The 54,360-nt window shown below is 63.3% G+C and carries 56 protein-coding genes (1 of these 56 cut by a window edge); 22 read left to right on the forward strand and 34 right to left on the reverse strand.

Features of this window, described 5'->3' with window-relative positions:
- The 9 genes from AC1RTQ_RS16150 to AC1RTQ_RS16190 form a co-directional block, all read right to left on the reverse strand.
- Positions 1–75, reverse strand: the 5' end (the start) of a protein-coding gene (locus tag AC1RTQ_RS16150) for a Bug family tripartite tricarboxylate transporter substrate binding protein (RefSeq protein ID WP_492877204.1). It extends 912 nt beyond the left edge of the window; only the first 75 of its 987 coding nucleotides appear in the window; it begins with the start codon at positions 73–75; its stop codon lies beyond the left edge, outside the window.
- A 199-nt stretch (positions 76–274) separates the two neighbouring features.
- Positions 275–1,075, reverse strand: a complete 801-nt coding sequence (locus AC1RTQ_RS16155) for an aspartate dehydrogenase (protein ID WP_492877206.1) — start codon at positions 1,073–1,075, stop codon at positions 275–277.
- A gap of 42 nt (positions 1,076–1,117) precedes the next feature.
- Entirely contained in the window at positions 1,118–1,924 is an 807-nt protein-coding gene (locus AC1RTQ_RS16160; RefSeq protein ID WP_492877209.1) for an IclR family transcriptional regulator, read from the reverse strand.
- A 5-nt stretch (positions 1,925–1,929) separates the two neighbouring features.
- Entirely contained in the window at positions 1,930–2,808 is an 879-nt protein-coding gene (locus AC1RTQ_RS16165; protein WP_492877211.1) for an alpha/beta fold hydrolase, read from the reverse strand.
- Positions 2,809–2,816: 8 nt separating this feature from the next.
- The gene (locus AC1RTQ_RS16170) at positions 2,817–3,350 is read right to left on the reverse strand and encodes a cupin domain-containing protein (protein ID WP_302092488.1); all 534 of its coding nucleotides are present in this window, start codon (positions 3,348–3,350) and stop codon (positions 2,817–2,819) included.
- 259 nt (positions 3,351–3,609) lie between these two features.
- Complete coding sequence (locus AC1RTQ_RS16175; RefSeq protein WP_492877213.1) at positions 3,610–5,286, reverse strand: long-chain-fatty-acid--CoA ligase; 1,677 nt, start codon at positions 5,284–5,286, stop codon at positions 3,610–3,612.
- 213 nt (positions 5,287–5,499) lie between these two features.
- Positions 5,500–6,564 (reverse strand): class II fructose-bisphosphate aldolase, encoded by a 1,065-nt coding sequence (gene fba, locus AC1RTQ_RS16180; RefSeq protein ID WP_304351719.1) that lies wholly within the window; start codon positions 6,562–6,564, stop codon positions 5,500–5,502.
- Between the two features lie 129 nt (positions 6,565–6,693).
- On the reverse strand, positions 6,694–8,052 hold the full coding sequence (locus AC1RTQ_RS16185) for a histidine kinase dimerization/phospho-acceptor domain-containing protein (protein ID WP_492877216.1): 1,359 nt from the start codon (positions 8,050–8,052) through the stop codon (positions 6,694–6,696).
- Entirely contained in the window at positions 8,049–8,744 is a 696-nt protein-coding gene (locus tag AC1RTQ_RS16190; RefSeq protein ID WP_492877218.1) for a response regulator transcription factor, read from the reverse strand. The genes AC1RTQ_RS16185 and AC1RTQ_RS16190 overlap by 4 nt, the downstream gene beginning before the upstream one ends.
- Before the next feature lie 155 nt (positions 8,745–8,899).
- Here AC1RTQ_RS16190 and AC1RTQ_RS16195 point away from each other — a divergent pair, with 155 nt between their 5' ends.
- Genes AC1RTQ_RS16195 through AC1RTQ_RS16205 form a run of 3 tightly spaced genes read left to right on the forward strand, consistent with a single transcriptional unit; the run spans position 8,900 to position 10,895 of the window.
- The gene (locus AC1RTQ_RS16195) at positions 8,900–9,490 is read left to right on the forward strand and encodes a phosphatase PAP2 family protein (protein WP_492877220.1); all 591 of its coding nucleotides are present in this window, start codon (positions 8,900–8,902) and stop codon (positions 9,488–9,490) included.
- Positions 9,491–9,537: 47 nt separating this feature from the next.
- Positions 9,538–10,293, forward strand: coding sequence for a phosphatase PAP2 family protein (locus tag AC1RTQ_RS16200; protein ID WP_492877222.1), 756 nt, complete (start codon positions 9,538–9,540; stop codon positions 10,291–10,293).
- A 26-nt stretch (positions 10,294–10,319) separates the two neighbouring features.
- A complete protein-coding gene (locus AC1RTQ_RS16205) occupies positions 10,320–10,895 on the forward strand; it encodes a phosphatase PAP2 family protein (protein WP_492877224.1) in 576 nt (191 codons plus the stop codon).
- Between the two features lie 154 nt (positions 10,896–11,049).
- Here the strand turns inward: AC1RTQ_RS16205 and pyk are convergent, their stop codons facing one another.
- The 4 genes from pyk to AC1RTQ_RS16225 all read right to left on the reverse strand — a co-directional run bounded on the left by pyk (position 11,050) and on the right by AC1RTQ_RS16225 (position 15,872).
- Positions 11,050–12,486: a pyruvate kinase gene (gene pyk, locus AC1RTQ_RS16210; protein WP_302092496.1), complete on the reverse strand. Its 1,437-nt coding sequence runs from the start codon at positions 12,484–12,486 to the stop codon at positions 11,050–11,052.
- A 310-nt stretch (positions 12,487–12,796) separates the two neighbouring features.
- Positions 12,797–13,576: an abortive infection protein gene (locus AC1RTQ_RS16215; RefSeq protein WP_302092497.1), complete on the reverse strand. Its 780-nt coding sequence runs from the start codon at positions 13,574–13,576 to the stop codon at positions 12,797–12,799.
- 22 nt (positions 13,577–13,598) lie between these two features.
- Complete coding sequence (locus tag AC1RTQ_RS16220) at positions 13,599–15,008, reverse strand: aminopeptidase P N-terminal domain-containing protein (protein WP_492877227.1); 1,410 nt, start codon at positions 15,006–15,008, stop codon at positions 13,599–13,601.
- Positions 15,009–15,035: 27 nt separating this feature from the next.
- The gene (locus AC1RTQ_RS16225; RefSeq protein WP_492877229.1) at positions 15,036–15,872 is read right to left on the reverse strand and encodes a TSUP family transporter; all 837 of its coding nucleotides are present in this window, start codon (positions 15,870–15,872) and stop codon (positions 15,036–15,038) included.
- Positions 15,873–16,279: 407 nt separating this feature from the next.
- Between AC1RTQ_RS16225 and AC1RTQ_RS16230 the strand changes: the two genes are divergently transcribed.
- From AC1RTQ_RS16230 to AC1RTQ_RS16245, 4 genes are read left to right on the forward strand one after another with little or no spacing between them, the layout of a single operon-like run.
- A complete protein-coding gene (locus AC1RTQ_RS16230; protein WP_302092500.1) occupies positions 16,280–16,786 on the forward strand; it encodes a hypothetical protein in 507 nt (168 codons plus the stop codon).
- Between the two features lies 1 nt (position 16,787).
- Positions 16,788–17,456, forward strand: coding sequence for a PspA/IM30 family protein (locus AC1RTQ_RS16235; RefSeq protein WP_302092501.1), 669 nt, complete (start codon positions 16,788–16,790; stop codon positions 17,454–17,456).
- On the forward strand, positions 17,453–18,079 hold the full coding sequence (locus tag AC1RTQ_RS16240; RefSeq protein ID WP_409817405.1) for a YqiJ family protein: 627 nt from the start codon (positions 17,453–17,455) through the stop codon (positions 18,077–18,079). Before AC1RTQ_RS16235 ends, AC1RTQ_RS16240 begins: the two co-directional genes overlap by 4 nt.
- Before the next feature lie 53 nt (positions 18,080–18,132).
- Positions 18,133–19,941: a flotillin family protein gene (locus AC1RTQ_RS16245; protein ID WP_492877232.1), complete on the forward strand. Its 1,809-nt coding sequence runs from the start codon at positions 18,133–18,135 to the stop codon at positions 19,939–19,941.
- A 24-nt stretch (positions 19,942–19,965) separates the two neighbouring features.
- On the opposite strand, the gene AC1RTQ_RS16250 is transcribed toward AC1RTQ_RS16245, so the two are convergent.
- Positions 19,966–20,730 carry a nucleotidyltransferase family protein gene (locus AC1RTQ_RS16250; RefSeq protein ID WP_492877234.1) on the reverse strand — a complete coding sequence of 255 codons (765 nt, stop codon included), beginning with the start codon at positions 20,728–20,730 and terminating at the stop codon, positions 19,966–19,968.
- A 153-nt stretch (positions 20,731–20,883) separates the two neighbouring features.
- Here AC1RTQ_RS16250 and tkt point away from each other — a divergent pair, with 153 nt between their 5' ends.
- The 3 genes from tkt to AC1RTQ_RS16265 all read left to right on the forward strand — a co-directional run bounded on the left by tkt (position 20,884) and on the right by AC1RTQ_RS16265 (position 25,786).
- On the forward strand, positions 20,884–22,932 hold the full coding sequence (tkt, locus tag AC1RTQ_RS16255) for a transketolase (protein ID WP_302092506.1): 2,049 nt from the start codon (positions 20,884–20,886) through the stop codon (positions 22,930–22,932).
- 142 nt (positions 22,933–23,074) lie between these two features.
- The gene (gene gap / locus AC1RTQ_RS16260) at positions 23,075–24,073 is read left to right on the forward strand and encodes a type I glyceraldehyde-3-phosphate dehydrogenase (protein ID WP_003060372.1); all 999 of its coding nucleotides are present in this window, start codon (positions 23,075–23,077) and stop codon (positions 24,071–24,073) included.
- A 210-nt stretch (positions 24,074–24,283) separates the two neighbouring features.
- Positions 24,284–25,786 (forward strand): rhomboid family intramembrane serine protease, encoded by a 1,503-nt coding sequence (locus tag AC1RTQ_RS16265; RefSeq protein ID WP_492877237.1) that lies wholly within the window; start codon positions 24,284–24,286, stop codon positions 25,784–25,786.
- 17 nt (positions 25,787–25,803) lie between these two features.
- Here AC1RTQ_RS16265 and AC1RTQ_RS16270 read toward each other — a convergent pair whose 3' ends face one another.
- Both AC1RTQ_RS16270 and AC1RTQ_RS16275 read right to left on the reverse strand, forming a co-directional pair.
- Positions 25,804–26,970 carry a hypothetical protein gene (locus tag AC1RTQ_RS16270; RefSeq protein ID WP_492877239.1) on the reverse strand — a complete coding sequence of 389 codons (1,167 nt, stop codon included), beginning with the start codon at positions 26,968–26,970 and terminating at the stop codon, positions 25,804–25,806.
- Positions 26,971–27,088: 118 nt separating this feature from the next.
- Entirely contained in the window at positions 27,089–27,331 is a 243-nt protein-coding gene (locus AC1RTQ_RS16275) for a hypothetical protein (protein ID WP_302092509.1), read from the reverse strand.
- A 96-nt stretch (positions 27,332–27,427) separates the two neighbouring features.
- Here AC1RTQ_RS16275 and AC1RTQ_RS16280 point away from each other — a divergent pair, with 96 nt between their 5' ends.
- Entirely contained in the window at positions 27,428–27,844 is a 417-nt protein-coding gene (locus AC1RTQ_RS16280) for an OsmC family protein (protein ID WP_003072435.1), read from the forward strand.
- A gap of 138 nt (positions 27,845–27,982) precedes the next feature.
- Here AC1RTQ_RS16280 and AC1RTQ_RS16285 read toward each other — a convergent pair whose 3' ends face one another.
- Complete coding sequence (locus AC1RTQ_RS16285) at positions 27,983–28,264, reverse strand: hypothetical protein (RefSeq protein ID WP_304351709.1); 282 nt, start codon at positions 28,262–28,264, stop codon at positions 27,983–27,985.
- A 232-nt stretch (positions 28,265–28,496) separates the two neighbouring features.
- Here AC1RTQ_RS16285 and AC1RTQ_RS16290 point away from each other — a divergent pair, with 232 nt between their 5' ends.
- Both AC1RTQ_RS16290 and AC1RTQ_RS16295 read left to right on the forward strand, forming a co-directional pair.
- Positions 28,497–29,429, forward strand: coding sequence for a pirin family protein (locus AC1RTQ_RS16290; protein WP_492877242.1), 933 nt, complete (start codon positions 28,497–28,499; stop codon positions 29,427–29,429).
- Between the two features lie 286 nt (positions 29,430–29,715).
- Positions 29,716–31,116, forward strand: coding sequence for an aspartate ammonia-lyase (locus AC1RTQ_RS16295; protein WP_492877244.1), 1,401 nt, complete (start codon positions 29,716–29,718; stop codon positions 31,114–31,116).
- 124 nt (positions 31,117–31,240) lie between these two features.
- Here the strand turns inward: AC1RTQ_RS16295 and AC1RTQ_RS16300 are convergent, their stop codons facing one another.
- From AC1RTQ_RS16300 to AC1RTQ_RS16320, 5 genes are all read right to left on the reverse strand, one after another.
- Positions 31,241–31,618, reverse strand: coding sequence for an HPF/RaiA family ribosome-associated protein (locus tag AC1RTQ_RS16300; protein WP_003060358.1), 378 nt, complete (start codon positions 31,616–31,618; stop codon positions 31,241–31,243).
- Positions 31,619–31,897: 279 nt separating this feature from the next.
- Positions 31,898–32,341: an ExbD/TolR family protein gene (locus tag AC1RTQ_RS16305; protein ID WP_492877246.1), complete on the reverse strand. Its 444-nt coding sequence runs from the start codon at positions 32,339–32,341 to the stop codon at positions 31,898–31,900.
- 11 nt (positions 32,342–32,352) lie between these two features.
- Positions 32,353–33,012, reverse strand: a complete 660-nt coding sequence (locus AC1RTQ_RS16310) for a MotA/TolQ/ExbB proton channel family protein (protein ID WP_492877248.1) — start codon at positions 33,010–33,012, stop codon at positions 32,353–32,355.
- A gap of 60 nt (positions 33,013–33,072) precedes the next feature.
- A complete protein-coding gene (gene dapB / locus AC1RTQ_RS16315; RefSeq protein WP_492877250.1) occupies positions 33,073–33,906 on the reverse strand; it encodes a 4-hydroxy-tetrahydrodipicolinate reductase in 834 nt (277 codons plus the stop codon).
- A gap of 106 nt (positions 33,907–34,012) precedes the next feature.
- Positions 34,013–34,558 carry an outer membrane protein assembly factor BamE gene (locus AC1RTQ_RS16320; protein WP_304351707.1) on the reverse strand — a complete coding sequence of 182 codons (546 nt, stop codon included), beginning with the start codon at positions 34,556–34,558 and terminating at the stop codon, positions 34,013–34,015.
- A gap of 145 nt (positions 34,559–34,703) precedes the next feature.
- On the opposite strand from AC1RTQ_RS16320, the gene fur reads away from it, so the two are divergent.
- The 3 genes from fur to AC1RTQ_RS16335 all read left to right on the forward strand — a co-directional run bounded on the left by fur (position 34,704) and on the right by AC1RTQ_RS16335 (position 38,113).
- Positions 34,704–35,129: a ferric iron uptake transcriptional regulator gene (gene fur, locus AC1RTQ_RS16325; protein WP_003060349.1), complete on the forward strand. Its 426-nt coding sequence runs from the start codon at positions 34,704–34,706 to the stop codon at positions 35,127–35,129.
- A gap of 156 nt (positions 35,130–35,285) precedes the next feature.
- Positions 35,286–36,881: a DUF1800 domain-containing protein gene (locus tag AC1RTQ_RS16330; protein WP_492877253.1), complete on the forward strand. Its 1,596-nt coding sequence runs from the start codon at positions 35,286–35,288 to the stop codon at positions 36,879–36,881.
- An 11-nt stretch (positions 36,882–36,892) separates the two neighbouring features.
- Positions 36,893–38,113: a DUF1501 domain-containing protein gene (locus AC1RTQ_RS16335; RefSeq protein ID WP_492877255.1), complete on the forward strand. Its 1,221-nt coding sequence runs from the start codon at positions 36,893–36,895 to the stop codon at positions 38,111–38,113.
- Here AC1RTQ_RS16335 and hprK read toward each other — a convergent pair.
- The 3 genes from hprK to hpf form a co-directional block, all read right to left on the reverse strand.
- On the reverse strand, positions 38,110–39,069 hold the full coding sequence (gene hprK / locus AC1RTQ_RS16340; RefSeq protein WP_003060345.1) for an HPr(Ser) kinase/phosphatase: 960 nt from the start codon (positions 39,067–39,069) through the stop codon (positions 38,110–38,112). The genes AC1RTQ_RS16335 and hprK overlap by 4 nt on opposite strands.
- Before the next feature lie 36 nt (positions 39,070–39,105).
- Positions 39,106–39,579, reverse strand: coding sequence for a PTS sugar transporter subunit IIA (locus AC1RTQ_RS16345; protein ID WP_302092519.1), 474 nt, complete (start codon positions 39,577–39,579; stop codon positions 39,106–39,108).
- Between the two features lie 156 nt (positions 39,580–39,735).
- Positions 39,736–40,095 (reverse strand): ribosome hibernation-promoting factor, HPF/YfiA family, encoded by a 360-nt coding sequence (hpf, locus tag AC1RTQ_RS16350; protein WP_034374682.1) that lies wholly within the window; start codon positions 40,093–40,095, stop codon positions 39,736–39,738.
- Positions 40,096–40,537: 442 nt separating this feature from the next.
- Here hpf and AC1RTQ_RS16355 point away from each other — a divergent pair, with 442 nt between their 5' ends.
- A complete protein-coding gene (locus AC1RTQ_RS16355) occupies positions 40,538–41,455 on the forward strand; it encodes a phosphoribosylaminoimidazolesuccinocarboxamide synthase (RefSeq protein WP_302092520.1) in 918 nt (305 codons plus the stop codon).
- A gap of 144 nt (positions 41,456–41,599) precedes the next feature.
- On the opposite strand, the gene AC1RTQ_RS16360 is transcribed toward AC1RTQ_RS16355, so the two are convergent.
- From AC1RTQ_RS16360 to AC1RTQ_RS16375, 4 genes are all read right to left on the reverse strand, one after another.
- Positions 41,600–42,085: an FKBP-type peptidyl-prolyl cis-trans isomerase gene (locus AC1RTQ_RS16360; RefSeq protein WP_304351703.1), complete on the reverse strand. Its 486-nt coding sequence runs from the start codon at positions 42,083–42,085 to the stop codon at positions 41,600–41,602.
- 77 nt (positions 42,086–42,162) lie between these two features.
- Complete coding sequence (locus AC1RTQ_RS16365) at positions 42,163–43,140, reverse strand: Bug family tripartite tricarboxylate transporter substrate binding protein (RefSeq protein ID WP_492877259.1); 978 nt, start codon at positions 43,138–43,140, stop codon at positions 42,163–42,165.
- Positions 43,141–43,207: 67 nt separating this feature from the next.
- Positions 43,208–43,582 (reverse strand): AtuA-related protein, encoded by a 375-nt coding sequence (locus AC1RTQ_RS16370; protein ID WP_492877261.1) that lies wholly within the window; start codon positions 43,580–43,582, stop codon positions 43,208–43,210.
- A gap of 15 nt (positions 43,583–43,597) precedes the next feature.
- Positions 43,598–44,959: an acyclic terpene utilization AtuA family protein gene (locus AC1RTQ_RS16375; protein WP_492877263.1), complete on the reverse strand. Its 1,362-nt coding sequence runs from the start codon at positions 44,957–44,959 to the stop codon at positions 43,598–43,600.
- A 127-nt stretch (positions 44,960–45,086) separates the two neighbouring features.
- Here AC1RTQ_RS16375 and AC1RTQ_RS16380 point away from each other — a divergent pair, with 127 nt between their 5' ends.
- Positions 45,087–45,974 carry a LysR family transcriptional regulator gene (locus tag AC1RTQ_RS16380; RefSeq protein WP_304351701.1) on the forward strand — a complete coding sequence of 296 codons (888 nt, stop codon included), beginning with the start codon at positions 45,087–45,089 and terminating at the stop codon, positions 45,972–45,974.
- A 7-nt stretch (positions 45,975–45,981) separates the two neighbouring features.
- Here AC1RTQ_RS16380 and AC1RTQ_RS16385 read toward each other — a convergent pair whose 3' ends face one another.
- On the reverse strand, positions 45,982–46,890 hold the full coding sequence (locus AC1RTQ_RS16385) for a LysR family transcriptional regulator (protein WP_419145823.1): 909 nt from the start codon (positions 46,888–46,890) through the stop codon (positions 45,982–45,984).
- Between the two features lie 99 nt (positions 46,891–46,989).
- Between AC1RTQ_RS16385 and AC1RTQ_RS16390 the strand changes: the two genes are divergently transcribed.
- Genes AC1RTQ_RS16390 through AC1RTQ_RS16400 form a run of 3 tightly spaced genes read left to right on the forward strand, consistent with a single transcriptional unit; the run spans position 46,990 to position 49,841 of the window.
- The gene (locus AC1RTQ_RS16390) at positions 46,990–47,988 is read left to right on the forward strand and encodes a Bug family tripartite tricarboxylate transporter substrate binding protein (RefSeq protein WP_492877266.1); all 999 of its coding nucleotides are present in this window, start codon (positions 46,990–46,992) and stop codon (positions 47,986–47,988) included.
- Positions 47,989–48,004: 16 nt separating this feature from the next.
- Positions 48,005–49,414: a lyase family protein gene (locus AC1RTQ_RS16395; protein ID WP_492877268.1), complete on the forward strand. Its 1,410-nt coding sequence runs from the start codon at positions 48,005–48,007 to the stop codon at positions 49,412–49,414.
- Positions 49,386–49,841 (forward strand): carboxymuconolactone decarboxylase family protein, encoded by a 456-nt coding sequence (locus AC1RTQ_RS16400; RefSeq protein WP_302092529.1) that lies wholly within the window; start codon positions 49,386–49,388, stop codon positions 49,839–49,841. Before AC1RTQ_RS16395 ends, AC1RTQ_RS16400 begins: the two co-directional genes overlap by 29 nt.
- Before the next feature lie 11 nt (positions 49,842–49,852).
- On the opposite strand, the gene AC1RTQ_RS16405 is transcribed toward AC1RTQ_RS16400, so the two are convergent.
- The 3 genes from AC1RTQ_RS16405 to AC1RTQ_RS16415 form a co-directional block, all read right to left on the reverse strand.
- Entirely contained in the window at positions 49,853–50,899 is a 1,047-nt protein-coding gene (locus AC1RTQ_RS16405) for a pirin family protein (RefSeq protein WP_492877270.1), read from the reverse strand.
- Positions 50,900–51,047: 148 nt separating this feature from the next.
- Entirely contained in the window at positions 51,048–51,764 is a 717-nt protein-coding gene (locus tag AC1RTQ_RS16410) for a glutathione binding-like protein (RefSeq protein ID WP_492877272.1), read from the reverse strand.
- 50 nt (positions 51,765–51,814) lie between these two features.
- Positions 51,815–52,699 (reverse strand): LysR family transcriptional regulator, encoded by an 885-nt coding sequence (locus AC1RTQ_RS16415; RefSeq protein ID WP_302092532.1) that lies wholly within the window; start codon positions 52,697–52,699, stop codon positions 51,815–51,817.
- 164 nt (positions 52,700–52,863) lie between these two features.
- On the opposite strand from AC1RTQ_RS16415, the gene AC1RTQ_RS16420 reads away from it, so the two are divergent.
- On the forward strand, positions 52,864–53,673 hold the full coding sequence (locus AC1RTQ_RS16420; RefSeq protein ID WP_492877274.1) for a substrate-binding domain-containing protein: 810 nt from the start codon (positions 52,864–52,866) through the stop codon (positions 53,671–53,673).
- Between the two features lie 67 nt (positions 53,674–53,740).
- Here the strand turns inward: AC1RTQ_RS16420 and AC1RTQ_RS16425 are convergent, their stop codons facing one another.
- Positions 53,741–54,271 carry a DUF1439 domain-containing protein gene (locus tag AC1RTQ_RS16425; protein ID WP_304351696.1) on the reverse strand — a complete coding sequence of 177 codons (531 nt, stop codon included), beginning with the start codon at positions 54,269–54,271 and terminating at the stop codon, positions 53,741–53,743.
- Between the last annotated feature and the right edge of the window lie 89 nt (positions 54,272–54,360).

Raw genomic sequence — 54,360 nt, forward strand, 5'->3', positions numbered from 1 at the left:
CGCTGCATGAGCGACGGGCAAGGCCAGGACGCTGGCCAGCGCCAGGCAGGATTTGAGAAAGTCGGAGCGTTGCATGAGGGTTCCAGAAGGTGGAGATGTCAGGCCAGCCGATGCTCGATGCGCCCCTGTTTGACGAAGCACAAGGAAATATTCGCACAGGCAGGACACCATGCTGAAGTGGGAAGGTCTGCTTGCAGGCTTGCAACAACAAGCAAGAGAGGTGCCAAGCCCATGGCGCACATGACGCACATGGCGCCGCAGGCCTGGCGCCGGATCAGATGGCCAGCGGCGCCACGTTGTTGAGTACCGAGCGCACAACGCTGTAGACCGTCAGCGCCGAGGTCTTGGGATTGGCCGCCAGCGGCTTGCCGCGCATGGTCAGTTCCATGACACCGAAGGCACCTCGTGCCTCGACCTGGTGCACGTTCTCCTGAACAGCAGGATCGGCAAACAGACGCACCATGGTCTTGTCCAGCCCCAGTCCGGCCAGCGACAAGGTGGCCGCCACATTCGCATTCTTGGGATAGAGCTGCGCGGCCTCGCGCGCCGAGCCTTCGAAAATGCAGAAGGCCTCGGTCAGGCTGTCCAGATCGCAGACCTGCTCGGCCGGGGTACCGCTCCAGGCCTTGGGCGGCTTGCGACCCGTGTAGACCACCGTCTCCAGGCCGCCCACGCGCGCCGCAGCCAGGGCATCAATGCCGCCGATGGCACCTGACAGCAACTGTGCCTGCGTCTTGCCAGCCTCGGCCGCAGCCTGTACGCGCTCGGCCATGCCCGGTGCGCTCAAAGCGCCTATGGATGCGATGACCGCAGGAATGCCGCGCGCCAGCGCCGGCAGCACATGCTCCTCGATGGCTGCATGACCCGCGCATTCCACCAGCAGATCCGGCACCGCATCGCCGGGCAAGGCCTGCAGCAGCAGCGCCTGCGGCGCCAGGCGGGCAGCCGTCTCGCGCACGGCTGGCGTGATCTCGGGAACCAGTACCCAGCCCACCTGCAACCGGGCGTCTCCGCTCAAAAGCTCCAGAACACTGGAGCCAATCGCGCCGCAGCCAATCAAAGCAATATTTTTCATCTCTAGCCTCCTGAAAAATGCGCTGGCCCGGCGTGATCTGGGTCAGCGCAAAAGGTCCGGGTGCTGCTGGCGCAAATGGGCGGACAGAGTCTCTGCCGCCTGCTGCACCTTCTGCACCCAGAGCTGGGTTTTTTCGGGCCCCAGCTCGGTAAACGGAATGGCCATGGCCAGTCCCGCAACCACCCGCCCGTCTGCGGCGCGCACCGGCGCTGCAATACTGGAAACACCAGGCTCGTAAAAGCCCTCGCCCATGGCATAGCCGCGCTCGCGATCCTCGGCCAGCAGGCGCAGCAGCTCGTCGACATTGCGCGGCGTGCTCTCGGAGAACTGGGGCAGCTCCTCGCCGCCAAACACCGAGCGCAACTGCGCGCCGTCCATGTCATGCAGCAGGGCTCGTCCAAGCACCGTCGCATGCGCCGGCAGACGCGAGCCCACGCGCACCGCGCCCTGGAATGCTCCGGACGGAGTGACGCGTGCCACATAGACCACCGAAGTGCCGTCGCGCAATGCAAGATTGCTGGTCATGCCCAGCTCCTCGCACAAGGCCTGCAGCACAGGCTCGGCCAGTTGCGCCAGCGGCTGGGTGGACAGATAGTCATAGCCCAGACGCAGCACGGCCAGACCGAGCCGGTATTCGGTTCCGCTGCGCTGCAGATACCCCGAGTTTTCAAGCGTGGTCAACATGCGAAACACTGTGGAGCGCGGCAGCTCGAGCTTGCGTGCCAGCTCGGGCGCAGTCCAGACCGGTTGCGCCGGGCCAAAGCAGGCCAGCAGGCGCAGTCCTCGGTCCAAAGCGGGCACGGTGTAACGATCTTGTTCGTTGGTTGAAATCTCGGGGGTTTCGCTCATGGCAATCAGCTGGTATTGGGGCAATAGCTTTGGTTCAACAAAGATGCCAGCCTATGCGCAACCTCCATTGGTTGTTCCACGGGTGAAGCATGACCGGCAGCCGCAAGCGTACCGTAGTGCGCGCCCAGCAGTTCGGACCAGGACTTGCAAGCTGCAGGTGTGGTCACCACATCGTGCTCGCCGACCCACACCTCGACCGGCATGCCAAGCCTGCCCTGCGCCTGTGCCAGATCGCTGCCGCACAGCAGCTCGACCGCTTGCGCATAGCCCTGCGGCTGCATGCGCGCCGTATTCCAGCGCACCCAGGCACGCACGGCTTCAGGCGCCTCGGAGGACACCAGGCGCTGGTCGATGACGGCCGCCAGACCGGCGACGCCTTTGTCGGCCAAAGCCGCCAGCCGTCCCTCGCGCACCTTGGCTTGCTGCTCGACCTTGGCTGGGGCGCCGTAGCCGCCTGCCGGGCTGATGAGCACCAGTTGCTCGACCAGTCCCGGCGCGGCCATGGCAGCCAGCCTGGCGGCCATCAGGGCGCCCAGCGAGTGCCCGACCAGGATGCAGCGCCGCACGCCCAGCACCAGCAGCGACTGGGCCAGCACCTGCGCATAGTCGGCATCGGCAGGCTCCGATTGGACCAGCGGCGTCGACACGCCATAACCGGGAGCATCCCAGGCCAGAACGCGCACTTTGTCAGCCAGCTGCAGCGCCACATCCAGCCAGGATGCAGCCCCGGAGCTGATGCCATGCAGCAGCACCACCGCAAAGTCGGAGCTGGCGTCGCCTGCCTCGCGCCAGGCGACCTGGGCATTCTGCGCAAGCTTCACCAGCCGCTCGGGAAAACCGGTCTGCAGCTGCTGCAGTTTCAGCGACAGCAAATCCTCGTGCATGGCCAAGCTCAGCGCTTGATCTTGGCCAGAGGATGCTCGGGCGGATAAGTCGGGGTGACGGGCTTTTTGGCGCCCAGCATCACGCACATCAGCGCATCTTCATCACCGACATTGATCTCTTCGCGGTACACGCCGGGCGGCACCGAAACCACATCGCGATCGGTCAGGATGGTCTCGAAACGCTCGCCGTCCTTTTCCAGCACCAGCTTGAGCTTGCCGCGCATCACGAAGAACACTTCTTCCACATCGGTGTGCAGATGCGAAGGGCCTTCATGGCCAGCAGGAATCACCATGGTGGAGAAGGTGAAGTTTTCCGACGGAATGGTGTTGCTGTCGGAGGCCACGCCCGTGCCGCCCGTGCCGATGTAACGCATCTGGCCGCGGCGGTATTTGGGGTCAAAGTCGGCCTGGAACTTCAGGGCATCGAAGTCGTACTTGCGCGTGGCAAAGCGCGCAATGCGTGTGCTCATCCAGTCTTCAAAGCTGGAGCCCTCGGGGCGATCCCAAGTACGGGCGCCGTTGTCTTGTGCGATCTCGCTCATATGTCTCTCCTGAAACCGTTGGTGAACACAAAAAGCGATCTGCTTTTTGTTTTACTAATAAAACTAGGTTCATTTGGCGAAACAATTATAAGAAGACTTGCCCGATATCAACAAGCACATTTCCTTGTCGGCGCGGTGGAGACCAGTTTGGGCATGACGTTTCGCCCCGATTCGCACAGGCAGCGCGCTAAAAAAGGCGCAAAAAAAAGGAGCGCCAAGCGCTCCTGTGAACTCGCCTTGAAGGACAAGATGAAAACTCTCAGGCGTCGCGCAGCTCCCTGCGCAGGATCTTGCCCACAGGAGTCTTGGGCAGATCGGTGCGAAAGACGATGTGGCGCGGACGCTTGTAGCCTGTCAGATTGGCGTGGCAGTAGTCGCGGATGGCCTGTTCCGTCAGCGCCGGGTCTTTCTTGACGACGACGAGCTTGATGGCCTCACCGGACTTTTCGTCGGGCACGCCGACTACCGCGCACTCCAGCACGCCGGGGCAGTTGGAGACCACGTCCTCGACCTCGTTGGGGTAGACATTGAAGCCGCTGACGATGACCATGTCTTTCTTGCGGTCCACGATCTTCACAAAACCGCGCTCGTCAATGGTGCCGATGTCGCCGGTCAGGAAGTAGCCGTCGGCCGTCATGGACTTGGCGGTTTCGTCGGGGCGCTGCCAATAGCCGGCCATGACCTGGGGGCCCAGCACGGCGACTTCGCCGGGCAGACCCGGCTCGTTCACGTCGTGGCCGTCGCTGCCGACCAGCTTCACATAGGTGCTGGGCAGGGGCACGCCGATGGTGCCCGAGTAAGCCGTGACCGTGACCGGATTGCAGGTCACCGAGGGGCTGGTCTCCGAGAGGCCGTAACCCTCGCAGATGGGACAGCCGGTCTTCTTGAGCCACAGCTCGGCCACGGCACTCTGCACGGCCATGCCGCCACCCACCGAGACCTTGAGGTGACTCCAGTCCACGGTGTCGAAATCGGGGTGGTTGGCCAGTCCGTTGAACAAGGTGTTCACGGCCGGAAAGCTGTGGAAACGGTGCCTGGACAGCTCCTTGAGTGTGGCCTTGAGATCGCGCGGATTGGGGATAAGCACGGTTTTGCCGCCGGTGCGCATGGCCAGCATCATGTTCACCGTGAACGCGAAGATGTGATAGAGCGGCAGCGCGCAGATGCTGGTGGGCTGCTCACCTGCCGGCACCTTCTTCATGGCGGGCTCGTTCCAGGCTTCGGACTGCAGCACGTTGGCGATGATGTTCCTGTGCTGCAGCACGGCCCCCTTGCTCACGCCCGTGGTGCCGCCCGTGTATTGCAACACCGCCATGTCGTCGGCCTTGAGCACCGGTGCGTTCAGGCTGGCGCCACGCCCCTTGGCCAGTGCGTCCTTGAAGCGCACGGCACCGGGCAGGCTGAAGGGCGGCACCAGCTTCTTGACGGAGCGCACCACGTAATTGACCAGCATGCCCTTCAAAAGTCCCAGCTCGTCGCCCATGGCGCAAAGCACGATGTGCTGCACGGCGCTGCCATGCATGCCGTCCTGCAGGGTCTTGGCGAAGTTCTCGATGATGACGATGGCCTTGGCACCCGAGTCCTTGAGCTGATGCTCGAGCTCGCGCGCCGTGTAGAGCGGGTTGACGTTGACCAGCACATAGCCGGCACGCAGCACCCCGGCCACGGCCACCGGGTACTGAGGAATATTGGGCATCATCAGCGCCACGCGGTCGCCTCGCTGCAGTCCCAGGCTTTGCAGATAGGCGGCAAAGAGCTTGCTCTTCGCATCGACCTCGGCGAAGCTCAGTTCCTTGCCCATGAAGGAATAGGCCACCTTGTCGGCATGCTTGGCAAACGCCTCCTCCATCAAGGCCACCAGCGATGGATACTGGGACGCGTCAATGTCCGCAGGAACTCCCTCTGGATAGGCATTCAGCCAAGGACGCTTACTCATTGCTCTGTCTCCCTGTCTTATCGTCTGATCCGGCCATTGTGATAAAAAGCACGATCGTTCGATACTGTAGTAACCCTAGGAAACAAACCCGGCCGCCTTGGTAACAGAGGTCAGCGGGCACAAAAAAAGCCCGCAGAGAGCACTCTGCGGGCTATGAGGTTTTTCAGCTGTCAGCGCTTACGGGCAAAGCACTGACAGCTATCAAACTTGAGTTTACTTGACCAGCTGGGCCAGATCGCCGGCGGCGTACTTCTTGGCCATTTGCTCCAGGCTGTAGCCCTTGATCTTGCCGCCCTGGCCTTCGCAGCCGAACTCGATGTAGCGGGCCTTGCAGACTTGCTTGGCCGCTTCGCGGGCAGGCTTGAGCCATTCGCGGGCATCGAACTTTTCGGGGTTCTCGGCCAGGAACTTGCGCACCGCGCCGGTCATCGCCAGACGGATGTCGGTGTCGATATTGATCTTGCGCACGCCGTACTTGATGGCTTCCTGGATCTCTTCCACGGGCACGCCGTAGGTTTCCTTCATCTTGCCGCCGTACTGGTTGATGATGGCCAGCAGTTCCTGAGGCACGGAAGAGGAGCCATGCATCACCAGGTGCGTGTTGGGGATGCGGGCGTGGATTTCCTTGACGCGGGAGATCGCCAGGATGTCTCCTGTGGGCTTGCGGCTGAACTTGTAGGCACCGTGGCTGGTGCCGATGGCGATCGCCAGTGCGTCCAGCTGGGTGGCCTTGACGAACACGGCAGCTTCCTCGGGGTCGGTCAGCATCTGGCTGTGGTCCAGCTTGCCTTCGGCGCCGATGCCGTCTTCTTCGCCGGCTTCGCCGGTTTCGAGGTTGCCCAGGCAGCCCAGTTCGCCTTCCACGGTGGCGCCGATCTGGTGGGCCATGGCCACCACCTTCTGGGTCACGTCCACGTTGTAGTCGAAGGACGAAGGCGTCTTGCCGTCGCTCATCAGAGAGCCGTCCATCATCACCGAGCCGAAGCCCAGGTTCAGCGCGCCCTGGCAGACTTCAGGCGTGGTGCCATGGTCCTGGTGCATCACCAGGGGGATGTGGGGATACATCTCGGCAGCCGCCTGGATCAGGTGCTTGATGAAGGGCTCACCGGCGTATTTGCGGGCACCGGCGCTGGCCTGCAGGATCACGGGCGCGCCGACTTCGTCAGCCGCCGACATCACGGCCTGGACCTGCTCCAGGTTGTTCACGTTGAAGGCGGGGATGCCATAGCCGTTTTCAGCAGCATGGTCCAGCATTTCGCGCATCGAGATCAAAGGCATGGTGGGTTCCGTTCAAAGTTTTGAGAGGCAACGCCCCCGGCGATGAATCACTGCAGTGCGCCGCACGACAGCTGTGGCCCGGGGAAAGACCAGCGGCCACGCTTCGTAACCGCTTAGTAACCGGATATTTTAACCGGCTAGCGGTATTTCCATGCGATAGCAGGTGGTGAAGCCTTGCGGTGCCTCGGCCACGATGAAGCGCCCGCCATGGGCCTGCATGACGCGGCTGACGATTTCATGGCCCAGATGCAGACTGTCCACGGGCGGCACATGCACCGGCGCCGCGTCGCGCCTGCCGTCATCGCAGACCTGCACCCACGCCAGCCCCAGGCTCGAATCAAGACCGGCCTGCACCTCGATCTGGGTGCCGCCCGGCGTGTGACGCACGGCGTTTTCCACCAGATTGCGCAGGGCCGAATCGAGCAGCAGCGCATTGCCGCGCACAGGCAGCTCCTGCGGGGCGTCCACGGAGATCATGTCCCCGCGCTGCCAGGCATGCTGAGCCTGTGCCGCCGCCACATCGCGCACCACATCAGCCCAGTTCACGGTCTGCAAAGGCGCATCCAGCATGCCGCGTCCGGCTCTGGCCAGGGTCAGCAACTGATCGAGCACATGGCCGGCATGCAGGGCGTCCTGACCGATGCGCTGCAACGCGGCTTGCATGACAGCCGTATCGGTCTGCCCCCCCGACTTCAGTGCCTGGGCCTGCAAAACGATGGAGGCCAGCGGCGTGCGCAGCTCATGGGCCACTTCATTGGCCAGATTGCGCTCGCGCTCCAAGGCCTCCTGCTGACGGTCGAGCAAGGTGTTGATGGAGCTGACCATAGGCGAGAGCTCGCGCGGCACATGGGCGTCGGACAGGCGCTGGTCACGACTCAGATCCAGCGCCTCCACGCGGTGCGTGAGCTGATTGAGCGGGCGCATGCCGCGGCGCATGGCCACGCCCAGCGCAACCACGATCACGGGAAGCAGCCAGAAGCCCGGCTCTATCATCTGCATGGCAATGTCGTCGGCCAGACTGTCGCGCTCGGCCAGGTCAATCATCACCGCGACCTTGGCTTTTCTGTCTTGACTCCACTGGGTATAGCTGCGCCAGGCCTGGTGTTCATCCGCGCCAATCGTGGCAAAGCCCTGTTCGATGTCGAAGTCAGGCAAGGGGGCTTGACCGGTGCGCGAGATCAGCAGGCCCTGCGCATTCCAGAGCACCACGCTCAGCGACTCCTGATAATCATGGGCACGCAGCCCGGGCGGACGCTGCACCGGTGTCGAATCCCGCACAGGCACATCGTCCTGCACATGCCAGTTCAAGGTCAGTGCGGCCACTCCGGCCAAATGCCCGTCGGTCAGCTCGTCGGCCTCGTGGACTCCGGTCTGGTAGCCCCAGATGACGAAGCTGCCCCAGACCAGCGCCAGCGCGCCCAGCATCCAGGCCAGCAGATTCAGCTGCAGCGAGCTGCGGCGTTTGCCCGTCTGCGGCAGCTCGCTCATTCCTGCTCCTGTGGCATGAAGTAGCCCACGCCGCGCATGGTCACGATGATCTTCTGGCCCAGCTTCTTGCGCAGATGGTGGACATAGACCTCCACGGCATTGCTCTCCACCGTATCGCCCCAGCTGTAGAGATGCTCCTCGATTTGCGGGCGTGAGAGCACCCGCCCGCGCGCCAGCAGCAAGGCCCAGAGCACGGCAAATTCGCGCGGTGAAACCTCCACCTTCTGTCCCGCCTGCCTGATGGTGCGGGCAGCCGGGTCCACCTCCAGATCCGCATGGCGGATCACCGGCGATGCCTGACCGGCCGCGCGGCGCATCATGGCGCGCAAGCGGGCCTCCAGCTCGTCCATGTCAAAAGGTTTGACCAGATAGTCATCGGCGCCCATATTGAGCCCCGCGACCCGGTCCTGCACCTGATCGCGTGCCGTGAGGATCAGCACCGGCGTGGCCGGATCCGGTAGCTGCGGCACGCCGGGCCGACCGCTCTGCTGGCGCAGGCGGCGCACCACCTCGCTGCCATCAGCGTCGGGCAGTCCCAGGTCCAGCAACACGGCATCGAAGCGCTCGGCGCTCAGGGCATGCCAGGCCTCGGCCACGCTGGCGCACACGTCCACCGCATAGCCGCGCTGCATGAGATTGGCTCGCAGCCCTGCTGCAATGCCTTCGTTGTCTTCGACCACCAGAATTCGCATGCACGCATTGTGCGCGGCAATCCGCAATCCGCTCAACTGGCCGGTCAACGCCGATGCCCACCTCCCCTGCTTGCGCATGGGCTTGACATCCGCAAGCGAGCATTTCGCTTTAACATCGGTCACCTTTTATTGCCGCAATCTGCCGCAGCGCCTTCATGTTCTTCTTCGATCCGTTTCTGTTTGCGCTGTTCAATGCCGATGCCCAAACGCACTGGTTCAGCATCCAGCTGGCACGTGCGCTCTCGGCCTGGTTGCCCAATCTCAGCGGCGTTCTGGTTCTGCTGGCCCTGGTGTTCGGCTCACCGGCAACACGCCGCACCATGCTGATGCTGCTGCTGTCCATGGCCACGGCCTGGCTGATCGCCAGACTCATACGCTGGGGCTTCCCGGCTCCGCGTCCGTTCCAGCTCAATCTCGGCACGCTTTGGATTCAGCATGGCGGACGCGCCGGCTTTCCCAGTCTGCATGCCAGCGGAGCCTTTGCCCTGGCCATGGCCCTCAGCCTGGGTGCAACCCGCCACCGCAAGCCGCTGGTCTGGCTGGCCTGGATAGCCGCCATCGGCATCGCCTGGAGCCGTGTCCATCTGGGAGTGCACTTTGCCTCCGATCTGATGGCCGGCGCGCTGGTAGGCATCAGCGGCGCTCTCATCGTCTGGCATATCGCCTTCCAGCTGCGCCGCCGCCGTCATCTGCGCCTCATGCCGCATCTCAAACGCCTGCGCAGCGCCTGGGCGGCCCAGGGTTGAGCACGTTCTTAAGCGCTTGTTAAGAAGCGCTTTCTATCGTGGCGGGCATGAAGTCGTCCGCCCCCTCGACCCCTTACTCTCCTCTTCGCGCAGCCTCCTCTCCAGCCCTTCTGGGCTGGACTGTCATCGCCCTGGCCTGCGTGCTGGCCTGGGACATGAGCGCCCTGGACATGCCCATGGCGTACTGGTTTGGCAACAGCCAGGGCTTTGCCCTGCAAAACGACTGGTTCATGGTCAACATTGCCCATGAAGGCGCGCGCAAGCTGGCCTGGATCATCGTGATGGGGCTGAGCCTGGCGATCTGGTGGCCCGTCGGCTGGCTGCGCAAAGTGCCTTATCCACGCCGGATACAGTTGGTGGTGGGCTCATTGATCGCACTCGTCGTTATGACCCTGATAAAACGCATCAGTGTCACCAGTTGTCCTTGGGATCTCAGCGACTTTGGCGGCGTGGGCCACTATGTCTCTCACTGGGCCTGGGGAGTGACAGACGGTGGCGGCGGTCACTGCTTTCCAGCCGGCCACGCATCGGCAGGTTTTGCCTTCATCAACGGCTACTTTGCGCTGCGCCACGACCTGCCGCGTGCCGCGCGCCTGTGGCTGGCCACGGCCCTGGTGGCCGGTTTTACCCTGGGTCTGGCGCAGCAGATGCGCGGCGCCCACTTCATGAGCCACACCCTGTGGACCGCCTGGCTTTGCTGGACGACCAGCTGGTTTTACGACCTGCTGACCACCCGCCGCCTGGCGCGCCAGGCACCAGCGGATGCCGCCATGTCTCCCGACGAGCTGCTGGCCCGGGACTGAACGCTGCGCACATGCAAAGGTCATTCATGCTGCTTTTCGATGCCCCTGTATTTCACTTTCTGAATGCCAACACCCAGAGCCCGCTGTGGTGGATTCAGGCCTCGCGCTTTGCCTCCAACTGGTTGCCCGGCCTGTGCGCCCTGCCGGTGATTGCTGCCATGCTGGCGCTTGGCAAGGGCTGGCGGCGCAGCCTGCAACTGGCCTTGCTGTCCATGGCATGTGCCTGGCTGGCCTGCCGTCTGATTCGCTGGGGCCTGCCCATGCCCAGACCTGCGCAACTGGGCATGGGCATGCAGTGGATAGCACATGGTGCCAGCGCCAGCTTTCCCAGCATGCACGCCGCCGGCGCCTTTGCCCTGGCTCAGGGCATCAATCTGGGCGTGGGCAGACACCAGCGCTGGCTGGTTGTTGTCGCATGGTTTCTCGCCACCAGCGTGGCGTTGAGCCGCGTGGTGCTGGGCGTGCATTTCCCGTCGGACGTTCTGGCCGGCATGCTGATTGGTGCCGCCAGCGCCGTGCTGGTCTGGCGCAGCGCCCTGCAGATCCAGCAAGCCCGGCGTCGCAAACAGCTCAAGCGCCGCCTGCAACCCCAGGTCACCTGAGGCACGCTACAAAAACAAAAGCTGCCAGCGCTTTGACCATAGCGCTGGCAGCTTTTTTTGAGGCATGCGTCAAGTCAGAGACATCGAGCAAGAGCCGCCTCGCAGCGAAGATGCCGTCCCCCTCGGGGGGAAGCGGCATAGCCGCTCAGGGGGCTTATTCCACCCTGCAGATCTTGAGCATATTGGTACCACCGGGCTGGCCCATGGGCTCGCCGCAGGTGATGGCGTAGACATCGCCGGACTGCACGATGCCGCGGGCCAGCAAATGGCCCTTGGCCTGGTCCAGCGCCATGTCACGCTCGGCGCTGGTATCCATCAGCAAAGGACGCACGTTGCGATACAGCGCCATCTTGCGCTGCGTGGCCAGCTTGGGCGTCAGGGCGTAGATGGGGATATGGATGCGATGACGGCTCATCCACAGCGCAGTCGAGCCGGAGTCCGTCAGCGCCACGATGGCCTTGGCACCCAGGTGATGCGCGGTGAACAGCGCCCCGATGGCGATGGCCTGATCGGTACGCTTGAACTGGCTGTTGCTGAAATCGGCATCCTTGACGCGGTCTTCGGCCGCTTCCGCAGCGGCGCAGATGGCGGCCATTTCACGCACCGTCTCCAGCGGATATTTGCCGGCAGCGGTTTCGGCGCTCAGCATCACGGCATCGGTGCCGTCCAGCACGGCATTGGCCACGTCGCTCACTTCGGCACGGGTGGGCACGGGGTTGGTGATCATGGACTCCATCATCTGGGTCGCGGTGATCACCACCTTGTCCATGTCGCGCGCCATGCGGATCATCTTCTTTTGCAGCGCGGGCACGGCGGCATTGCCCACTTCCACGGCCAGATCGCCACGGGCGACCATGATGCCGTCGGAGACCTTGAGAATCTCTTCCAGACGCGGAATGGCCTCGGCGCGCTCGATCTTGGCGATCAGGCTGGGCTTGTGACCGTACTGGGCAGCGGCCACATTGCACAGCTGGCGTGCCATTTCCATATCGGTGGCGTTCTTGGGGAAGCTCACGGCCACGTAGTCGGCCTGGAAGGACATCGCGGTCTTGATGTCTTCCATGTCCTTGGCGGTCAGTGCGGGAGCCGTCAGGCCGCCACCTTGCTTGTTGATGCCCTTGTTGTTGGACAGCTCGCCACCCAGCTTGACGATGGTGTGCACCTCTTCGCCGCGCACGGCGTCCACGGTCAGCACGATCAGGCCGTCGTTGAGCAGCAGCACGTCGCCGGCCTTCACATCGCGGGGCAGCTCCTTGTAATCAAGGCCCACGCCGTTGATGTCGCCGGGTTCGGTGCGCGATGCGTCGAGCACAAAGCGCTCGCCGGGCTCGAGCATGACCTTGCCCTCGGCAAACTTGCCGACACGGATCTTGGGCCCCTGCAGGTCGGCCATGATGGCCACTTCGCGGCCTGCACGCTGGGCGGCTTCGCGCACCATGGTGGCACGGTCGATATGGTCCTGCGCCTTGCCATGGCTGAAGTTCAGGCGCACGACGTTCACGCCTTCGCGCACCATTTGTTCAAGCAGTTGCGGATCGCTGGAAGCAGGGCCCAGTGTGGCGACGATCTTGGTAGCACGACTCACTTGCATGAAATGTCTCTCTCGCGATGGAATGTAATCGGGTTTCAATTCTGGCACGAATGCGGTTACATGACTGCATCTTGCACAGCGATGCGGCACCAGGCAAGCACGCCCCAGAACAGAAAAAATAGTAGCTGCTTGCGCTTACCCATCATTGATATCAAGGTAAATAATGCTTGAAATGCTTATATATAAATCGCTTGCAGCTATTAATTAAGAAGCACAAGAGGGAAACTCGCGCTGGAACCGACAAGCCTTGTGCAGCGCATCAATGAGCGCGTCGAAACAGTTTTGCCCGGCAGGTTCAAATGTCCGGGCCTCAGATCAGGCCGTGCGAGAGCAGATAGGTCACCACATGCGTGAGCATGGCGGCCTCGAGTCCATAGCGCCAGAACATGATGCCTGCCAGCAGGCCATAGACGCTTTCACACACCAGCAGCTGCAGCACGACAGGCGCCGACAGATCGCCGACCACGGTCCAGTTCAGAAACACCGGAATGCAGCCGGACAACAGGGCGGCCAGTGCGATGGCCGCCCAGCCCAGCCGCCAGTCCGGGCGCTGCCTGCGACTGCCAAAGAGCGTCCACATCAGCCACATCACGCCCGTGAGCATGCCCAGCCTCAGCAGCAGCTCTTCGGTGATCGCGCCGTAGAACAGCTTGGGCCATAGCGGCAGGCCGTAGACCGGGTCCACAAAAGGCATGCTCTCAGGCCAGACCACGGCCAGCGTCACCAGCCAGGCCGCGCCGATCACGCCACCCGCCAGGCCGGGCAGGCTCAGCACACGAATGCCGCGCCAGGGCACGCGCCCCTCGGCCAGGGCATGAATCAAGGGCGCGCTCAGGCCCAGCTTCGGGCCCAGCCGGATCCCGAACCCCACGCTCAGTGCCAGCAGGGCACTCAGCCCCGCCGTCACCACCCAGGTGCCCACGATCTCCGGACCGCCTCCGCTCAGAAAGCTCAGCCAGGCCGGCGGCACCGTCCAGGCCAGCGCCACCACACCAGGCAGACCCAGCAACCACAGCAGCAAGCCCATGCGCGCGGCTGGCAAAGGCCTGGCCGCAGCGCCATGGGACAGGTGGTTGAAGGTCTGCGGCATGCCGAGCTCTGGTTCAAGCCTCTCAGTCACGCATCAACGCTTCGATCTCGTCGGCCTTGACGGGCACGCCGCGCGTGATGAGCTCGCAGCCAGTCTCGGTGACGATGGCATCGTCCTCGATGCGGATACCGATGTTGTGGAACTGCTCGGGCACGCCAGGCGCAGGACGCACATAGATGCCCGGCTCTATCGTCATGACCATGCCGGGGCGCAGGATGCGGCTGGGGCGATTGGCAATGGTTTCGCCCGAGATCGGGTCCTTGCGCTCGCTGACCACGCCCAGCTCGCTGGGCTCCACATAGCTGCCGCAGTCATGCACATCCATGCCCAGCCAGTGGCCGGTGCGGTGCATGTAGAACTGGAAGTAGGCACGCGACTCGATCACATCCTCGGCCGTGCCGTACTTGGTACGGTCCAGCAGTCCCAGGTCCAGCATGCCCTGGGCCAGCACGGCAACAGTGGCGTCATGCGGGTCGTTGAAGCGCTTGCCGGCCCTGGTGACGGCAATCGCCGCTTCCTGGCTGGCCAGCACCAGCTCGTACAGCGCACGCTGCGCTCCGCTGAACTTGCCGTCGGCCGGAAAGGTGCGCGTGATGTCGCTGGCATAGCCGTCCAGTTCGCAGCCTGCGTCGATGAGCACCAGCTCGCCCGCACGCACCGGCGCCTTGTCGGCCTGATAGTGCAGCACGCAGGCGTTGGCGCCGGCAGCCACGATGGAGCCGTAGGCCACGTATTGCGAGCCGTGCTGGCGGAACTCGTGCAGCAGCTCGGCGTCCAGGTGGTATTCGCGCACCTCCTCGCCATTGCGGATCATGCGGGCCGAGCGCTGCATGGCACGCACATGGGCCTGGGCACTGATCTGCGCGGCGCGGCGCATGATGTCCTGCTCATGCTCGTCCTTGAGCAGACGCATCTCGTCCAGCAGCGCACAGGCATCGCCCTGCTGCGTGGGGCAGATCACGCCAAAGCGCGAGCGGGCGCGCACCTGGCTGAGCCAGCCTTCGACCTGTTCGGCCAGACCCTTGTGGGTGGCGAAGGGAAACCAGACACGCTCGCGGTTTTCCAGCAGGCGCGGCAGGCGGGCATCGATCTCGTCGCTGGAGAAGGCCTGATCCATGCCCAGCCTGGCCTTGGCCGCCTCGGGCCCCAGGCGATAGCCGGTCCAGACCTCGCGCTCCAGATCCTTGGACTGGCAGAGCAGCACGCTCTTGCCGTCGCCGGTCAGCACCAGACAGGCATTGGGCTCGCTAAAGCCCGTGAGGTAGTAGAAGTAGCTGTCGTGGCGATACAGATACTCGGTATCGCGGTTGCGATGCAGTTCGGGAGCCGTGGGGATGATGGCGACACCGCCGTCGCCCAACTGGGCGGCCAAGCGTGCGCGGCGTTGGGCATATACAGAAGTCATGGGCATATCGTAATGCTGGCCGGGCATCTGCACATCAGCTTACATCTGCGAATGTCAGCTATTTCGACACAGCCCCGTCTGCGTGCCCGCCCAAAGCGGGACCGTCAGCAGCGCCATCGCGTCACCGGGCACCAGGGCTTCGGGCTGGCTCGCGCGCCAACCCGACCAGAGCAGGCTTGCACCCGACAGGATCAGCAGGCCGCAGACCAGCCATTCCACCAGCCTTCTGGGCCAGGCGGGCGGATGTCTGGCACTCCACCAGGTCACGCCCGTGACGACAGGAAAGGCCAGCGCCGTCCAGCCCATGACCGCCCAGTTCAGCTGCCCCTCCACCGCCACCATGGCAGCGCGCAGCAAGGAGCAGGAGACAAACATGGCAAACAGGCAGTGGCGCACCAGCAGGCGATCCAGCGGCTGGCGGTAGAGGTGATAGACCATGGGCGGGCCGGGCGTGGCAAACAAGCCACCGAGCAGCCCCGAGGACACGCCGGCCACCCACAGGGAGACGGGCCCCGAGGGCCGCTCCAGCGCCTTCTTCTGCATCAGCAGCAACATGGCGCACAGCACGATCACCAGGCCCAGCAGCATGCGCAGGCCATTGAGCGTATTGCCGCTGAGCCAGTGCAGCAGCAGCACCCCGCCGACCACGCCCAGCACGCTGCTGATGAGCATGGGCTTGAGCATGGCCCAGTCCGGCTCGAAGCGGTAGGCGCGCATATAGCTGACGCCGTTGATGATGGACAGCAGACAGGCCACATTGGCCGCATCGGCAATATTCATCAGGCCCGTGGCGCCTGCCACGCCCACAAAGATCAGCCCGAACGCGAAGCCCGTGAGGTTCTGGCAGAACGCGGCCAGCCCCACCAAAGCCATGAAGAAAACGATTTGCATGCACTCACCCGATGACGGCCCCAGGAGAATGCGCACAGATGCATCCGGGAGTGCCTGTCTGAAGAGCGCAGGAGCTTAGCAGACGCTGGCGATGAACTTGTGATGGCAAGTACAGCGAATCAAGTGGCGACATGGCAGAGTGCACAGATCCGGGACAACGAATGCCGCCCGGTCTGAGGGTCTGAGGGTCTGTTTGGGGGCAGATTGCAGCCATGAGCCGGCTCCTCCAACAAAGCAGACCGCCTCGTGCAGCACCCGCTCCCTGCGGTGCACTGCAAAGCGCCATGGCGCCAGCTCTGCGCTCATCGACTCCCTGCGCAGCGGCCCATTCCAGCCCTCTCCCAATCACAATGTTGACGTTTGAATTCGTTTGAATACAATCAATTCAACACATCGGGAAACGTCTCATGCCAGCACCGCCAACCACCATGGAACCGCTATCGGCCCGCATCCCAAGCGACCTCTATCTATGGCTCGCGCAACTGCCGGTCGAGGGGGCCACGACCAATAGCGACAAATTGCGGGTTTTGCTGAGCCGAATCAAACGCCAGCACGACGGAGCAATGGACTATCCCACAGCCCACAGCTGGGCGCGCGATATTGCCGCGCCACTGCGCGATGCGCTGGTAAGCCTTGAAGACAAGACAGGCAAGACCTCGGAAGTTCTCAATCTGCTGCTCGATCACGTCACCGCCAGCCTGGCCATGATCGTGAGCCACACCCCTGCTACCGAAACCGAGGCTGCAGAGCTTGAAGAGCTGTTGGTGCGTCGCCTCTTCGGCCTGAGCTCCAGCCTGCTGCGCCAGGCCACCACCGAGCAGGCTCAGGCCTATGACCCGGCAGTCGTGCGTCGGCATATGGGCACCACCATCGAGCTGGCCAACAATATTCCCAACCCCCTTAAAGGAGCGTGAGATGGTTGATTCTCTGAAGACCCGTGTTGGCCGCATCATCGCGGGCAGCGCCCATGCACTGGTTGATCATCTGGAAAACCAGGCGCCGCAGGCGACGATGGAGCAGACCGTGCGTGAGGTGGACACCATCATCGCCGACGTTCGCCACGAGTTGGGAATCGTCAGCGCCAACCGCCATCTGGCCCAGCAGCAGCACTCCAAACTCAACGGACACCACGCTCAACTGGTGGACCAGGTGCAGCAGGCGCTGTCCCTGGATCGCGATGACCTGGCTCGCGCGGCCATCGCGCGCCAACTGGACATCGAAGCGCAGATCCCGGTACTGGAGACGACATTGGCCGAGCATGCCTACAAGGAGGAAGAGCTCAAAGGCTATGCCGCCGCCTTGCTGGCCAAAAAGCGCGAAATGAGCGAGGCCATCGAGGAGTTCATACGCAGCCGCGCCGCAACGACCTCCGGCACCAAGGCAACGCCGGCCGTGCCCACACAGCAGAGGCTGGAGTCAGCAACCGGCTCTTTCAACCGCCTCTACCAACGTCATACCGGTTTGACTCCCGCTGCGACAGGCTCTGCGCTGGAGCAAGCCAACCAATTGCGTGAACTTGAGGAGCTGGTGCGAACGAACCAGATCAACGAACGCCTGGCACAACTGCGCACCCGCTCATCGTGAATCTGTTCACTGCCCCTGAAACCCTGCCCTTCGGGGTCGCCTTTGCCCTCATCGTGGCAATCGCGCTGATCGAAGGCCTGGGCATGCTGATTGCCATGAGCCCCAGCAACCTGATCGATAACGTGCTGCCAGAAATTCACGGAGATGGCGGGCTCGACCAGATGCTTGGCTGGCTGCATCTGGGCCGCGTTCCGTCTCTGGTGCTGCTGATCCTGTTCCTGGCTGGCTATGCACTGTTCGGCTATGGCCTGCAGATGGTGGCCCATGGACTCATGGGCTCCTATCTGCCCACCTGGGCAGCAAGCTTGCTGGCAGTGCCATCGGGGCTGGCCACGGTACGTGGCCTAGGTGCACTGGTCGCTCACATCATTCCGCAGGACGAAACCAGCATCATCAGCGAGCGATCGCTGGTGGGCCGTACCGGAGTGGTCTCCGGCGGTAGAGCTAGGCGTGGCATGGCCGCTCAGGCGCGCGTGCTGGATGCCCATGGTCGAACGCACTATCTGATGGTAGAGCCAGATATCGACAGTGATGTATTTGAAGAAGGTGTGCAAATCCTGGTGGTGCGCAAGATCGGTGCCATCTATCGCTGCATCGTCAACCCGCATCCATCGATTCTGTGAACCTTTCGACAAGCAAGCAAAAATATTCACAACCATCTCGGGAGAGTTAGCAAATGAACAACCTGATAGACCTGGGCATCCTGACTGCCGTTGTCTTAGTGGCGCTGCTGGCCATCGGCATCATCTTCTCTCGGCTGTACAAGCGTTCGACCAAAGAAATAGCCTTCGTGCGCACAGGCCTGGGCGGGCAGAAAGTCATCATGGATGGCGGCGCCATCGTGCTGCCCGTATTCCATGAGCGCGTGCTGGTCAACATGAACACGCTCAAGCTCGAAGTACAGCGTCGTGAGCGGGAAAGCCTGATCACCAAGGACCGCATGCGTGTGGACGTGACCGCAGCTTTCTTTGTACGGGTCAAGCAGACCGAAGAGGCGGTGAGCATTGCAGCGCAAACGCTGGGCACACGCACCATGAGCCCCGACGAGCTCAAGGCCCTGGTCGAAGACAAATTTGTCGACTCGCTTCGCGCTACTGCCGCCACCATGACCATTCAGGAACTGCAGGACATGCGCAGGGACTTCGTGCAAGCCGTGCAGAACGCAGTGGCCGAAGACCTGGAGAAGAACGGCCTGGAACTGGAATCGGTATCCCTGACAAGCCTGGATCAAACCGACAAGCAGTTCTTCAATCCCAACAACGCTTTCGACGCAGAAGGTCTTACACGCCTGACGGAGCAAACCGAGGCGCGCCGCAAGCAGCGCAACGACGTCGAGCAGGACACAGAAGTGCAGGTGCGCACCAAGAATCTTGATGCCACGCGCCAGAAGCTCACGATCGAGAAAGATCAGGAATTTGCCACGCTTTCCCAACAGCGCGAGATCGAAAACACGCGAGCAGAACAATCTGCCCTGATCGCCACGCAGCAAGCCGAACGCAATCGCGATGCCGAAGGCGCCAAGATCGATGCCGAACGACTGGTCAGCCAGCAACGCATCGAGGCAGAGCGCCAGGTCAGTCAGCAGCGCATCGAGGCTGAACGCGAAATCCGGGCTGCCGAAATCGAGAAAAACCTGGTCATCCAGACCCGTGAAATCGAGCTGGAACGTCACACAGAAACCAAACGTGCCGAGCAGCGCAAGCAAGTCGAGATCGCACGCCAGGACACGCAAATTGCCATCTCGACCAAATCACGCGAACAATCCGATGCCGATGCCGCAGCCAACCTGGCCCGAGCCGACGCGGTCAAGGCCGAGGAAGCCGTCAACACCGCCCGCCAGGTGGCCGTCGCCGAACGCGAAAAAGACATTCAGCTGATCGAGGCCTCCAAAGAGGCCGAACAGAACGCAATTTCCGTCAAGGTTTCAGCAGCCGCCGAAAAAGAGGCGGCCATGGACCGTGCCGAGGCTCTGACCATCGAAGCCCGGGCACGCCAAGCTGCCGCTTTGGCCGAAGCGGAAGGCAAACGTGCGATCAACGAGGCCCTCAACACCTTGTCGGCAGCCCAGGTCGATCTGCAAGTGCGAACCCAGCTGCTGCATCAGTTGCCCCAGATCCTCGCCGAGGCCGTACGCCCGATGGAGAAGATCGATTCCATCCGCATCGTGCAGGTGGGCGGCATGCCCGGCACCGGAGGCTCCGGCCAATCCCATGCCAGCGCGTCTCAGGGCACGTTTCCTGAGCAGGTCATGAACTCGGCGCTGCAATACCAGATCGCAAAACCGATCGTGGATGCAGTAATGAAGGACGCAGGCCTGTCCAACGAAGGCATCACTGGCATGGCTCACAGCCTGGCCGGCATGCTCTCGACGCCGGACAGCAGCGCACTGGCGCAGACAGCACCGGCTTTGGCGGGCAGCGCCCTTGCACCCACCGAAGCCACAGCCATGCCCTCCCGAACCGTGCTGCCCATGAGGCAGATCTGAGAACCCGGCCTGGGGCCCAGGGGCTCATTGATTGAGCTGGGCCAGTCGCTCGGGCGTTCCCACATCGACCCAGCGACCGGTGTAGAGCGAGGCTCCCACCCGGCCTTCTTGCATGGCGCGGCGCAGCAGCGGTGCCAGCGGCTCGCGCAGGCCTTCGGGGTTGCCCGGCTCCACATCGAGCCAGGGCTTCGCAAACAAATCGGCTTTCAGCAGCGCAATCGTGCTGTAGGTATAGCGTGCTCGCCCATCGTCGGCAGGCAGGTCCAGCGCCTTGCCGTCCTCGCTCAGGCCAAAGTCGCCGCGCGGATTGTGGGCAGGATTGGGCACCAGCCACAGGTGGGCCAGTTCATCGCTTTGCGCAAACGCTTGGGCCGCCTTCGCCGCAAAGCTGAAATCCGGCGCATAGACATCGCCTGCGGCCAGCCAGAAAACCCGGTCCAGCTGCGGCAGGGCGCGGCTGATGCCGCCAGCGGTTTCAAAGGCTTTCTCGGGCTCCGCCGAATAGCAGAGCAATAGCTTCGCGCTCGCGCCCCCATCGGGCTGCGGCACAAATTCATCGCCGAAATACGCGGGAATCTGCGCCCCCAGCCAGCCGGTATTGATGACGGCCCGCGGCACGCCGGCAGCAAGCAGCGCCTGCATGTGCAGCTGCAACAGCGGCACGCCCTGCACCTTGAGCAGCGGCTTGGGCGTGACATCGGTCAGCGGCCTCATGCGCTCGCCCCGGCCTGCGGCCAGCAGCATTGCAGGGGGTTGCACCAAAAGGGACGCGGCGTTTTCTACAGTCATTGCAATCAGCGTTTCAACACGGTTTGGGGTGCGCAAGACACCTGTTTCTGGGGTCGTACTGTAGAGCATTGACCCGCATCCCGCCTGCGAAAATTGGGCCTCCATTAAAATGATGGGCTTAGCAGAATTACCCCTCCTTTTCGGAGCGCCCTGATGGCCAACACTCAAAATATGGCGAATGCAATCCGTGCACTCGCAATGGATGCCGTTCAACAAGCCAATTCCGGCCACCCCGGTGCCCCCATGGGCATGGCCGACATGGCCGTAGCGCTGTGGAGCCGCCACCTCCAGCACAACCCCGTGAACCCTCACTGGGCCAATCGCGACCGCTTCATTCTGTCGAACGGTCACGGCTCCATGCTGATCTATGCGCTGCTGCACCTGAGCGGCTACAACCTGCCCATCGAAGAGCTGAAGAACTTCCGTCAGCTGCACAGCAAGACTGCCGGTCACCCCGAAGTGGGCATCACTGTCGGCGTGGAAACCACCACCGGCCCTCTGGGCCAGGGCATCACCAATGCCGTGGGCTTTGCACTGGCTGAAAAGCTGCTGGCTGCCGAGTTCAACAAGGACAAGCACGAGATCGTCGACCACCACACCTATGTGTTCCTGGGCGATGGCTGCCTGATGGAAGGCATCTCGCATGAAGCTGCGGCCCTGGCCGGTGCCTGGAAGCTGAACAAGCTGATCGCCCTGTACGACGACAACGGCATCTCCATCGACGGCAAGGTGACCCCCTGGTTCATCGACAACACGCCCGAGCGTTTTGAAGCCTACGGCTGGAACGTGATCCGCGCCGTGGACGGCCACAATGTGGACGCCCTGGACAAGGCCATTGCCGCCGCCAAGAAGAGCGCCGACAAGCCCACGCTGATCTGCTGCAAGACCCATATCGGCAAGGGCTCGCCCAACCGTCAGGACACGGCCAAGGCCCACGGCGAACCTCTGGGTGCCGAAGAAATCGCGCTGACCCGCGCGGCTCTGGGCTGGACTTACGGCCCCTTCGAGATCCCTGCCGACGTCTACACCGACTGGAACGCCAAGGATCTGGGCACCAAGGCAGAAGCCGCCTGGAACGAAAAGTTCGCCGCCTACACGGCCGCCTTCCCCGAGCAGGCCGCCGAGTTCACCCGCCGCATGGCTGGCGATCTGCCCGCCAACTTCGGTGAAATCGCCGCCAAGATCGCCTCCGACGCCCACGACGCCGGCGCCACCGTGGCTAGCCGCAAGGCCAGCCAGCTGGCTCTGGAAGGCCTGACAGCCGCTCTGCCCGAGCTGCTGGGCGGCTCTGCCGACCTGACCGGCTCCAACCTGACCAACACCAAGTCCACTCCCTCTTTCCGCGTGGACGACAAGGGTGCCGTGGTCAAGACCGAAGAAGGCCAGATCGGCCGCCACATCAACTACGGTGTGCGCGAGTTCGGCATGGCAGCCATCATGAACGGTGTGGCGCTGCACGGCGGCTTCATCCCCTACGGCGGCACCTTCCTGACCTTCTCCGACTACAGCCGCAACGCCATCCGCATGGCGGCCCTGATGAAGCAGCGCGTGATCCATGTCTTCACGCACGACTCCATCGGCCTGGGCGAAGACGGCCCCACCCACCAGTCCATCGAGCACGCAGCCTCCCTGCGCCTGATCCCCGGTCTGGATGTGTGGCGCCCTGCCGACACCACCGAGACCGCCGTGGCCTGGGCCGTGGCCCTGAGCCAGAAGAACAAGCCCACAGCCATGCTGCTGAGCCGCCAGAACCTGGCTTACTCGCCCAAGAGCGAAGACGCTCTGGACGACATCGCCTGCGGCGCCTATGTGCTCTCCGAGCCCAAGGATGTGGGCCTGAAGGGCAAGAAGGCCCAGGCCGTGATCATCGCCACCGGCTCCGAAGTGCAGCTGGCTCTGGCTGCCCAAAAGCAGCTGGCCGAACGCAAGATCGCCGTGCGCGTGGTCTCCATGCCCAGCACAACGACCTTCGACAAGCAGGATGTGAAGTACAAGAAAGCCGTGCTGCCCGCCGGCCTGCCCCGCATCGCCGTGGAAATGGGCGTGACCGACTTCTGGTGGAAGTACGGCTGCGCCGCCGTGGTCGGCATCGACACCTACGGCGAATCCGCTCCCGCAGGCGTGCTGTTCAAGCACTTCGGCTTCACCGCAGAGAATGTGGCCGACACCGTGCAAGTGGCCCTGCAGAACGCTGCCAAGTAAGCGCAAAAGGGGCCTCGTGCCCCTTTTTTCCGGCTGAAGCTTGCTCACCCGCAGTCCTCAGCCATCCGGACCAGGCCCCAGGGTGCCGAGTCCGGGCACAATCCGCTCCGGTTTTTCATTACTCACTATCTACGAGGCAACTATGACGATCAAGGTTGGTATCAACGGCTTCGGCCGCATTGGCCGCAACGTGCTGCGCTCCGCAGTGCAAAACTTCTCCGACATCGAAATCGTCGGCATCAACGACCTGCTGGAGCCGGACTACCTGGCCTACATGCTGAAGTACGACAGCGTGCACGGTCGTTTCGACGGTGAAGTTTCTGTCGAAGGCAACACCCTGGTCGTCAACGGCAAGAAGATCCGCCTGACCCAAGAGCGCGATCCCGCCAACCTGAAGTGGAACGAAGTCGGCGCCGACATCGTGATCGAGTCCACCGGCCTGTTCCTGACCAAGGAAACCGCCCAGAAGCACATCGACGCCGGTGCCAAGAAGGTCATCCTGTCCGCTCCTTCCAAGGACGACACCCCCATGTTCGTGTTCGGCGTGAACCACGGCACCTACAAGGGCGAAGCCATCATCTCCAACGCTTCGTGCACCACCAACTGCCTGGCTCCCGTGGCCAAGGTGCTCAACGACAAGTGGGGCATCAAGCGCGGCCTGATGACCACCGTGCACGCAGCGACTGCCACGCAAAAGACCGTGGACGGCCCTTCCAACAAGGACTGGCGCGGCGGCCGAGGCATTCTGGAAAACATCATCCCCTCCAGCACTGGCGCTGCCAAGGCCGTGGGCGTTGTGATCCCCGAGCTGAACAAGAAGCTGACCGGCATGTCCTTCCGCGTGCCTACGTCTGACGTGTCCGTGGTCGACCTGACCGTGGAGCTGAACAGCGAAGCCACCTACGAAGAAATCTGCGCCGAAATGAAGGCCCAGTCCCAAGGCGCCCTGAAGGGCGTGCTGGGTTACACCGAAGACAAGGTCGTCGCCACCGACTTCCGCGGCGAGACCTGCACCTCCGTGTTCGATGCCGAAGCCGGTATCGCCCTGGACAAGACCTTTGTGAAGGTCGTGTCCTGGTACGACAACGAGTGGGGCTATTCCAACAAGTGCCTGGAAATGGTGCGCGTGGTGGCCAAGTAATCTTCAAAAATTACCTGCAAAAACAGGCTCAATCGCTTATCAGATAAGCGCTGAAAGCTATTAAAAAGCCAGCATGGGACGCCATGCTGGCTTTTTTTCGCCCCGCAAGACCGGAGTCGGCCGGAGCATGTCTCGGATACATTTGTAACGCGCAGCCGCCACCAACACCCAAGGGCATGAAGCGCTGCCACTTCCTCAGACTAAGCCGCCATGTTTATTGCGATTCCTCTTGAGAACAAGCCTTCCTGGCGCTCACCGCCCTGGATGACGGTGCTGCTCATCATCATCAACTGCGTGATCTTCTGGGGCTGGCAGGCCCCCGAGGAAGATGCCGTGGAAAAAGCGGCCCGGCAATATGCCCAGACCGCCTTGCCAACGCTGGAGCTGCCACCGTTCCTGGCCTATCTTGAGGAGCAATCCGCCCAGGGCAGCAAGCGTTTTGACCGGCACACGCTGCAGGCAGTACGAAAGCTCTATCAGCACAAGGCCTATGCCCAGCTCTATGCGCTGCTGTGGCAGGAAAAGAAATTCCGCCAGCGCCTGCTGGACGGCCAGGTCATCACCGCCAGCCACCCACGCCATGCGCAATGGCAAGCTGCGCGTGCCGCCTTTGCGCCCCATGAGCCGCGCGGCAGCTTTACCGAGCGCTGGTCCATGAGCTATGAGAACGGCGCCGGCTGGCAGCCCCTGCAGGCCTTCACCTCCACCTTCCTGCATGGCAGCACCAGTCATTTGCTGGGCAATATGGTGTTTCTGTTCCTGTTCGGCTTCACCCTGGAGCTGGCTTTGGGGGCCTTCACCTATCTGGCCTTCTATGTGATCGGCGGCATCGGCGCCTCGCTGTTCGCACTGATGTTCTACGCCGGCATGGGCGGTTACGGCCTAGGGGCATCGGGTGCGATTTCGGCCCTCATGGCCATGTATGCGGTGATGTACCGCATGCGGCGCATCCGCTTCTTCTACATGCTGCTGTTCTACTTCAACTACGCAAGCTGGCCAGCCCTGATCATGCTGCCGGTCTGGATGGGCGTGGAGCTGCTGCAGCATCTTCTGGGTGGCAAGCAGGTGGCCTATATGGCGCACTTTGGCGGTCTGCTGACGGGCGCCCTGCTGATGTGGGGCTATATGCGTCTGCAGACCGTCGCGGCGCCGGTCAACGAAGAAGAGCAGGCACTGGCCGCCGCCCGGCCGCTGGCCGAGGCAGTGGCCCGTGCCCAGCGCCATACCGATGCGCTGGCATTTGACCGCGCCGCTCCGGCCTGGCGCGAAGCGGCACGTCTGGCCCCCTCGGATCTGGCCATTCTGCGGGCCTGGTTTGAAAGCTCTCGCCATCAGCCCGCCAGCGAGGACTTTCATGCAGCGGCGCGACGTATCTTCAAGCTGCCGGCCACCACGGACGCCGAACGCCAGCTGCAACTGGCCAGCTATCGCAGCTATCAGCAGCGCGCACAGCCCGCAACGCGCATAAGCGCCGACACCATGCATGGACTGGTGCGCAGCTTCGTGCGCCTGGGAGCCCTGCCCGAGGCCGAAAAACTATGCCGCAGCCTGCACAAGCTGGCAGATCACCCCCAATGGCCGGCAAGCTTGCTGCTGCTGGTCAACGGCCTGGCCCAGGCCGGACGTGTGCAGGAGGCCAAAGCCTGGCTGCCCCTGCTGCAGCAATCGGCTCCTGAGGAAGCTCTCACGCGCTGGCTGGCACAACAGCACTAGCCAGCGTCGAGTCACGCTCAGATCTTGGCCTCAAGCTCCTGCAGCTCCTCACGCAGCACCCACTGCGCCTCCTTGGTGCTCTCGTGGTCGGGAAAGAGCTGCTTCATGCGCATGTAAACGGCCACCCCCTGCATGGGCTGCTCCACGCCCTGCTTGTAGGCGCGCACCATCAACTCCAGCATGAACGGAATCAGACTGCTGCTGGCGAAGCGCTTCTCAAAATCCTTGGCCAGGATCAAAACATACCTGGGCTTGCCGGCCTTCCAGGCCTGCTGCGCCAACTCGTAACTGAGCTGGGCCGAATCGAGCTTGAAGTCCGGCTTGCGCTTGACGCAGCTCACCCAGGCCTCCAGGGCCTCGCTGGCGCGCTGCTGGGCGAGCAGCATGGGAATGAAGCGCTGGCCCAGCTCCACCAGGGCATCCGCGCGTTCGGTCAGCTTGAGCACCCGGAAGTAACGGCGGCAATCGGGCAGGCTCTCATAGTCCTCCCGCTGCCATTCGCGCGCCTGATTCACGGCCTCGTCCATCTTGTTGTCCTGCACCAGCCTGGCCACCAGCGCATCGCGACGCCTGGCCTCCAGGGCCGCAGGGTCGATCTGCACGGTCGCAGGCCCCTCGGGCGCTTGCACGGGGTCGATATCCAGTGCCGCATGGTGCTGGTACATGACATAGCCGATCATGGCCGCCATCACCCAGCTGAAATAAATCATCACAAAGCTCACCAGGGGCAGCACCAATCCGGGTGCCGCAACCTTGAGCAGCATCGCCAGGACCATGGGCGAGCCCTGCTGCAGCAGAAACAGGAAAAAGCACAGCAGCAGATAGGACTTGCCGATACCGAAAATCGTCGCCAGCAGCTCGAACGGATTAACGGCCGAGCTCAGGCTATTGGTATTGATCAGCACCATCCAGGTGGCAGGAATCAGGAAGGCCACCAGAAGATTGGCAACCACGCCCAAGCTCAGGCTGCGGGTCGCCATAAAGCCCACGAATATCCCGAAAACGACGAGTACCCCGAAGAATTTCCAGGGCAGCCATTTCCAGTCCTCATCGACCTGACTGGATCGGAAATCGGAGCTATGGGTAATTCCACGAGATGCCAGCGCCGAAACCTTGAATGCATAACGGCTGACTGCCAGCATCAAGCCCAGACCCACAAACAAGGCTCCAATCCACCCGAACATCAAGCCATAACTGCATGCCGACAACAGCAATGCATAGAGCAAAGGCTCGGTCTGCAGAGGAAACAGAAAAAAGCTATTGAGCTTTTGCCAGAACGGAGGGATTTTCCAGTCGGAAGAATCACCTTTTTGGTGAACACCACGTATCGAATTCAATGCCTGCTCTCCCACTCTCGGTTTGATGAATCATCTGCAAGCCCGCTTGCAGTGACCTAATCCGCTCTGTTATTGCCCGATTTTTCTTTGAAATCGGGTCATTGCGGAATTCTGCGGTAGAAATTCGCCCTGAATCCAAATACCGATAAACAGCCGGCATATTGCTTTTTTCGCTTGCCAAAAACCCCGTAAATGCTTTTGCAGTCATGCTTGCTGGCCAAGCAGCCTTGACCTGATAACGGATATGACTGCAAGGATTGCAGGCAGCGCTTAAAGTGGCCCAGGTTTTATGGAGAAGCAGCGAATGATTCACAGCGCACACGCACAAAGCAGCCCCACCCCGTATCGCATCACTCTGACCGATGCCCAAGGCCATGTCTGGCATGCCGATGAACCCGTGAATGATGGCGGCGCCGACACCGCGCCCAACCCCATGCAGCTCATGCTCTCGGCCCTGGGAGCCTGCACGGCCATCACCCTGCATATGTACGCGGGTCGCAAGCAGTGGCCGCTAAGCCATGTCGATGTGGATCTGCAACTCAACCCCGATGGCAAGCCCGCAGATGCCAACCAGATCACGCGCAGCATCACCTTGCATGGCGAGCTGGACGACGAGCAGCGCCAGCGCCTGCTGCAGATTGCCAATGCCTGCCCCGTGCACAAACTGCTGGAAGGCAAGGTTTCGATCCCTACCGCCTTGACCGAAGCCGCACAGGCATGAAAAAAGGCACCTCACGCCGGACACTGCGTGGTGCTCGCCTCCTCCGGGAGGGATGCTTTTCATCCTGGGGGACTGCCCGGCGATAAAAAAGCCCTGCAGTCACCTGCAGGGCTTTGGTCGCTGTGGTGTGTAACTTGATTACACCGTCACCTCCAGCGCACCGACTTCCACATAGTGTTCGAACTCACGTTTGGCCAGCGATGCGGTCTCGGGCTGCTGGTCCTCGGGGTCGACCCAGGACAGCACATAGCTGGCGATGGCGGTATCGACCTTCATCTCTATGCCCATGGGAATCTGCTCGGACGGACCATCTCCGACACGATGCTCCACCTTGCCAGTGACGCGAGCGGCAAAGTGCTCGGGATACAGCTGGATCTCGATTGCCGAGATCTGGTTGCCTTGAGTGCTGTGTTCGTTCATGTTTATTCCTCCTGCAGTTGTTAGGTCGCTGCGCACGAATTGCGCCACGTGAAAGCCTCTGCTAGCGGCCTACGCCTTAACTTAGCCGACTCCTGGCGGAGTCCTTGTCAGCCTATTGGCTGAATCCTCACAGTGATGTAACTGCGTGCAAGGCGTTGCTGCATTCTGCCGTCTGATTGCGCGAATACCGCATATCCCTGACACTCGAATCTCTTCGCCGTCAGGATTTGTCATGAGTGAATCAAAGAACTTACAACGTCTACCCACCCGTATAGCCGATGTTGGCGGCATCCCCATCCACCGTGCCATTCCTCAGGCCGCGCTGCGCAAAGTAGGGGCCTGGTGCTTCCTCGACCACGCCGGCCCGGCCGTCCCCCCTCCACCCGGCATGCAGGTCGGGCCCCATCCTCATATCGGCCTGCAAACTTTCACCTGGATGATCGAGGGCGAGGTACTGCACCGCGACAGCCTGGGCAGCGAGCAAATCATCCGCCCCGGCCAGGTCAATCTGATGACGGCCGGCCGCGGCATTGCCCATTCCGAAGAAGCCCAGACACTGGGCGTGCATGCAGCCCAGTTGTGGATTGCCCTGCCCGACAGCCATCGCAATACTGCACCCCGCTTCCAGCATTATCCCGACCTGCCCAAGACCGAGATCGGCGACTTTGCCGTGACCGTGCTGGCCGGTGAAGCCCTCGGTCTGGCGGCCCCCGCAGAAGTCCACTCCCCGCTGATGGGCGTGGACCTTCTGGCCTGCGGCACAGCCGGCCAAGCGTGCGCCACCATGCCGCTGCGCGCCGACTTCGAGCATGCGGTGATGAGCCTGTCAGGCGAGGTGAAGGTTGAAGGCCAGGTTCTGCCCTCGCAGGAGCTGATTTATCTGCCTGTGGGTACGCGGGAAGTGCAGCTGGAATGCACGCCCGGCAGCCGCCTCATCATCATCGGGGGCGAACCCATGGATGAAGCCATCTTGCTGTGGTGGAACTTTGTGGCCCGCACCACCGAAGAGATGCAACAGGCCCAGCAGCAATGGGAGGCAGAGGCGGCCACTGATGCGGAACTCGTCAACGGCCAGCCACGCCGTTTTGGCAAGCCCGTGGCCTCGCCTCTGAAGTCGCTGCACTCTCCCTCACTGGCTGGCGTCAGCCTGCGCGCCTCCAGATAATCCTGCCGGCGCTTATTCAATTCGCACCAATTTGGTGCGAATTGAATTTTCCAAAAAGAAAAATAAAAGCATCTTTGCAAGTTTTGATAGCTTTTGAACGCTTTTAGCGGCAATGCACTCTCCTCAAGAGAAGGCGACCCGGACGTTATGCATGAAACGTTTGGACTCATGCATGTCAAGCTTTCATAATCGAGCCAACGCCCTGGCCACGAGAATGCGACCGCCGCTTTTCGTCCGGGGCGTTGCCACGTCCTGCCCAACTCAACTTTGCAAAGAAAGCCGATCAATGCGTCAAGAACATGACTTCATTGGCATCAAAACCATCCCTCCCGACGCGTACTGGGGCGTTCATTCCGCACGCGCAGTGGAAAACTTCCCCATCACCGGTCATTCGGTCGCGCACATGCCCGAGCTGATCCGCGCGTTTGCCTTTGTCAAAAAGGCAGCGGCCCAAGCCAATCTGCAGTTTGGCGCCATCAATCTCAAACAAGCCACTGCCATCTCCCAAGCCTGTGATGATCTGATTTCCGGCCAGCTGCACGAGCAGTTTGTGGTCGATGTGATCCAGGGCGGCGCTGGCACCTCCACGAATATGAACGCCAATGAGGTGATCGCCAACCGTGCACTCGAGCACCTGGGATTGCCCAAAGGCACTTACGACGTGATCCATCCCAACGATCATGTCAATGCGTCGCAGTCCACCAACGACTCCTACCCCACGGCCGTCAAGCTCGCCACCTACGCTGGCATTCAGAAGCTGTTGATCGCCCTGGCCGAGCTGCGCTCTGCTTTCGAAGCCAAGGCCGGCGAATTCGCCCACATCCTGAAAATCGGCCGCACACAATTACAAGATGCCGTACCCATGACTCTGGGCCAGGAGTTTTCGGCTTTTGCAGCCATGATCGCCGACGATGAAAAGCGTCTGCGCGAGTCTGCCTATCTGATGACCGAAGTGAATATGGGTGGCACGGCCATCGGCACCGGCATCAATGCCCCCGTGGGCTACACCGATGCCGTGGTCAAGGCACTGGCGGAAATCTCGGGCGTACCCGTGGTCAGGGCGGTAGACCTGATCGCCGCCACCGGCGACACCGGCGCCTTTGCCGACATTTCCGGTATCTTGAAGCGTGTTGCAGTCAAGCTATCCAAGATCAGCAATGACCTGCGCTTGCTCTCCTCGGGCCCTCAAGCAGGTGTGGCAGACATCAAGCTGCCGGCACGCCAGGCCGGCTCGTCCATCATGCCCGGCAAGGTGAACCCTGTGATCCCCGAGGTGATGAACCAGGTCTGCTTCGAGGTGATAGGCAACGATGCCGCCATCACCATGGCCGTGGAAGCCGGCCAGTTGCAGCTCAACGCCTTCGAGCCGCTGATGGCCTGGGCTCTGCACAAGAGCCTGAGCCACCTGAGCAGCGCCTGCAAGACGCTGCAAGTCAACTGCGTGGAAGGCATTGTGGCCAATGAAGCGCTGCTGGATTTCCGCATTGCCGAGTCGGTGACGCTGGTGACGGCGCTGAACCCCCTGATCGGCTACGAAAAGGCCGCCAAGATTGCCAAGACCGCCATCGCCAACGGCAAGCAGATTGCCGTAGTGGCGGAAGAACTGGGCATCATGAGCCGGGCCGAAATGAACAAGCTGCTGGTCGCCGACAAACTGACCCAGGCCGGCGCATTGACCGCCGCATAGGCACACTCTTTATCGACAATGCAAAAGGGCATGTTCGCCATGAACATGCCCTTTTTAGTCGATATGGTTTTAATAGCTTGCTACGCCTGTATTCAAAGGGCAGGAAGCCAAAAACACTTCATACTCAAGCCACTGCGGCATTCTCGTCACTGGGATCATCCACGCCGCGTACGCTTTCACGCAGATTTTTGTCCTTGAGCTTGCCAAGATCGGTCTCCACCGCTCGCTTGAGCTTTTCGATCGCGGCGCTGAAGGCCTCCTTGACCTTTTCGGCTTCTGCATTCACTGCAATGGGGGGGCGACCTGTGGCCCGGGTCTCGAGCACACAGCGTTTGCCTGGGCCGCCCGTGGTCTTGAGGGCATCAACGCCCGTGAGGAAGACCTCCACACGCACCACATACTCCTTCAGGCGGGCCAGCTTGGCATTGATCTCCTCCTGCGCCCATTGAGCCAGAGACTCTCCACCCTGGATGGAATCGTCGGCATGAACCTGTACTTGCATGCAAATCCTCCTAGTCACCAAATGCCGCAACCGCTGCGGCGAAATCTGTAGGGGTGCCATAAAGGCAGGCGAAAACATCGTAACGCCAGAACCTTGTTCTGCCCATCGGGGCTTGTTACGCCAGCAAAGGACAGGGGCTTTGACCATTGTGGAGGCAGCTTCGCCCTGATTTGAAAGAGATAGCAACAAGGGTAGTCTCTACGAGCTTTGCCCTTGAGCCAAAGCAAAAAATGCTGCCCGGTGATTTGCAAAAAGTAAGCGTTCTTACGCCTCGGCCCGTCAGTTAATGCCAGCCTTCGATTCAGGCTCGGCCACAAAGCCGATGCGCGTCAGGCCTGCTGCGTGGGCCCAGCCCATGACCTGTACCACGCGACCGTAGGGAACGCTGGTGTCGGCGCGCAGCTGCACCTCGGCCTGAGGATTGCGCCGCCCCAGCTCTTCCAGTTGCTGCTGCACTGCCGCATCGTCCGTCACGGCACCCTGAATCCAGATTTCGCCGGCAGGGCTGACCTCAACCATCAAGGCATCGCTCTTGCTCACGGCAGCCTGCTGTAGTACGGCCTGCGCCTTGGGCAGTTGCACTCGCAAGGTGGCGGCCAGCATGGGAGCAGCCAGAATGAAGATCACCACCAGCACCAGCATCACATCCACCAGCGGCGTGACATTGATGGTGCTGATTGGAGTTTGTGCCCCCTCACGGCGGCTCATGCGACCGAATGCCATGACGTCATCCTTTATGAAGCATCCACTCCGAACTGGGCATGCAGATCATGGGCAAACCCCTCCAGCACAGCCTCCAGCTGGCTGGCCGAACGCCCCAGCAGGTTATAGGCCAGCACAGCAGGCAAAGCGACGGCCAGACCGGCGGCCGTCATGACCAGGGCTTCACCCACAGGCCCAGCAAGCTGAGCGATATCGACCTGCCCGCTGCCCGCCAGCGTTCCCAGCGCATGGTGAATGCCCCAGACCGTACCCAACAGACCCACAAACGGTGCCGTTGCACCGATGGTGGCGAGCAAGGTCTGACCCCACTGCAGCTGGACGGATGCCTGGCCCAGAGCCTCACGCAGGCTGCGCAAAAGCCGCTGCCCCTGCGCCGCGCTTTGTGCCAGAGAGCCTTGCGCAGCCATTGCGCCCTGCTCCACGGCATCGGCCATGGCCTGCACCAGCCCCTGTCTATCCAGCGCCTTGACCTGCGCCGCAGCCTGGACCAGATCGGGCATCTGCCAGAACGCAGCCACGGCCTGCGGCACGCTGCGGCGCGCTACGGCCATAAACCAGAGCTTGTAGAGGATGACCACCCAGCTGAGCACTGACATCAGCAGCATCAAGGCCGCCGTGGCCCATGTGACCGCATCGCCCTCTGCCAGCCAATGCCACATTCCTGCAGACATATCTCACCTCGCTCCCAGAAACAGCAAGGGGCCGTCACGGCCCCTTTTGCAAATGCGCGGTCAGCGCAGCTTCAGCACATCGTACATATCGTACTGGCCGGTCTTCTTGTCGGCCAGATAGCCCACGGCGCGCAGACTGCCGTTGGCATAGCCTGCACGGCTGCTGGACTTGTGCGAGATCTCGATGCGCTCGCCCGTACCTGCAAACAGTACGGTGTGGTCGCCAACGATATCGCCGCCGCGCACGGTGGCAAAGCCAATGGTGTCTGCCTTGCGCTCGCCCGTGTAGCCAAAGCGTTCATACACGGCTCGGTCGGCCAGCTTGGTGCCCTGGGCTTGGGCAATCACCTCGCCCATCTTCAGGGCCGTGCCCGAGGGTGCGTCGACCTTGTGCTTGTGGTGGGCTTCGACGATTTCGATGTCATAGCCGCCTTGCTGCAAGGCCTTGGCCGCCATTTCCAGCAGCTTGAAGGTCACGTTCACACCCACGCTCATATTGGGGGAGAAAACGATGGAAGTTCTTTGGGCAAACTCGGCGATCTGCGCCTTTTGCTCATCCGAGAAGCCCGTGGTGCCGATGACCACGCCCACACCCAGATCGGCCGCCACGGCCAGGTGCTCCATGGTGCCTTCGGGGCGCGTGAAGTCGATCAGGCAGTCTGCTTTTGACAGGGCTGCGCGCACATCGCTTTCGATCTTCAGCCCGCTGGGCTTACCCAGGAATGCAGAAGGATCGGTGCCGATGCAAGGGCTGTCGGCGCGGTCCAGTGCCGCAGCCAGCACGCAGTCGCTGCTGTTCAGAATCGCTTCGATCAGCATATGGCCCATGCGGCCGGAGGCACCCGCCACAGCAACGCGCTGAGGGGAGGAGGAAAGGGTGGTGGATGCGGTCATGGCGCTATCACTCGATCAAATGAAAGACGGCAGGATCGCATCCACGCCGTCATAAAAAGAGAGCATCCACCGCTTTCTGCAAGCGGGGAACAACCTGTTGTGATGCTTAACGCGATTCCAGTGATGGATAGCTGGTGGCGGCGGGCGGCAGATTGGCAGCAGCCTGCTCGGCTTCGGCGTTATTGCGTGCGGGGTATTTGGCCAGTTGGGCTTCGCTGGCTTCCAGCTGCGGAACCTTGGGTGTGCCCTTCATGCCTTTGAGGCTGGCCACGAACTCGGACTCGGAAGGCATCTCGTCACCTTCGGCGCGCGCAAAGGCATCGCCATTGAAGAAGACGGTGAGCTTGCGGATCTGCGACTCCACGCCGGGGCGATTGATGGTGAACACGTATTCCCAGCGATCGCCGTGGAACACGCTGGTCACCAGGGGGGTGCCCAGGATGTCGCGAATCTGCTGACGGCTCATGCCGGGCTGCAAGGCCTCGACCTGCTCCTTGGACACGAAGTTGCCCTGCACGACATCGACTTTGTAGGGAGTGACGGCATTGGCGACACGGTGCGCGGCGCCATCGATACTGTTGCAGCCGGCCAGTGCCGCTGCGATTGCCAACGTCAGGGCCAGACCTGAGCGGCTACGGGCTTGAACATGCATGGGTAATGGCATAGGGATATGATCGGGTTCATTGTAGCGGCAGGCCCCGGAGGCACTTGGAGATTCCCTTTATCCGCGTGTAAAGCTTCTTCAAACAAGTGATTCCAGCCTTCCATGTGCCCGTAGTCCACCAAGAGATACCGACATGAAAAATATTGATGAACTCAAAAGCACGGGCCTCAAAGCCACTTTGCCGCGTCTGAAAATCCTGGAAATCTTCCAGAAGGGTGCCCAGCGCCACATGACTGCCGAAGACGTGTTCCGCGTGCTGCTGGACGAGCGCTCGGATATTGGCCTGGCCACCGTTTACCGCGTGCTGACCCAGTTCGAGCAGGCCGGCATCCTGATCCGCAGCAACTTCGAAAGCGGCAAGGCCGTCTATGAGCTCAACGAAGGCCAGCACCACGACCACTTCGTCTGCACCAGCTGCGGCAAGGTCGAGGAGTTCTATGACGCCGAGATCGAGAAGCGCCAGAACCTGATCGCCAAGGAAAAGGGCTGGGTGATCCAGGATCACTCCATGGCGCTCTATGGCCAGTGCGCCGAGTGCGCCACACGCGCCGCCAAGTAAGGACTCGGCGCGGAGCCCCGGGGCAGGACATGCAGATGTCTTGCCCTTTTTACATTTGGAGAGGACTTCTTTACATAGTTCCGCCAGGCCTCAAGCCAATATCAAGCCGGACTTGCTTATGCTGCAGTCATTCCCGCGTTTGAGGAGGTCTGGCCCATGCGGCTGCTGCACTTTTCCCCTACCAAGACCCTGCTCAGCCTGGCTGCTGTCGCCCTGACCGCCTGCGCACCGCTGGCCCCCTCATCGGGCCGCCCCAGCCCCGAGATGCTGCAGACGCTGAGCAGCAGCGCACTGCCCGACAAGCCCAGCGCGCTGCAAAGCCAGCAATGGCTGGACCGGGTCACCTGGGGCGCCACCGACCATGATGCGGCCCGGCTGCAGCAGCAGGGCCTGAAGCGCTGGCTGGCCGCCCAGCTCAGCCCGTCATCCGAGCCCATGCCGGCCGAGGTGCAGCAGCACATCGACGCCCTGGGCATCAGCCAGAAGCCCATGACGCAGATCCAGCGCGAGATTGCCGAGCAGCGCCTGGCGATTCGCAACAGCCAGAGCGCCGAGGAAGCCGCCAAACTGCGCAGCGAGCTGCAGCGCCAGCTCAATCAGCTGGGTGCAGAAGCCCAGAAACGCCAGATCTGGCGCGCGCTCTACTCGCCCCACCAGTTGCAGGAGCAGATGACATGGTTCTGGATGAACCACTTCAACGTCAGTACCCGCAAGGGCGATGTACGCCTGTGGGTGGCTGACTACGAGGAGCGCGCCATTCGCCCCCATGCGTTGGGCAAGTTTCGCGAGCTGCTGACTGCCAGCATGCGCCATCCGGCCATGCTGCTGTATCTGGACAACGCAAGCAATGCCGCCGGCCGTATCAACGAGAACTATGCGCGCGAACTGCTGGAGCTGCACACCATGGGCGTGGGCAGCGGCTACACCCAGGCCGACGTGCAGGCCATGGCCCATGTGCTGACCGGAGTGGGCTTCAGCAACCGGGAGGCCGACGCTCCGCCGCCCAAGCTGCGCCCCGAACGTCAGGGTGACTATGTGCGCCATGGTTTCTTCGAATTCAACCCCAACCGCCACGACTACACACCCCAGGTCTTGCTCGGCAAGCCGCTGGAAAAAAGCGGCCTGGCCCAGGTCAACGAGGCCGTAGACCGCATAGTGGCTTCGCCAGTCACCGCACGCTTCATCGCACGCAAGCTGTCCGTCTATTTTCTCGGCGACAAGCCGCCCCCGTCCGTGGTCGAGCACACGGCCCAGGCCTTCGAGCGCAGTCATGGCGATATTGCCGCCACGCTGGCGGCCCTGCTGAGCGACCCTCAGGCTCAGCAATTCGGCCAGGGCTTCAAGGACCCGGTCCACTATGTGCTGGGCGCCACACGCCTGGCCTACGACCAGCGCGTGGCCAGCGATGTGGGGCCGGTACAGAACTGGCTCAATCAGTTGGGCCAGCCGCTGTACGGCCACGAAACCCCCGACGGCTACCCTCTGGCCCAGTCGGACTGGTCCAGCTCCGGCCAGATGAATGCCCGTTTCGATGTGGCAAGACAAATTGGCAGCCGCGGCGCGCTGCTGTTCCGCAACAGCCCGCAGCAGCCTCTGGAGAAGCCGCCGTATCCCGAACTGGATAAGCGCAGCAGCGTCCAGGCGCGCCTGCCGACACTGGGTGCCGCCACACGCACCGCGCTGGCCCAGGCCAGGAACCCGGCGGACTGGAACAGCTTTTTCCTCTCCGCCCCCGAAATGATGTACCGCTAAGGAGGGCAGCCATGCAAAGACGTCAATTTCTCAGCCTCGGCGCTGCCCTGCCGCTGCTCTGCCAGCTGGGCCAAGGTCTGGCCGCGCCCTTGCAAAGCGCCTCGCCCCGTTTTCTGCTGGTCTTCCTGCGCGGCGCCTACGACAGCAACAGCCTGCTGGTGCCAACCCATAGCGACTTCTACTATCAGGCCAGGCCCAGCATCGCCATAGCGCGCCCGGGATCGGCCGACGGGGCACTGGCCCTGACACCTCAATGGGGACTGCATCCCGCGCTGCAAAGCACTCTGCTGCCGCTGTACGAACAGGGTCAGGCCTGTTTTGTGCCGTTTGCGGGCAGCAACGACCTCTCGCGCAGCCATTTCGAAACCCAGGACTCGATCGAGCTGGGCCAGCCCCAGGAAGGAGGCAAGAGCTATCAGAGCGGCTTTCTGAACCGGCTGACCCGGGTGCTGCAAACCGACAGCCAGAGCCGGACCGGCCTCAGCCCCATGGCGTTCACCGCCCAGTTGCCGCTGTGCCTGCGCGGCAGTGCCCAGGTGGCGAACATGGCGCTGGCCTCCGTGCGCAAGACGGCCGTGGACGAACAGCGCAGCCAGATCATTGCCTCCATGTACCAGGGCTCGAGCCTGGAAGCCCCGGTGCGCGAAGGCTTTGCGGTGCAGCGTGCCGTGCAGCGCAGCATGCAGGAGGAAATGGACCAGGCCGGGCGCAATGCCATCAGTGCCAAGGGTTTCAGCCTGGTAGCCCAGCGCATGGCCCACCTGATGCGCGAGCAGTTCGACCTGGGCTTTGTCGATATCGGAGGCTGGGACACCCATGTCAATCAGGGCGCCGCCAGCGGCAATCTGGCCAACCGGCTCAGCGATCTGAGCCAGGGCCTGGCGACGTTCGCCGAGTCCATGGGAGCCGATGTCTGGCGCCATACCGTGGTGGCAGTGATCAGCGAGTTCGGCCGCACTTTCCGCGAAAACGGCAACAAGGGCACGGATCACGGCCATGGCACGGCTTACTGGTTTCTCGGCGGCGGCCTGTCGGCCCAGGCCGGCGGCAGGGTGCTGGGCGAGCAGATCGAAGTCACCGAAAAAGCGCTGTTCCAGAACCGCGACTACCCCGTGCTCAACGAATACCGCTCCCTGCTCGGCGGCCTGTTTGCCCGCATGTACGGCTTGAACGCATCGCAGCTTCAGCAGATCTTTCCGGCCTCGCAGCCCGGCAGGCTGCAGCTGGTCTAGAACGACTCGCCGCTTTCCATGGCGCGACGGTGGCGCATCACGAATTCCTGGTAGGTGTCGATGCCGCGCAGCTGCAGGATGGCATTGCGCACCGCGGCTTCCACCAGCACGGCGATGTTTCGGCCCGCCACCACCTGAATCACGACCTTGCGCACGGGCACGCCCAGCACATCCTGGGTCAGCGGCTCGGCGGGCAGGCGTTCGTATTCGCGCTCCATGGTTTCCTTGCGCACCAGATGCACGATGAGCTTGAGCCGCATCTTGCGGCGCACAGCCGTCTCGCCAAAGATGGCGCGAATATCGAGCAGGCCGATGCCGCGCACCTCAAGCAGGTTCTGCAGCAGCTCGGGGCATTTGCCTTCAACCGTGGTCTGGTTGATGCGATACAGGTCCACCGCGTCGTCGGCCACCAAGCCATTGCCGCGCGTGACCAGCTCCAGCCCCAGTTCGCTCTTGCCCAGGCCCGATTCGCCCGTGATCAGCACGCCCATGCCCAAAATATCCATGAACACGCCGTGCATGGTGATGCGATCGGCGAAATGCTTGGACAGATAGGCACGCAGCACGTCGATGACGAAGGCCGACTGCTCCTTGGTGGAGAACAGAGGGATATGCGCGCGCTCGCACATGGAGATCAGCTCGTCAGGCGCATCCTGGCCGTCGGCCAGCACCAGCACCGGCGGCTCCAGCGTGACGATGCGGGCGATGCGGCGCAGGCAGTCCTGGGAGGTGGCATTGGTCAGGTAAGCGATTTCACGCTCGCCCAGCACCTGCAGCCGGTAGGGGTGGATGTAGTTGAGATAGCCCACCAGATCGGCACCCGAACGCGCCGAGCGCACGGCCATTTCGTCGAAGCGGCGCTCGGAGGCGCCCAGCCCCGCTATCCACTGCCAGCGCAGGCTGGAGTTGCGAAATGCCTCGAACAGTACGTCGGCACTGATGGCGCTGGGTCTCATGGCAAGGCCCTGTCAGTCAAAAAGAAGGGCCAGGACTCAGGCCTGGGAGGTGATGGAAGACTGCCAGTTGTCGATCATGCCGTGCAGCTGCTGCGCATCGGTGGACGACTTCAGACGCTCTCGCAACTGGCTGTCGCTGAGCAACTCGGCGATCTCGGAGAGAATTTCCAGATGCTTTTGCGTCGCCGCCTCGGGCACCAGCAGGAAGATCAGCAGGCCGACCGGCTGCTCATCAGGCGCATCGAAGCCGATGGGGTTGGCGAGTTGGAACACTGCCGCCATGGGAGCCGTCAGGCCCTTGATGCGGCCATGGGGAATGGCAACTCCATGCCCCAGACCGGTAGAGCCCAGGCGTTCGCGTGCGAACAGGCTATCGGTAATCAGGGCACGAGACAGACCATGCAAGCTCTCAAAGAGCAAACCCGCTTCCTCGAAAGCGCGTTTCTTGCTGGTGACATCAACGCTCACAAGCACTTGAGCGGCGGGAAGGATAGAAGCTAGGCGATTCATGGTGTGATCAACAATTATGCACCGCAGCGCTGAAAACCGTGGGGAAACCCTGATCACCATCAAAAACCGCCCCGTAGGGCGGCGCTTTTAGCGTTGTAACAAGGCGACAGCCCTGCAACAAACCGGCGCAAACGCTGGGTTTACGCCTCGCTTTCATCAACCTGACACCTGCGCCAGCTGCAAGCCCCCGGAATCCAGTCGCTTGGCTGTGGCACGCGGGCCTTGCTGACGAGTCTTGTAGCGCATCACCACACGGTCGAGTTTGTCGGCCAGGGCGTCCACGGCGGCATAGAGGTCGAAATGCTGCGTCTCCACGAACAAGTCTTGCCCTTTAACGCGCACCGTGCAACCGGCGCGCTGTCGTTTGTCTTTTTCCTTTTGCTTGTGGACTGTGAGCAGTACCTTCACGTCCACAACCTGATCGAAGTGCCTGAGAATGCGTTCCAGCTTGGCCATGACATAGCTGCGCAGCGAGGGAGTGACCTCCAGGTGATGCCCGCTAATCGTCAAATTCATAACAAAACACTCCTTAGCTCTCGGTGAAATCACTGCGGTTTCACAGCGCCTGATGGCTGTGCCGCAGCCTGGCAGTTCGGAATGCGCATTCGTCTTTGCTGTGAATCCACTATGCGCCCGCCCCACGCCAAAGGCAACGAAATGACCGTGATAGCGCAGGCTCGCCAGGGGCCTTGTTTGACGGTTTGATGACAGCCGGTTTTGCCGCCACAATGAGTGGCTTTGACCCGTATGCAAGGGATACGCCTGCATGCTCCAGGGCCTCGATCGCAGCAGGCACGCACTGGCAAAGACCGTGACCGTCCAAACCCCTGCCTGCGCCATTAAAATCGCGTTTTTACGCAGCCGCCTCTCGGGCCTGCGACGCTGGCAGCCCCTTGGGCTTTCAGGCGCCTGCTGACCGACTGCACGCCTGAATTGCCTGACAGCCCCTATCTCGACCATGACCACCCAGCCCTCCGCCCTGCATACCTCCAACATTGCCTCGCTGCCCCTGCTCGCGCGCGGCAAGGTCCGCGACAACTACGCCGTGGGCGATGACCGCATCCTGATGGTGGCCTCCGACCGCCTGTCCGCCTTTGACGTGATCATGGGCGAGCCCATCCCTGGCAAGGGCGTGCTGCTGACGCAGATGGCGCTGTTCTGGTTCGACAAGCTGGGCCATATCTGCCCCAACCACCTGACCGGCGAAGCGCCCGAATCCGTGGTCAAGCCCGAGGAAGTCAAGCAGGTCGAGGGCCGCTCCATGCTGGTCAAGCGCCTCAAGCCCGTGCTGATCGAGGCCGTGGTGCGCGGCTACCTGGCCGGCAGCGGCTGGAAGGAATATCAGGAATCGCAATCGGTCTGCGGCGTGAAGCTGCCCGCCGGCCTGACCAATGCCGCCAAGCTGCCCGAGCCCATCTACACCCCTGCGGCCAAGGCCGAAATGGGTGACCACGACGAGAACATCACCTACGAACGCACCGTGGAGATGGTGGGCGAGCAGCTGGCAGCCCAGATCCGCGACACCGCCATCCGCATCTACAAGGAAGCGGCCGAGATCGCTCTGACCAAGGGCATGATCATTGCCGACACCAAGTTCGAGTTCGGCCTGACCGAAGACGGCACCCTGGTGCTGATGGACGAGGTGCTGACCCCCGACAGCTCGCGCTACTGGCCTGTGGAAGGCTACGAGGACGCGCTGGCCAAGGGCGAGAACCCCCCCAGCTACGACAAGCAGTTCGTGCGCGACTGGCTGGAGCAGGCGCAGGTCAACGGCAAGGTCTGGGACAAGAAGGCTCCCGCGCCCCGCCTGCCCAAGGAAGTGATCGACAGGACGGCGGCCAAGTACCGCGAAGCGCTGGATCGCCTGACCGCCTGAGCGATCGGTCCCCTGGACACAAAAGGCCCCCGGAACAGAAATCCGGGGGCCTTTTTTTTGATAGCTGCTTGCGCTTATAGACAAAGGATTTCAGCTTGAAATAATGCTGAAATCCTTTGTAAGCATGCGCTTGCAGCTATGTTTTTAGTGGTGGTGACCGTGGCCGCCGTGCACGTGCTTGTGGGCAATTTCTTCTTCGGAGGCCTCACGCACTTCGTTGACCACCGCGCTGAAGCGCAGCGCGAAACCGGCCAGAGGGTGGTTGCCGTCCAGCAGCACCACGGGGCCCTTGATCTTCACCACGTTGTAGATCTGGGGCAGGCCCTGGTCGTTGGTGCCGCGCAGCTGGCCGCCCACCTTCACGCCCGCAGGGAACTCGCCCTTGGGGATGGTGCGCTTGAGGCTTTCGTCGCGCTCGCCGAAGGCGTCCGCCACAGCCAGATCCACGGTCACGGTATCGCCTTTTTGCTTGCCATCCAGAGCGGCTTCGACCTTGGCGAAGATGTTGTCATAGCCGCCGTGCAGATAGGCCACATCGCCCTTGTCCAGCAGTTTGACGGCCACGCCGCCCGCGAGCAGCTCGTGAATCTTGTAGTTGATGGTGACGGCAGTGTCTTTGGTGATGTTCATGACGATGGATTTCGAGTGGGGCGGTGCCTGAACCCGAGTCATGCACCGCACAAAGCTGCCATTGTCGGCGACTCGGGCTATTCCAGTGTCACGCCCGTGGCCTTAACCACGCCGCGCCATTTGTCCACATCAGCGCGGATCTGCTGCGCAAAGGCCTCGGGCCTGCTGGCCACGGGCTCGGCGCCCAGGCTGCGCAGCTGCCGGGTCACCTCAGGGTCGCGCACGGCCTGGGCAACTGCCGTCTGCAGCGTGTCGAGCACCGCCTTGGGCGTTCCCGCCGGAGCCAGCAGGCCGAACCAGCCCGAGACCTCGTAGCCGGGCACGCTTTCGGCGACGGTGGGGATGTCTGCCGCCCCGGGCCAGCGCTGTGCCGTGGTCACGGCCAGCGCCCGCAGCTTGCCGCTGCGCACAAAGGCGATGGTGGACGGCAGGTTGTCGAAGCCTGCCTGTATCTGCCCGCCCATGAGATCGGTGAGCATGGGCGATGCGCCCTTGTAAGGCACATGGGTCATGTCCACGCCGGCCATCATCTTGAGCAGCTCGGCGCTCATGTGCGGAGAGCCGCCGGGGCTGGTCGAGCCGAAGTTGATCTGCCCGGGCCTGGCCTTGGCCAGCGCCAGCAACTCGCCCAGGGTGCGCGCGGGAACGCTGGGATGGACCACGATGATGTTGGGCGTGCTGGCCACCACGGTGACGGGCGCGAAGTCCTTGACGGCGTCATAGGGCAGGTTTTTCTGCAGCGCCGAGTTGATGCCGTGCGAGCTGGCCGTTCCCATGACCAGGGTGTAGCCGTCGGCGGCGGCCTGGGCCACGGCAACCGAGCCTATGGCACCGCTGGCGCCGGCCCGGTTCTCGACGACGAAAGGCTGACGCAGCCGCTCGGACAGCTGGGCCGCCGCCAGCCGCGCGATGATGTCCGTGGTGCCTCCTGCCGGATAGGGCACGATGATGCGCACGGGCTTGGCGGGATAGGCCGGGGCCTGCGCGAAGGCGACGGCCGTGCAGGCCGCCATGGCCAGCGCGGCAGCCAGGGCGCGAAACAGATGCGAGGTCATTGCGGTGTCTCCTGGTGGTGTTTTTTGGAATATGCGGCAGATGCCCGTACTGGATGTCGGTGCCAGTTCAGCCCGGCGCACGGTTGCGCAGCAGCGGCACCAGCGCTGCGGGCACGAGCAGCTCGAAGCCCAGGATGGCCGCCGACAGCGCCTTGCCGTAGTTGTCCACCGACAGGCTGCGCGAGACGCCGCCGCCCAGCGCACCGTGCGCCACGAAGTTCAGCGCGTGCAGGTTATCGGCCTCGTAGCGCAGCACCTCGCCGGTAATGGCCCGGCCATGAAAGGCCTTGAAGCGTTCGGCGCTCAGCTGCTGCTTGAGCAGCGCATAGAGCTCGGGCTCGTAGGCAAACACGGCGATGTTGGAAGTATTGCCCTTGTCGCCCGAGCGCGTGTGCGCCACCCGCTCCAGCGGCACCCGGATGTCCTGGTTCATGTCCTGCATGCTTTGCTCTCCTGCTCAGCTCGTGAAGTAGTCGATATGCGCCGTCACCTGCTCGCGCGGCACCAGCGAGGACCACACGCCTATCACCTCGCGCGTGCGCTCCTGATGCGGCACGCGCTTGCCGGTGTGGGCAATCCCCGAGACCGCCATGCCGTCCACTTCCCGCCCCACCTTGACCGCCTCCTCGCGTGAACGGGTACGAGCCGCCACGCGCACGGCCACTTCATAGGGCTCGGGCGCATCCGCCGGCGTGGCAGCGCCATGCACGGCATTCAGGCCGAGGAAGTCGATGCGCACCTCTTCAGCATCGAGCTTCACGATGCGCAAGCGCTCCTCCAGGATGCGCCTGGCCAGCTGGGCGCGGCGCAGCGCGCCGGGGCCGGCGTAGAAGAACATGTCCTCGCCGATGAAGCCCTCGGTGCATCCCATGGAGACCTTGAGCGTGGGCGTGCGCGGCTTGCCAGTGAGACCCGTCACGCGCACGCGGTCCGGCGCCAGCTGCTCGATGCGGGCCTGTGTGAAGTCGACCACCACATCGGGCGTGATGTAGTTGGCGGGGTCGTGCACCTCGTAGAGCATCTGCTCCTTGACTGTCTGCAAGCTGATCATGCCGCCCGTGCCGTCCACCTTGGACAGGGTCACGCCGCCTTCGGCATCGACCTCGGCGATGGGAAAGGCCAGGTTCCAGGGCTCAGGCACGTCCTTGAGGCCCGGATCGGCAAAATACCCCCCGGTGACCTGGGCCCCGCACTCCATCAGATGGCCTATCGCACTGCCGGCTCCCACGCGCTCATGGTCCAGCAGGTCCCAGCCGAACTCATGCACCATGGGGGCCAGGAACAGCGAAGGGTCGGCCACCCGGCCCGTGACCACGATCTGCGCGCCTTCAGCCAGAGCGTCGACGATGGGGCCGGCCCCGAGATAGGCTTCTGCCGAGATCAGCGAGTGGGCAATGCTCTGCGTGGGCTCGCCGGTCTCCAGGATGGTGGGGGCCAGCGACAGCACGCGGTCGGTGATCAGGCTGCCGCCCACGGCCGCCACCTTGACGCCGGTGATGTCCAGCTCGCGCAGCAGCTCGACGATGCGCTGGGCCGCGCCCTGCGGGTTGATCCAGCCCTGGTTGGAGATGATGCGCGTGCCCTGGCGCATGCATGCTGGCAGCACGGCGCGCATGCGGTCGTCGAGATAGGTGTCGTAGCCCGGAAAGGACGGGTCCCGCCTGGCCCTGACCTGCGCGGCGGAGACCGTGGCCTCGGCCATGGTCTCGAAGCACAGGTAGTCGAGCCGGCCATGCTCGGCGTTGAGCGCCGCGGGCTCGATGCGGTCACCCCACCAGGCGGCTCCCGCGCCTATGCGCAGGATCTTGCTGTCATTCATTGCGCTTGTCTCCGTTGTTCCCCCAGACCTGGGGGCTGAAACCATTCTGTACAGTCGTTTTTCAAGAGACAACGCATGCGCGCGCACAGCGCATGTGAATCAATTTCACAGGGAGCGAAGACCTTAGATGGACCAGTTCGGCGAGATGACGGTATTCCTGCGCGTGATCGAGGAAGGTAGTTTTTCCGGTGCCGGCCGAAGGCTTGGGCTGTCGCCTTCGGCGGTGAGCAAGCTCATCGCGCGCATGGAGGCACGACTTGGCGTGCGGCTGTTCGAGCGGATTGCCGCAGCCATACGCCTCACCCAAGAAGGCGAGCGCTTTCGCATCGCCAGCCAGCGCGTGGTGCAGGCCATGGAGCAGGCCGAGGCCTGTGTGCGCGTGGCCGATGCCGAAATCTCGGGCACGGTGCGCATCCATACGGCGCTGACCACGGCCAAGTACCTGGTGGCGCCGCGCCTGCACCTGCTGCTCGACCGGCATCCGCGCCTGCATCTGGACTTCGTCCTTGGCACGGAACGCGGCGACTTCGTACGCCAGGGCATAGACGTCGCCATCCACAGCGGCAGGCCTACGGAGCAGACGCTGATCGGCCGCCCGCTGATGCTCAGGCCCTGGGTGATAGCCGCGGCTCCGCAGTATCTCGAGCGCTTTGGCCATCCCGAACAACCCGAGGACCTGCTGCAGCACCGCTGCCTGAACTTCACCATACGCACGCAGTGGAACCGCTGGACCTTCCACGAGGAAGGCGGGCTCAAGACCATAGACATCCCCAGCCACATCGGCGCCAACCAGGGCGAGCTGTTGCGCAGCCTGGCATTGCTGGGCCACGGCGTGGTGCGGCTGGCCCACTTCCACATCGCCGCCGACCTGGAGCGCGGAACCCTCGTGCCGCTGCTGCCGCAGTTCCAGGAGCGCAGCGAGGACGACCGCTTCTATCTGCTGTATCCGCGCGGCAGGTCACTGGCACCGCGCGTGCGCGCCGTGGTGGACTTTCTCGCAGGAGAGTTCAGCTGAGCGGGCGTCACCCCAGGCATTGCCGCGCGCAGTCGAGCAGGCTGCGCGCCCAGCGCGCACGGGCCGAGGTGTTGAGCCACAGCAGGCCGACCTTGCGAGCGTCCGGGGCGCGGTCGCCCGTGCCGCCAGACCCGCTACCCGTGCTCCCGTCCGGCAGCGCCAGCGCACACACCTCGCGTCCCTGGGCCAGTACGCTGCCGATGTCGGGCACCAGGCCTACGCCCAGCCCCTGGTCGACCATCATGGCCACGGCCAGGACCGAGTTGAGTTCCATGCGCTCCACGGGGACTATGCCCTGGGCCTTGAGGTAGCGGTCGGCCAGGCGTCCGCCGGCCAGCGCGCGGTCATAGCGCACCAGGGGGCGGCTGCGCAGCAGCGCCAGCGGGTCCTGATGCGCGTCCTCACGGCGGCACAGCACGACCAGGGGTTCGTCGCGCAGCTCGGCCCAGCAGACGGTCTTGGGCAGGTCGAAGGAGGGCTTGAGACAGATCAGCACGTCGAGCTCGGACTGCACCAGGGCGGTGTACAGCTCAGGCGTGAGCCCCGCACGCACGCTGATGCGCACCTGCTCGTGACGGGCCACGAAGGCCTGCAGGACGGCGGGCAGAAAACCGTGCAGGGCCGTGTTCACCGTGCCCAGGCGCAGCTCGCCGCCATCGGCATCGCCCTGCACCCATTCACGCAGACCGTCGAAGTCCTGCAGCAGCCGCTGCCCGCGCTCGAAAAGGCGCTCGCCGGCCGCGGTGGCACGCACGCTGCGGCCATGGCGCACCAGCAGGGCAGCGCCCAGCCCGGTTTCGAGCACGCGCATCTGCTGGGCGATGGCCGAAGGGCTGAGGTCGAGCTGGCGCGCGGCTTCGGACATGGAGCCGGTCTGCACGACGCGCAAGAAATTGTGTATGTACTTGACGTCCATTCCACACATTTTCTTCAAACAAATGCCAGCCGCAAGCCCTGTTTTCCGGCGCTGGCCTGGACCACACTGCGGGCAACGAATTGACAAGGAGACAAGAAAATGCGCGAGTCCGATTTCCTCAGCCGTCGCCACTGGCTGTCCATCGCAACGGCCGGCATGGCGGCCGGCATGGGTACTACCGCCCTGCCCGCCTGGGCCCAGCGTCGCAGCACGCGCATCGTCGTGCCTTTCGCGCCCGGCGGCGGCAACGATGTGCTGGCGCGGCAAATGGCCCACGGCCTCAACGGCTCCATGGGCTACGGCATGATCGTGGAGAACAAGGCCGGTGCGGGCGGCAATCTGGGCACGGAGATGGTGGTGCGCGCTCCCGCCGACGGAAGCATCTTCCTGCTCGGCCATACGGGCACGGTGTCCATCAATCCTTCGCTCTACCCGGGCCTCAAGTTCAATGCCTCCACCGATCTGCAACCGGTAGCCATGTTCGCCTCCTCGGCCTTGCTGCTGGTGGTGCCTGCAGCCTCGCCCGCCAGGAACGTGGCCCAGCTGGCCGAGTTGCTGCGCCGCCGCAGCGGCGAACTCAACTACGCGTCCAGCGGCGCCGGCACGGGCGGTCACCTCACGGGCGAGATGTTCGCCCATGCCCTGGGCGCCAGGGCCATTCATGTGCCGTACAAGGGCACCGCGCCATCGCTGACCGATCTGGTCGGCGGCAATGTGGACTTCAGCTTCGGAGTGATCCCGGCGGCTATGGCCCTGGTCAAGGCCGGCAAGCTGCGCGCCCTGGCCGTGACCGGTGCCAAACGCCAGCCCCAGCTGCCCGATGTGCCTACGGTGGCCGAGTCCGGTGTACCGGCCCTGGCGGATTTCGAGAGCTCGCTGACCTATGGCGTGCTGGCCCCCAAGGGCACGACGCAAGAGACCGTCGGCGCGCTGGGTCGCGACATCCTCAAGGTAGCGGCCTCCAGCAGCTTCCAGTCGCGCCTGGAGGTGGAAGGGGCCGTGCCGCTGCTGGGCGACAGCAAACAATACGCAGCCCGCATCCGCCAGGAAAGCAGCAAGTGGGCAGCGGTGATCAAGGCATCGGGAGCCACGGCCTGAGGCCGGAGCGAGCAATATGACCCTGGTGAAAGACTATCTGGGCCCGGCCGACGGCGGCGCCTGGTTTTCCGATACGCAGTGGCTGCAGGCACTTCTGCGCTTCGAGTCCGGCCTGGCCCGGGCGCAAGCCGATTGCGGACTGATTCCGGAGCCCGCAGCCCAGGCCATTGCCAGCGCCTGCGCGCAGGCGCCTCTGGACCGCGACCGCATTGCCGAGCAAGCTCGCGCCAGCGGTGCGCTGGGCCTGGCCCTGGTCAAGCCACTACAGCAGTGGCTGCAGGCGCATGCCCCCCAGGGCCTGCCCTGGCTGCACTGGGGCGCGACCACACAGGATGCCGTGGACACGGCCAGCGCCCTGCTCACCCGGCAGGCACTGCAGGCCCTGCGGGCCGAGCTGCAGGCCCTGGTCGCAGCACTGCGGGAGCTGGCCGCACGGCATGCTGCCACGCCCATGCTGGCGCGCAGCCTGCTGCAACCCGCACAGATCACGAGCTTCGGCCTCAAATGCGCACAGTCGGCTGCGGCGCTGCAACGCAGCATCGACCAGCTCGCCCAGTTGGCGCCCCTGGCCTTGTGCGTGCAGCTGGGCGGCGCCGTGGGCAATGGCGCAACCCTGGGCACGCACAGGCTGGCGGTGGAGCAGGCGCTGGCGCGGCAGCTGGGCCTGGAGGCCTGCGGCCACAGCTGGCATACGCAGCGCGACAGCTGGATGCGCCTGGCCATGGAAGTGGCCGTGTGCTGCGGCAGCCTGTCCAAGCTGGCGCGCGACTGGTCGCTGATGTCGCAGTACGAGGTCGCAGAGATCAGCGAGGCCGCGCGCGGCAGCACTTCCAGCGCCATGCCGCACAAGCGCAATCCCGTGCACTGCATGCAGGCCGTGGCCCAGACCCAGGCCGTGCCGCCGCTGGCCGCCCTGCTGCTGAGCTGCATGGCCCAGGCCCACGAGCGCGCGCTGGGTGAATGGCAGGCGGAGGTCGCCCACTGGCCCGATCTGTGGCGCCATGCCCATGGCGCGGCCGCCGCACTGCGCCAGGCCGCGCAGACGCTCCAGGTCCACCCGCGGCGCATGCTGGAGCATGTGGCCGGCCTGCGAGGCCTGGTGTTTTCTGAGGCCTGCGTGCATGCGCTGGCGCCCTTCACCGGCAAGCATGAAGCCCTGGCCGCCGTGGAGCAGCTCGCCCCCCTGGCGCTGGAGCAGCAGTGCGACCTGCAGGAGCTGCTCGTGCAATGGGCCGCCAGCCGCACCGCTCCCGAGTTCACCCCCGAACAGCTGGCCGCACTGCGACGCGCGTTGTCGCTGGCCTGCGACCCGCAGCAGGCCGTACAGGCTTCGCAGCGCGAATGCCTGGCCCTTCTGGCCAGCCGTGCGGCGGCCACCCTTGAAGAAAGCCCCGTCAATGCACAACACACCGCCCCCTGTCCCTGAAACCACCGACAGCCTGCAGCGCGGCCTGGCCAATCGCCGTCGCGTGCTCGGCGATGCCTGGGTGCAGCGGTCCGTGGAGAACGCGAATGTGCTCAATGTGGAGTTCCAGCGCATGATCACCGCCTATGCCTGGGACGGCATCTGGAGCCGCCCGGGCCTGGAGCGCCGCACGCGCCGCATCATGGTGCTGGCCATCACGGCCGCCATGGGGCGCTGGGAGGAGTTCGAGCTGCACATACGCACGGGACTGCAGGCCGACCCGGCCGACAGCGAGGCCGCGCCGCTGGATCTGGACACCATTCGCGAAGTGCTGCTGCAGACCGCCGTCTATGCCGGTGTGCCTGCGGGCAACACCGGCATGGCGGTCACACTCAGGGTGCTCGGGGAGCTGGGGCGCATGCCGGAGGCTGCCAGCTTCGCCCCCTGAACCCGGTCTTATCAGGCCCCGGGCGGCTGCTCGTCGACGTCGGCGCCCGGGTAGCGTGCAAAGCGGCGGTTCTCGGTGCCATGCACCGGGTCGTTGTCCTTCCAGGGCCAGCCGCCGAACTGGGTGCGACGATAGTCCTGCATGGCCTGCATGATCTCCTCCTGCGTGTTCATCACAAAGGGGCCGTATTGCGCCACCTTCTCGCCAATCGGCCTACCCTGCAGCAGCACCAGCTCTGCACTGACATCGCCGGTGTTGACCAGCTCCAGCTCGCGCTGAGCGTCGACATGCATGGCCAGATGGCCGTTCACGGTTTCGCCACCCACAGTCATGCTCTTGCCGACGAAGAAGTAGAGCATGCGGTGAGTTTGGTCACCTGCTGCCCTGGGCATGCTCCAGCGGGCACCGGGCTCCAGCTCCAGCGTCCAGATGGCCACATCGCTGTCGGCCTGGGAAGCCCAGGATTCAGGTGGTGGCGGCAAAGCCTTGTCCGCACCGTCCAGGGCACCAGCCACCACGGTGACGGTGGTTTTCCTGCCCGCCGCGTCGCTGAAGCTCAGGCGCGGAATCTGCTCGTTCCAGAACATGGTGAAGTGGGGCTCCACCATCTTGTTCCTGGCGGGCAGGTTCAGCCAGATCTGGAACAGCTCCAGCGGATTGGGCTGGTCGCTGCTCAGCAGCGGAAACATCTCCGAGTGCTGGATGCCCTTGCCGGCCGTGAGCCACTGCACATCGCCGCCGCCGAAGCGCGCGGCTGCGCCCAGCGAGTCCGCATGGTCGATGCGGCCCTTGCGCACCAGAGTCACGGTCTCGAAGCCGCGATGCGGGTGGCCCGGGAAGCCCGGAATCGGCTCGCCGTGGTACATCGAGAAACCGTCTCTGGCGCTGAAGTCGCTGCCCATTTCGCGCCCCTCGAACTCCACGGCCTGCACGCCCATCTTTCCGTTGCTGGCCGGATAGCTGTCATCGTGGTGAGCGCAGAACAGGAAGGGGTCCAGGCAGGGCCAGCGCGGGCCCAGGGGGGCACTTTCCAGAATGGGTGGGCGATTCGTGGTCATGGAGTTCTCCTCTTGAGAAGCCGCTGCCAGCTGCAGGGCCTGAAGTCTCGAAGATAAGGCCAGCCCACGGGTTTGAAAGACATCACTGCTGGGACAGTACTTGCCGCTTTTGCAACAACGGCAAGCCTGCAACTGCCCGAGCCGGTGCTCAGCCGCGCGCCGGAATGTTCAGGCCTTTTTGCGTCGCCGGGCGGGCCATGAAGGCCTTGAGCACGCGTTGCAATTCGGGGAACTCGCTCCAGCCCACCAGCTCGGCGGCGTTGTAGCCGTTCTCGTCGACCATATTGCGTACCCAGGGCCAGATGGCGATGTCGGCAATCGTGATCTGCTCGCCCATGATCCACTCGCGGCCCTGCATGCGCTGCTCCAGCACGCCCAGCAGGCGTTTGGACTCGTTGATGTAGCGGTCGCGCGGGCGCTTGTCCTCGAAGTCCTTGCCCGCGAACTTGTGGAAGAAGCCGACCTGGCCGAACATGGGGCCCACGCCGCCCATCTGGAACATCAGCCACTGCAGCGTCTCGTAGCGCGCCGCCGGGTCTGCGGGCAGCAGCGGGCTGCCGCTCTTCTCGGCCAGATAGATCAGGATGGCCGCCGACTCGAACAGCGCCAGCGGCTTTGCGCCCGGACCTTGCGGGTCGATGATGGCGGGAATCTTGTTGTTGGGGAAAGTGCCGACAAACTCTGGCGTGAGCTGGTCATTGGTCTGGAAGCTGACCAGGTGCGCCTCGTAGGGCAGCTGCATTTCCTCCAGCGCAATCGACACCTTCACGCCGTTGGGCGTGGGCAGCGAGTACAGCTGGATGCGCTCGGGGTGCTGCGCGGGCCATTTACGGGTCACGGAAAAATCGGCAAGGGTGCGGGTCATGCGGCTGGCTCCTGAAAAAGGGTTTGCCGCATCGTAACGGCACAGGCCGCTCAGCGCAGCAACTGCCAGAACATCTGCACGCAGGGTGATGGCGCCTGCTGCATGCTGACCAGCGCAATGCGCGAGTGGCGCGCAGCATCGGCCAGCGGCTGCAGCACCACTCCGGGCGGGCAGATGCGCTCGTAGACGCTGGGCACGATGGACAGGCCCAGGCCGGCAGCCACCAGAGCCATCATGGTCGAGGTCTCGCGCGCCGGCTGGGCGATGCGCGGCACAAAGCCGGCCTCGCTGCACAGCGCCAGAATATGTTCGTGCAGGCCACCGCCCAGCACGGCCGGGTGCAGCACAAAAGGCTGATCGGCCAGGCTGCTCAGTGCCAGTGCTTCGCCCGCAACCGCCTTGGCATGTGCCACCGGCAGGGCCAGCTTCAGCTCATCGCGCCACAGCGTCTGCTCCCGGATCGGCACGGGGATGCGAAACGTCGGCGACGGGCGCATGAAGCCGATATCGATCTGCCCCGCCGTCAGCGCCGCGATCTGCTCGCCCGTGGTCATATGCTGCAGGTCCAGCTCCACCTGCGGGTGGCGGCTGCGAAAGTCGCGCAGCATGGTGGAGAACTCGTCAAACAGCGGCACCGATGCCGTGAAGGCGATGCGCAACCGCCCCGCCAGGCCATGGGCCGCCATGCGCACCAGCTCGCCCGCCTGCTGGTGCAGCTCCACGATCTGCCGCGCCTTGTCCTGCAGCAGCAGGCCTGCTGGCGTCAGCGCCACGGCGCGGCGCGAACGCTCGAACAACTGCGCCCCCATCTCCTGCTCCAGCAGACGGATCTGCTGGCTCAGCGGGGGCTGGCTCATATGCAAACGCTGGGCCGCACGGCTGAAATTCAGCTCCTCGGCCACAGCCAGAAAACAGGTCAGGCGGCGCAAATCCATAGGACGATTTTCGTATCAAGTCCAGACGCAAACGGTATTGGACGCAATAGTCGCCGCTTTTCACAATCCGCTAAGCCGCACAAGCCATGACAACCGTAGCTGCCTGCGTTGATTCAAAAAGGGTTCAAGGCCTGACCAGGCCCGCCCGATACAGAGAGACATTGATGAAGCCATTTCCCCTTTTCACCGTCCGCCGAGCCCTGCTGATCAGCGCCGTGGCGCTGGCCGCAGGCTGCGCCCAGCAGCCAAGCAGCCCGCCCAAGGAGCCTGTGCGCCTCATGACCTCGGGCGGCTTCACTGAAGCGCACAAGCTGCTGGCGCCGCAGTTCACGGCCCAGACCGGCCTGGCGGTGGAGTCGGCCTACGGCTCGTCCATGGGCGCCTCGCCCACCTCCATTCCCAATCGCCTGAGCAAGGGCGAGAAGGCGGACGTGGTGATTCTGGCGCGTGGCGCGCTCGACGATCTGGCCGCCAAGGGCCTGGTGCGCAACGGCACCCAGATCGACCTGGTGCGCTCTGCCGTGGGCGTGGCCGTGAAGAAGGGCGCCCCCATCCCCGACATCAGCAGCGAGGACAAGCTGCGCCAGGTGCTGCTCAACGCCAAGAGCATTGCCTACTCGGCCAGCGCCAGCGGCACCTATTACGAAACCCAGATGCTCAGGAAACTCGGCATTCACGATCAGGTCATGCCCAAGAGCAGGAAGATCGTGACCGAGCGTGTGGGCACCATCGTGGCGCGGGGCGAGGCCGAGATCGGCCTGCAACAGGTCAGCGAGCTGCTGCCTATCGAGGGCATCAGCTATGTCGGCACCCTGCCCGATTCGGTGCAGCACTACACCATCTTCTCGGCCGGCACGGCCAACACCTCCACCAACCCGCAGGGACTGGAGCAACTGCTCAAGTACTACACCTCGCCCGCCGCCGCCAAGACGATTCGGGAAACCGGCCTGGAGCCCATTGCCAAGCCTCGCTGAGCGCCGCACGGCCCCGCAAAAAAGCCCGCCAGGCAAATGCCTGCGGGCTTTTTCGTCGCCTGCCAGCTCAGCGCTTGCTGCCGGGGCCGGCTTTCTGCACCAGGGCCACTGTCAGCCCCTGGGCGGTGACGGTGATGGCGCCAGGCTCCATGGCCAGCGCATCGACCAGCGCCAGCTCCTGGTCCTGCAGCTGATAGAGCACCACCTGGCCCATGGCCTGCTCAGCCAAGGCCGTGGCATAAGTGCCCAACATATCGCTGAGTGCAGGCGACAGCCCGTCCATGCTGAGCTGGTTGACCTTGATCTGATAGGCGCGCAAGGTGCGGTCGGTGGGTTCATAGCGCAGCGCGAAATCGACATTGAGCAGGCCGCTGTACTGCTCCTTGAGCACCTTGCCGCTGAGCTCGGCCGGGATCACGGCGTTGAGCATATTGCGCTCGGGCCGCATGCTCAGCTGCGGCGCCTTCAGGTCCAGATGCAGCAAACCCGCCACGGGAAACTGCCTGGGGAAACGCTTGGCCAGCATCTCCTGCAGCTTCTGCTGGCTCACGCTCACGCTGCTGGGCACGGACTTGCCCGAGCAGCCCGTGGCAGCCATTCCCAATCCCAACACTGTCACTGCCAACCATGCGCGCCGATTCATCACGACCACCGAACTCCGTAAAACCTGATTCAAAACCCATGCAA

This window comes from Comamonas sp. GW821-FHT11H03 (assembly GCF_058807955.1).

Coding starts and splice junctions, on each gene's coding strand:
- AC1RTQ_RS16155 (WP_492877206.1), bottom strand. CDS start 1,075: ATGAAAAATATTGCTTTGATTGGCTGCGGCGCGATTGGCTCCAGTGTT.
- AC1RTQ_RS16160 (WP_492877209.1), bottom strand. CDS start 1,924: ATGAGCGAAACCCCCGAGATTTCAACCAACGAACAAGATCGTTACACC.
- AC1RTQ_RS16165 (WP_492877211.1), bottom strand. CDS start 2,808: ATGCACGAGGATTTGCTGTCGCTGAAACTGCAGCAGCTGCAGACCGGT.
- AC1RTQ_RS16170 (WP_302092488.1), bottom strand. CDS start 3,350: ATGAGCGAGATCGCACAAGACAACGGCGCCCGTACTTGGGATCGCCCC.
- AC1RTQ_RS16175 (WP_492877213.1), bottom strand. CDS start 5,286: ATGAGTAAGCGTCCTTGGCTGAATGCCTATCCAGAGGGAGTTCCTGCG.
- fba (WP_304351719.1), bottom strand. CDS start 6,564: ATGCCTTTGATCTCGATGCGCGAAATGCTGGACCATGCTGCTGAAAAC.
- AC1RTQ_RS16185 (WP_492877216.1), bottom strand. CDS start 8,052: ATGAGCGAGCTGCCGCAGACGGGCAAACGCCGCAGCTCGCTGCAGCTG.
- AC1RTQ_RS16190 (WP_492877218.1), bottom strand. CDS start 8,744: ATGCGAATTCTGGTGGTCGAAGACAACGAAGGCATTGCAGCAGGGCTG.
- AC1RTQ_RS16195 (WP_492877220.1), top strand. CDS start 8,900: ATGTTCTTCTTCGATCCGTTTCTGTTTGCGCTGTTCAATGCCGATGCC.
- AC1RTQ_RS16200 (WP_492877222.1), top strand. CDS start 9,538: ATGAAGTCGTCCGCCCCCTCGACCCCTTACTCTCCTCTTCGCGCAGCC.
- AC1RTQ_RS16205 (WP_492877224.1), top strand. CDS start 10,320: ATGCTGCTTTTCGATGCCCCTGTATTTCACTTTCTGAATGCCAACACC.
- pyk (WP_302092496.1), bottom strand. CDS start 12,486: ATGCAAGTGAGTCGTGCTACCAAGATCGTCGCCACACTGGGCCCTGCT.
- AC1RTQ_RS16215 (WP_302092497.1), bottom strand. CDS start 13,576: ATGCCGCAGACCTTCAACCACCTGTCCCATGGCGCTGCGGCCAGGCCT.
- AC1RTQ_RS16220 (WP_492877227.1), bottom strand. CDS start 15,008: ATGCCCGGCCAGCATTACGATATGCCCATGACTTCTGTATATGCCCAA.
- AC1RTQ_RS16225 (WP_492877229.1), bottom strand. CDS start 15,872: ATGCAAATCGTTTTCTTCATGGCTTTGGTGGGGCTGGCCGCGTTCTGC.
- AC1RTQ_RS16230 (WP_302092500.1), top strand. CDS start 16,280: ATGCCAGCACCGCCAACCACCATGGAACCGCTATCGGCCCGCATCCCA.
- AC1RTQ_RS16235 (WP_302092501.1), top strand. CDS start 16,788: ATGGTTGATTCTCTGAAGACCCGTGTTGGCCGCATCATCGCGGGCAGC.
- AC1RTQ_RS16245 (WP_492877232.1), top strand. CDS start 18,133: ATGAACAACCTGATAGACCTGGGCATCCTGACTGCCGTTGTCTTAGTG.
- AC1RTQ_RS16250 (WP_492877234.1), bottom strand. CDS start 20,730: ATGACTGTAGAAAACGCCGCGTCCCTTTTGGTGCAACCCCCTGCAATG.
- tkt (WP_302092506.1), top strand. CDS start 20,884: ATGGCCAACACTCAAAATATGGCGAATGCAATCCGTGCACTCGCAATG.
- gap (WP_003060372.1), top strand. CDS start 23,075: ATGACGATCAAGGTTGGTATCAACGGCTTCGGCCGCATTGGCCGCAAC.
- AC1RTQ_RS16265 (WP_492877237.1), top strand. CDS start 24,284: ATGTTTATTGCGATTCCTCTTGAGAACAAGCCTTCCTGGCGCTCACCG.
- AC1RTQ_RS16270 (WP_492877239.1), bottom strand. CDS start 26,970: ATGTTCGGGTGGATTGGAGCCTTGTTTGTGGGTCTGGGCTTGATGCTG.
- AC1RTQ_RS16275 (WP_302092509.1), bottom strand. CDS start 27,331: ATGACTGCAAAAGCATTTACGGGGTTTTTGGCAAGCGAAAAAAGCAAT.
- AC1RTQ_RS16280 (WP_003072435.1), top strand. CDS start 27,428: ATGATTCACAGCGCACACGCACAAAGCAGCCCCACCCCGTATCGCATC.
- AC1RTQ_RS16285 (WP_304351709.1), bottom strand. CDS start 28,264: ATGAACGAACACAGCACTCAAGGCAACCAGATCTCGGCAATCGAGATC.
- AC1RTQ_RS16290 (WP_492877242.1), top strand. CDS start 28,497: ATGAGTGAATCAAAGAACTTACAACGTCTACCCACCCGTATAGCCGAT.
- AC1RTQ_RS16295 (WP_492877244.1), top strand. CDS start 29,716: ATGCGTCAAGAACATGACTTCATTGGCATCAAAACCATCCCTCCCGAC.
- AC1RTQ_RS16300 (WP_003060358.1), bottom strand. CDS start 31,618: ATGCAAGTACAGGTTCATGCCGACGATTCCATCCAGGGTGGAGAGTCT.
- AC1RTQ_RS16305 (WP_492877246.1), bottom strand. CDS start 32,341: ATGGCATTCGGTCGCATGAGCCGCCGTGAGGGGGCACAAACTCCAATC.
- AC1RTQ_RS16310 (WP_492877248.1), bottom strand. CDS start 33,012: ATGTCTGCAGGAATGTGGCATTGGCTGGCAGAGGGCGATGCGGTCACA.
- dapB (WP_492877250.1), bottom strand. CDS start 33,906: ATGACCGCATCCACCACCCTTTCCTCCTCCCCTCAGCGCGTTGCTGTG.
- AC1RTQ_RS16320 (WP_304351707.1), bottom strand. CDS start 34,558: ATGCATGTTCAAGCCCGTAGCCGCTCAGGTCTGGCCCTGACGTTGGCA.
- fur (WP_003060349.1), top strand. CDS start 34,704: ATGAAAAATATTGATGAACTCAAAAGCACGGGCCTCAAAGCCACTTTG.
- AC1RTQ_RS16330 (WP_492877253.1), top strand. CDS start 35,286: ATGCGGCTGCTGCACTTTTCCCCTACCAAGACCCTGCTCAGCCTGGCT.
- AC1RTQ_RS16335 (WP_492877255.1), top strand. CDS start 36,893: ATGCAAAGACGTCAATTTCTCAGCCTCGGCGCTGCCCTGCCGCTGCTC.
- hprK (WP_003060345.1), bottom strand. CDS start 39,069: ATGAGACCCAGCGCCATCAGTGCCGACGTACTGTTCGAGGCATTTCGC.
- AC1RTQ_RS16345 (WP_302092519.1), bottom strand. CDS start 39,579: ATGAATCGCCTAGCTTCTATCCTTCCCGCCGCTCAAGTGCTTGTGAGC.
- hpf (WP_034374682.1), bottom strand. CDS start 40,095: ATGAATTTGACGATTAGCGGGCATCACCTGGAGGTCACTCCCTCGCTG.
- AC1RTQ_RS16355 (WP_302092520.1), top strand. CDS start 40,538: ATGACCACCCAGCCCTCCGCCCTGCATACCTCCAACATTGCCTCGCTG.
- AC1RTQ_RS16360 (WP_304351703.1), bottom strand. CDS start 42,085: ATGAACATCACCAAAGACACTGCCGTCACCATCAACTACAAGATTCAC.
- AC1RTQ_RS16365 (WP_492877259.1), bottom strand. CDS start 43,140: ATGACCTCGCATCTGTTTCGCGCCCTGGCTGCCGCGCTGGCCATGGCG.
- AC1RTQ_RS16370 (WP_492877261.1), bottom strand. CDS start 43,582: ATGCAGGACATGAACCAGGACATCCGGGTGCCGCTGGAGCGGGTGGCG.
- AC1RTQ_RS16375 (WP_492877263.1), bottom strand. CDS start 44,959: ATGAATGACAGCAAGATCCTGCGCATAGGCGCGGGAGCCGCCTGGTGG.
- AC1RTQ_RS16380 (WP_304351701.1), top strand. CDS start 45,087: ATGGACCAGTTCGGCGAGATGACGGTATTCCTGCGCGTGATCGAGGAA.
- AC1RTQ_RS16385 (WP_419145823.1), bottom strand. CDS start 46,890: ATGGACGTCAAGTACATACACAATTTCTTGCGCGTCGTGCAGACCGGC.
- AC1RTQ_RS16390 (WP_492877266.1), top strand. CDS start 46,990: ATGCGCGAGTCCGATTTCCTCAGCCGTCGCCACTGGCTGTCCATCGCA.
- AC1RTQ_RS16395 (WP_492877268.1), top strand. CDS start 48,005: ATGACCCTGGTGAAAGACTATCTGGGCCCGGCCGACGGCGGCGCCTGG.
- AC1RTQ_RS16400 (WP_302092529.1), top strand. CDS start 49,386: ATGCACAACACACCGCCCCCTGTCCCTGAAACCACCGACAGCCTGCAG.
- AC1RTQ_RS16405 (WP_492877270.1), bottom strand. CDS start 50,899: ATGACCACGAATCGCCCACCCATTCTGGAAAGTGCCCCCCTGGGCCCG.
- AC1RTQ_RS16410 (WP_492877272.1), bottom strand. CDS start 51,764: ATGACCCGCACCCTTGCCGATTTTTCCGTGACCCGTAAATGGCCCGCG.
- AC1RTQ_RS16415 (WP_302092532.1), bottom strand. CDS start 52,699: ATGGATTTGCGCCGCCTGACCTGTTTTCTGGCTGTGGCCGAGGAGCTG.
- AC1RTQ_RS16420 (WP_492877274.1), top strand. CDS start 52,864: ATGAAGCCATTTCCCCTTTTCACCGTCCGCCGAGCCCTGCTGATCAGC.
- AC1RTQ_RS16425 (WP_304351696.1), bottom strand. CDS start 54,271: ATGGCTGCCACGGGCTGCTCGGGCAAGTCCGTGCCCAGCAGCGTGAGC.